The sequence below is a fragment of the Anaerostipes sp. genome, assembly GCF_018381315.1.
In the GTDB taxonomy this organism is placed as follows: Bacteria; Bacillota; Clostridia; order Lachnospirales; family Lachnospiraceae; genus Anaerostipes.
Map to the genome: position 1 here is coordinate 1 of NZ_JAGZSD010000022.1, position 57,671 is coordinate 57,671.

48 protein-coding genes, 1 tRNA gene and 1 riboswitch (1 of these 50 running past the window's edge) are annotated in these 57,671 nt (G+C 44.3%); of the genes, 37 read left to right on the forward strand and 12 right to left on the reverse strand.

Annotation, left to right across the window (positions count from 1 at the left end; genetic code table 11):
• The 3 genes from KH180_RS14220 to KH180_RS14230 form a co-directional block, all read left to right on the forward strand.
• Positions 1–835: InlB B-repeat-containing protein (locus KH180_RS14220; RefSeq protein ID WP_290761448.1), on the forward strand; the 835-nt coding region annotated here is incomplete at its 5' end.
• Between the two features lie 159 nt (positions 836–994).
• Complete coding sequence (locus tag KH180_RS14225; RefSeq protein WP_290761449.1) at positions 995–3,118, forward strand: putative bifunctional diguanylate cyclase/phosphodiesterase; 2,124 nt, start codon at positions 995–997, stop codon at positions 3,116–3,118.
• Positions 3,119–3,225: 107 nt separating this feature from the next.
• The gene (locus tag KH180_RS14230) at positions 3,226–3,441 is read left to right on the forward strand and encodes a hypothetical protein (RefSeq protein ID WP_290761451.1); all 216 of its coding nucleotides are present in this window, start codon (positions 3,226–3,228) and stop codon (positions 3,439–3,441) included.
• Positions 3,442–3,609: 168 nt separating this feature from the next.
• On the opposite strand, the gene rpoN (KH180_RS14235) is transcribed toward KH180_RS14230, so the two are convergent.
• Together rpoN (KH180_RS14235) and KH180_RS14240 are read right to left on the reverse strand one after the other, a co-directional pair.
• Positions 3,610–4,878 (reverse strand): RNA polymerase factor sigma-54, encoded by a 1,269-nt coding sequence (rpoN, locus tag KH180_RS14235; RefSeq protein ID WP_290761530.1) that lies wholly within the window; start codon positions 4,876–4,878, stop codon positions 3,610–3,612.
• A 63-nt stretch (positions 4,879–4,941) separates the two neighbouring features.
• Entirely contained in the window at positions 4,942–5,364 is a 423-nt protein-coding gene (locus tag KH180_RS14240; RefSeq protein WP_290761453.1) for a PTS sugar transporter subunit IIA, read from the reverse strand.
• A 176-nt stretch (positions 5,365–5,540) separates the two neighbouring features.
• On the opposite strand from KH180_RS14240, the gene KH180_RS14245 reads away from it, so the two are divergent.
• From KH180_RS14245 to KH180_RS14295, 11 genes are all read left to right on the forward strand, one after another.
• Positions 5,541–8,303: a sigma 54-interacting transcriptional regulator gene (locus tag KH180_RS14245; RefSeq protein ID WP_290761455.1), complete on the forward strand. Its 2,763-nt coding sequence runs from the start codon at positions 5,541–5,543 to the stop codon at positions 8,301–8,303.
• A 127-nt stretch (positions 8,304–8,430) separates the two neighbouring features.
• Entirely contained in the window at positions 8,431–9,306 is an 876-nt protein-coding gene (locus tag KH180_RS14250; RefSeq protein WP_290761457.1) for a class II fructose-bisphosphate aldolase, read from the forward strand.
• 5 nt (positions 9,307–9,311) lie between these two features.
• On the forward strand, positions 9,312–10,157 hold the full coding sequence (locus tag KH180_RS14255) for a sugar phosphate isomerase/epimerase family protein (protein WP_290761459.1): 846 nt from the start codon (positions 9,312–9,314) through the stop codon (positions 10,155–10,157).
• 17 nt (positions 10,158–10,174) lie between these two features.
• On the forward strand, positions 10,175–11,227 hold the full coding sequence (locus KH180_RS14260) for a zinc-dependent alcohol dehydrogenase (protein ID WP_290761461.1): 1,053 nt from the start codon (positions 10,175–10,177) through the stop codon (positions 11,225–11,227).
• Positions 11,228–11,251: 24 nt separating this feature from the next.
• The gene (locus KH180_RS14265; RefSeq protein WP_290761463.1) at positions 11,252–11,731 is read left to right on the forward strand and encodes a PTS sugar transporter subunit IIB; all 480 of its coding nucleotides are present in this window, start codon (positions 11,252–11,254) and stop codon (positions 11,729–11,731) included.
• Positions 11,732–11,746: 15 nt separating this feature from the next.
• On the forward strand, positions 11,747–12,517 hold the full coding sequence (locus tag KH180_RS14270) for a PTS mannose/fructose/sorbose/N-acetylgalactosamine transporter subunit IIC (RefSeq protein WP_290761465.1): 771 nt from the start codon (positions 11,747–11,749) through the stop codon (positions 12,515–12,517).
• Positions 12,507–13,316, forward strand: coding sequence for a PTS system mannose/fructose/sorbose family transporter subunit IID (locus KH180_RS14275; RefSeq protein WP_290761467.1), 810 nt, complete (start codon positions 12,507–12,509; stop codon positions 13,314–13,316). The genes KH180_RS14270 and KH180_RS14275 overlap by 11 nt, the downstream gene beginning before the upstream one ends.
• Before the next feature lie 12 nt (positions 13,317–13,328).
• Positions 13,329–14,519, forward strand: coding sequence for a mannitol dehydrogenase (locus KH180_RS14280; RefSeq protein ID WP_290761468.1), 1,191 nt, complete (start codon positions 13,329–13,331; stop codon positions 14,517–14,519).
• A 15-nt stretch (positions 14,520–14,534) separates the two neighbouring features.
• The gene (locus KH180_RS14285; RefSeq protein ID WP_290761470.1) at positions 14,535–15,497 is read left to right on the forward strand and encodes an aldo/keto reductase; all 963 of its coding nucleotides are present in this window, start codon (positions 14,535–14,537) and stop codon (positions 15,495–15,497) included.
• 27 nt (positions 15,498–15,524) lie between these two features.
• Positions 15,525–15,788 (forward strand): HPr family phosphocarrier protein, encoded by a 264-nt coding sequence (locus KH180_RS14290; protein WP_290761472.1) that lies wholly within the window; start codon positions 15,525–15,527, stop codon positions 15,786–15,788.
• 313 nt (positions 15,789–16,101) lie between these two features.
• The gene (locus KH180_RS14295; protein ID WP_290761474.1) at positions 16,102–21,480 is read left to right on the forward strand and encodes an InlB B-repeat-containing protein; all 5,379 of its coding nucleotides are present in this window, start codon (positions 16,102–16,104) and stop codon (positions 21,478–21,480) included.
• Positions 21,481–21,547: 67 nt separating this feature from the next.
• Here the strand turns inward: KH180_RS14295 and rpoN (KH180_RS14300) are convergent, their stop codons facing one another.
• The 6 genes from rpoN (KH180_RS14300) to KH180_RS14325 all read right to left on the reverse strand — a co-directional run bounded on the left by rpoN (KH180_RS14300) (position 21,548) and on the right by KH180_RS14325 (position 27,255).
• Positions 21,548–22,822 carry an RNA polymerase factor sigma-54 gene (gene rpoN, locus KH180_RS14300; protein WP_290761476.1) on the reverse strand — a complete coding sequence of 425 codons (1,275 nt, stop codon included), beginning with the start codon at positions 22,820–22,822 and terminating at the stop codon, positions 21,548–21,550.
• A gap of 66 nt (positions 22,823–22,888) precedes the next feature.
• Positions 22,889–24,949, reverse strand: coding sequence for a HelD family protein (locus tag KH180_RS14305; protein WP_290761478.1), 2,061 nt, complete (start codon positions 24,947–24,949; stop codon positions 22,889–22,891).
• Positions 24,939–25,796, reverse strand: a complete 858-nt coding sequence (locus tag KH180_RS14310) for a helix-turn-helix domain-containing protein (protein WP_290761480.1) — start codon at positions 25,794–25,796, stop codon at positions 24,939–24,941. The genes KH180_RS14305 and KH180_RS14310 overlap by 11 nt, the downstream gene beginning before the upstream one ends.
• A gap of 148 nt (positions 25,797–25,944) precedes the next feature.
• On the reverse strand, positions 25,945–26,535 hold the full coding sequence (locus tag KH180_RS14315) for a nitroreductase family protein (protein ID WP_290761482.1): 591 nt from the start codon (positions 26,533–26,535) through the stop codon (positions 25,945–25,947).
• A gap of 20 nt (positions 26,536–26,555) precedes the next feature.
• Positions 26,556–26,831: a DUF1905 domain-containing protein gene (locus KH180_RS14320; protein ID WP_290761483.1), complete on the reverse strand. Its 276-nt coding sequence runs from the start codon at positions 26,829–26,831 to the stop codon at positions 26,556–26,558.
• Between the two features lie 352 nt (positions 26,832–27,183).
• A tRNA-Arg gene (locus tag KH180_RS14325) sits at positions 27,184–27,255 on the reverse strand.
• Between the two features lie 148 nt (positions 27,256–27,403).
• Here KH180_RS14325 and KH180_RS14330 point away from each other — a divergent pair.
• The 3 genes from KH180_RS14330 to KH180_RS14340 are packed head-to-tail and all read left to right on the forward strand — an operon-like array spanning position 27,404 to position 30,115.
• Positions 27,404–28,768, forward strand: a complete 1,365-nt coding sequence (locus KH180_RS14330) for an alanine/glycine:cation symporter family protein (protein ID WP_290761484.1) — start codon at positions 27,404–27,406, stop codon at positions 28,766–28,768.
• A gap of 4 nt (positions 28,769–28,772) precedes the next feature.
• Complete coding sequence (locus KH180_RS14335; protein WP_290761485.1) at positions 28,773–29,327, forward strand: DJ-1 family glyoxalase III; 555 nt, start codon at positions 28,773–28,775, stop codon at positions 29,325–29,327.
• Between the two features lie 2 nt (positions 29,328–29,329).
• On the forward strand, positions 29,330–30,115 hold the full coding sequence (locus KH180_RS14340; RefSeq protein ID WP_290761486.1) for a DUF1189 family protein: 786 nt from the start codon (positions 29,330–29,332) through the stop codon (positions 30,113–30,115).
• 541 nt (positions 30,116–30,656) lie between these two features.
• Here the strand turns inward: KH180_RS14340 and KH180_RS14345 are convergent.
• Positions 30,657–31,895 (reverse strand): ammonium transporter, encoded by a 1,239-nt coding sequence (locus KH180_RS14345; RefSeq protein WP_290761487.1) that lies wholly within the window; start codon positions 31,893–31,895, stop codon positions 30,657–30,659.
• 137 nt (positions 31,896–32,032) lie between these two features.
• Positions 32,033–32,371, reverse strand: a complete 339-nt coding sequence (locus tag KH180_RS14350) for a P-II family nitrogen regulator (RefSeq protein ID WP_290761532.1) — start codon at positions 32,369–32,371, stop codon at positions 32,033–32,035.
• A 216-nt stretch (positions 32,372–32,587) separates the two neighbouring features.
• On the opposite strand from KH180_RS14350, the gene KH180_RS14355 reads away from it, so the two are divergent.
• Entirely contained in the window at positions 32,588–33,484 is an 897-nt protein-coding gene (locus KH180_RS14355) for a DMT family transporter (RefSeq protein ID WP_290761488.1), read from the forward strand.
• An 82-nt stretch (positions 33,485–33,566) separates the two neighbouring features.
• A riboswitch (cyclic di-GMP riboswitch) is annotated at positions 33,567–33,652 on the forward strand.
• 112 nt (positions 33,653–33,764) lie between these two features.
• On the forward strand, positions 33,765–37,247 hold the full coding sequence (locus tag KH180_RS14360) for an Ig-like domain-containing protein (protein ID WP_290761489.1): 3,483 nt from the start codon (positions 33,765–33,767) through the stop codon (positions 37,245–37,247).
• A gap of 14 nt (positions 37,248–37,261) precedes the next feature.
• Here the strand turns inward: KH180_RS14360 and KH180_RS14365 are convergent, their stop codons facing one another.
• Complete coding sequence (locus tag KH180_RS14365) at positions 37,262–37,699, reverse strand: RrF2 family transcriptional regulator (RefSeq protein WP_290761491.1); 438 nt, start codon at positions 37,697–37,699, stop codon at positions 37,262–37,264.
• A 208-nt stretch (positions 37,700–37,907) separates the two neighbouring features.
• Between KH180_RS14365 and KH180_RS14370 the strand changes: the two genes are divergently transcribed.
• The 18 genes from KH180_RS14370 to KH180_RS14455 all read left to right on the forward strand — a co-directional run bounded on the left by KH180_RS14370 (position 37,908) and on the right by KH180_RS14455 (position 57,180).
• Complete coding sequence (locus tag KH180_RS14370; protein ID WP_290761493.1) at positions 37,908–40,541, forward strand: YhgE/Pip domain-containing protein; 2,634 nt, start codon at positions 37,908–37,910, stop codon at positions 40,539–40,541.
• Between the two features lie 16 nt (positions 40,542–40,557).
• Positions 40,558–41,265 carry a lysophospholipid acyltransferase family protein gene (locus tag KH180_RS14375; protein WP_290761495.1) on the forward strand — a complete coding sequence of 236 codons (708 nt, stop codon included), beginning with the start codon at positions 40,558–40,560 and terminating at the stop codon, positions 41,263–41,265.
• Positions 41,266–41,572: 307 nt separating this feature from the next.
• On the forward strand, positions 41,573–41,734 hold the full coding sequence (locus KH180_RS14380; RefSeq protein ID WP_290761497.1) for a hypothetical protein: 162 nt from the start codon (positions 41,573–41,575) through the stop codon (positions 41,732–41,734).
• Positions 41,735–41,835: 101 nt separating this feature from the next.
• Positions 41,836–42,144 (forward strand): rhodanese-like domain-containing protein, encoded by a 309-nt coding sequence (locus tag KH180_RS14385; RefSeq protein ID WP_290761499.1) that lies wholly within the window; start codon positions 41,836–41,838, stop codon positions 42,142–42,144.
• 28 nt (positions 42,145–42,172) lie between these two features.
• Positions 42,173–43,312 (forward strand): THUMP domain-containing class I SAM-dependent RNA methyltransferase, encoded by a 1,140-nt coding sequence (locus KH180_RS14390; RefSeq protein ID WP_290761501.1) that lies wholly within the window; start codon positions 42,173–42,175, stop codon positions 43,310–43,312.
• Between the two features lie 3 nt (positions 43,313–43,315).
• Complete coding sequence (locus KH180_RS14395) at positions 43,316–43,900, forward strand: XTP/dITP diphosphatase (RefSeq protein ID WP_290761503.1); 585 nt, start codon at positions 43,316–43,318, stop codon at positions 43,898–43,900.
• 12 nt (positions 43,901–43,912) lie between these two features.
• A complete protein-coding gene (locus KH180_RS14400; protein ID WP_290761505.1) occupies positions 43,913–44,419 on the forward strand; it encodes a metallophosphoesterase family protein in 507 nt (168 codons plus the stop codon).
• Positions 44,420–44,592: 173 nt separating this feature from the next.
• On the forward strand, positions 44,593–45,951 hold the full coding sequence (gene rlmD, locus KH180_RS14405) for a 23S rRNA (uracil(1939)-C(5))-methyltransferase RlmD (RefSeq protein WP_290761507.1): 1,359 nt from the start codon (positions 44,593–44,595) through the stop codon (positions 45,949–45,951).
• A 171-nt stretch (positions 45,952–46,122) separates the two neighbouring features.
• Positions 46,123–47,070 carry an HNH endonuclease gene (locus KH180_RS14410; protein ID WP_290761509.1) on the forward strand — a complete coding sequence of 316 codons (948 nt, stop codon included), beginning with the start codon at positions 46,123–46,125 and terminating at the stop codon, positions 47,068–47,070.
• A gap of 174 nt (positions 47,071–47,244) precedes the next feature.
• Positions 47,245–48,261: a hypothetical protein gene (locus KH180_RS14415; protein ID WP_290761510.1), complete on the forward strand. Its 1,017-nt coding sequence runs from the start codon at positions 47,245–47,247 to the stop codon at positions 48,259–48,261.
• Between the two features lie 643 nt (positions 48,262–48,904).
• Entirely contained in the window at positions 48,905–50,365 is a 1,461-nt protein-coding gene (locus tag KH180_RS14420; protein WP_290761511.1) for an RNA polymerase sigma factor, read from the forward strand.
• Complete coding sequence (locus KH180_RS14425) at positions 50,362–51,261, forward strand: fibronectin type III domain-containing protein (RefSeq protein ID WP_290761512.1); 900 nt, start codon at positions 50,362–50,364, stop codon at positions 51,259–51,261. The genes KH180_RS14420 and KH180_RS14425 overlap by 4 nt, the downstream gene beginning before the upstream one ends.
• Positions 51,262–51,495: 234 nt before the next feature.
• Positions 51,496–52,242: an alpha/beta fold hydrolase gene (locus tag KH180_RS14430; protein ID WP_290761514.1), complete on the forward strand. Its 747-nt coding sequence runs from the start codon at positions 51,496–51,498 to the stop codon at positions 52,240–52,242.
• 18 nt (positions 52,243–52,260) lie between these two features.
• Complete coding sequence (locus KH180_RS14435; protein ID WP_290761518.1) at positions 52,261–52,674, forward strand: DUF3795 domain-containing protein; 414 nt, start codon at positions 52,261–52,263, stop codon at positions 52,672–52,674.
• Between the two features lie 28 nt (positions 52,675–52,702).
• Positions 52,703–53,272, forward strand: a complete 570-nt coding sequence (locus tag KH180_RS16795) for a helix-hairpin-helix domain-containing protein (RefSeq protein WP_330624577.1) — start codon at positions 52,703–52,705, stop codon at positions 53,270–53,272.
• A gap of 135 nt (positions 53,273–53,407) precedes the next feature.
• Positions 53,408–54,496: a DNA alkylation repair protein gene (locus KH180_RS14445; RefSeq protein ID WP_290761519.1), complete on the forward strand. Its 1,089-nt coding sequence runs from the start codon at positions 53,408–53,410 to the stop codon at positions 54,494–54,496.
• Positions 54,497–54,560: 64 nt separating this feature from the next.
• Complete coding sequence (locus tag KH180_RS14450) at positions 54,561–55,727, forward strand: metallophosphoesterase (protein ID WP_290761522.1); 1,167 nt, start codon at positions 54,561–54,563, stop codon at positions 55,725–55,727.
• A gap of 16 nt (positions 55,728–55,743) precedes the next feature.
• Positions 55,744–57,180, forward strand: coding sequence for a DEAD/DEAH box helicase (locus tag KH180_RS14455; protein ID WP_290761523.1), 1,437 nt, complete (start codon positions 55,744–55,746; stop codon positions 57,178–57,180).
• Between the two features lie 4 nt (positions 57,181–57,184).
• Here KH180_RS14455 and KH180_RS14460 read toward each other — a convergent pair whose 3' ends face one another.
• Positions 57,185–57,671, reverse strand: partial view of a LysR family transcriptional regulator gene (locus KH180_RS14460; RefSeq protein ID WP_290761524.1) — the 3' portion only. Its footprint extends 431 nt past the window's final position; only the last 487 of its 918 coding nucleotides appear in the window; its start codon lies beyond the right edge, outside the window; the stop codon is at positions 57,185–57,187.

Below are 57,671 nucleotides of genomic sequence, written 5' to 3' on the forward strand. Positions count from 1 at the left end.
AAAGATCAATGAGGAAAAAACAGCAGGGAAAACAGGAGATTATCCGCTGACGATTGCAACTCCAAACGGAACCCAGATCACGATTCATGTATATCTGAGAGACCAGGGCAGCAGCCATAAGGAAGGAGAAAAGACTTCCAGCATTGGTGCCAACGGATTTACGAAACCGACAGGAGGAAAGCTTTTTACAGAGGATGAGATCAGGGAACTCTGCAAAGCCATGGGAAAGGATCTGTATGGGAATAATGAAGTGCCGTCAGTGGATGGAGAACAGCTTAAAAAGATCAACGATGCCAAGGACAACTATCGGACAGGGGAGTTTCCATTGACCTTTAGGCTGGAGGACGGAACGAAGACCACCGTTACCATAACGCTTACGGGAGTGCATAAAGTGACGTTCGATTCCGACGGAGGGGACTACCAGCCGGAACCCCAGATGATAAACGGAGGAGAAAAAGCATCACAGCCAAGGGATCCCAAAAGAGATGGATATACCTTTGAAGGCTGGTATTATATCGATGAAAATGGAAAAGAAGCCAGATGGGACTTTGATACACCGGTGAATGACAGTGTGAAACTGACAGCGAAGTGGAAACAGATACCCAAAGAGACTGGGACAGAAAAAAAGAAGCAGCCACCCGAAAAAGGGACGGAACAGGGAAGCGGAGGAAAGAAACAGACGCCGCAAAAGTGGAAATACAGAGAAGTCACAAAAGAAAACAGACAGAGAGCAGCGAGAACTGGTGATCATAAAGCCTTGTGGCCTCTTTTATGTCTGATGGGAGGATCAGCGCTTATGTGCACTCTACTCCTGTGGAAAAGGAAAACCAAATAGAGGATAAAAAAGGGGCCAAAACGACGGTTTTGGCCCTTTTTTTGACGGCATTAAGGGAAGGATGCCGGAGCAGAAACCTAACCTTTTCCGTAAATTTGTTCTCTTGAAAAGTAGGGAATAATGTATTGGAGCCTATGGAGTATGTGGGGAGGAAAATAAATGGGAGACGAAGACATGTGGAGCCGGATGATACTGGACAAGATGGATCATATGATTTATCTCACGGATATGGACAGTTACCAGCTTCTATACATTAATCAGTTCGGAAAACAGCTTTATAAGATCAATGACGACAAAGAGTATGCCGGTAAAATGTGCTATCAGGTTCTTCAGGGGAACGACAGCCCATGCAGTTTCTGCACCAACGCCCAGCTCAGAGAACATGGAGCCTATACGTGGCTTAATCACAATCAAATATTGGATGAGTACTTTGTTATCAAGGATAAGATGATTCAAAAAGACGGGAGGAATCTGAGGGTTGAAACAGCCTACAATGTGACCAGTACAGAGCAGCAGAAGAAAGAGCTGGAGAGCAAACTGATCAATGAAGAAACATTGATACGCTGCATAAAAACGCTGGAAGAAATCACTGATATGGAGACAGCAATCCATAAGCTTCTGGAGATCATAGCAAAATTTTATGACGGAGACTGTGCTTATATTTTTGAGGCAGATATAAAAAATCATGTTGTCAGGAAGACATATGAATGGTGTACGGAACAGGGAGGATGTTACAAAGACCAGACGATATCAGAGACAGGAGCAAAAAAGTGGATGGAACTGCTCCAATGCAGAGGCGGAGTTTTAATTACTGAAAACGACAGAGAGCTTGACAAAGAAAAGGAAGCATATGAGATCCTGAAACTGAGGAATGTTTCCAGTGTGGCTGCGGTGCCGCTGACGGAAAAACAAAGATTCACCGGATTTATAGGTGTTGACCATCCGAAGAATAATACTCAGGGGCTGCTCTTATTAAAATCCGTAGCGTCTTTTGTGCTGAATGATATTCAGAAACGGCGGATGATGAAAAAATTGGAGCAGATGAGCTATATAGACAATCTGACAGGCCTGGAAAACCGGAACAAGTATTTTCAGGTTCTGCAGGAACTGGAGGAATATCCGGCAAAAAATCTGGGAGTAGTGTTCCTGAATCTGAATGGCCTCAAGCTGATAAATGATTCTTACGGGCAGAAATACGGAGACCGGCTGATCTGTAATGCCGCTTCTGTGCTGTCCGGGATTTTTGAAGAGTATGTTTACCGGACCGGAGGGGACGAATTTGTGGTCCTGTGCCCTGGAATTTCAAGAGAAAAATTTGAATACAAGATGACAGAGTTAAGAAAAGAAACAGAGCATAATCAAGAGCTGAATGTCTCCATGGGAGCTGTATGGGATTCCGGGAAAAGAGGAATAAAGGAGCAGATAAGCTATGCGGAAGATTTGATGTATATAGAAAAGCAGTCATATTATAAGAAAACACTGAACGTGGAATATAACCGCAGATCGGCGATAGCAAAAAAATTGATAAGAGACGTTGAGAGAGGCCGGTTTGTGGTATATCTCCAGCCGAAAGTGGAGATAGAAACCGGACGGATCATAGGAGCAGAGGCTTTGGTGAGAAAAACACAGAAAAATGGGACCCTTATCATGCCAGATTCATTTATCCCGATCTATGAACTGGAAAATGTAATCAGCCATGTGGATCTGTTTGTTCTGGAAGAGGCCTGCCGGATTATCAGGCAGTGGGAACAGACTGCGGCTTCATCTTTGACAGTGTCTGTGAATCTCTCAAGGGTTACATTGATGGAAAAGGATATCGTAAACAGAATTCTGGATGTATGCCGCAGGTATCAAGTGGAGCCTTCTAAAATATGCATTGAGATCACGGAGAGTTCTTCCAAGATCCGGCTGGAAGAGCTGAGCCGGCTGGCAGGGGAGATTATAGAAGCAGGATTTAAAATATCTTTGGATGACTATGGAACTAAATACTCAAATCTGGCCATACTGTCGGCCATCGACTTTAATGAAATCAAGCTGGACAAAAGCCTGATCGAAGGACTGGAGACAAATGAAAAATCACAGGTTCTTGTCCGATATGTTATTTTAATGTGCAGGACACTGAATCACATGATTCCCATCGCAGAAGGAATTGAAACCGAAGGACAGATTGATATTCTTAAAAATCTGGGCTGCAGTTTTGGTCAGGGCTATTATTTTTCAAAACCAATATCAGTCAGTGAGTTCTTTCAAAGATATCTACGGGCAGAGGCAAAAGGCAGATAAGATGAGCTTTTATGATGTTCAAAAAGAGCGTGTGACACTGGTCAGAAAGAGTGGTAAAATATAGACAGGAAAACTTTGAGGGCAAACTAAGAGATGGGGTGACTGCCATGAAAAAATTAATCCGATACACCAACCGTTTCATGCGCCATGCAGACTGGAAGGATCTTGTAATGATCAAACTTTGTGCCTGCTCTGCCGGAGTTATGTGGGGGCTGGCGCTTCCGAAGAAGCTGCATAAAGCAGTGGTATTTGCGGTGACAACACTGTTTACAGTAACATTTCTGCCGGAGATCATGAAATTTTTCAAAGTCAACAGATTATAAGCGTATAAAAAACCATCCGGACAGAAGCGGCAGACGGCTTGTCCGGATGGTTTTTTTATTTCATAGGAAGTGCCTCCCATGAAATAAAAAACGCTCCGCGAGGATCGCACTGCGGCAATAAGGAATCATGTCGCCAAAGCGACCCGCCGCAAGCGGGATTCTATCTTGTTACAGTTCTTTTCTGTCATAAGTGCCTCTGATACCCAGCTGTTCTCTGTATTTGGCTACGGTCCTGCGTGAAATAGAGATTCCCTTTTCTTTCAGGAGCAGAGACAGTTTCTGGTCGCTGTATGGTTTTTTGGGATTCTCCAAGGACACCAGTTCCCTCAATAATTCCTTGATGCTGACCGCATTCATTGGGGTATCTGAAGCGGGGGAGGAGCCGGAAAACAAACATTTCATGGAGATAATACCGCAGGGAAACTGCAGGTACTTTCCTTTGATTCCCCGGCTGACGGTAGAGACATGCATGTGAATATCCTCTGCCACTTCGCTCATCGTCATAGGCTTTATACTTCCGTGATTTTTTAAAAATTCCGGCTGTCTCATAAGAATAGCCTCAGTAATCTTTATCAAGGTATTCCTGCGCTGTTCAATGCTTGCGATGAGAAATCTGCACCGCTCATATTTTTTTCGGAAATATTGTTTTAGTTCCGAGTCATTTGTTCCTCTGAGCATCCGTACATAGTAGTCATTCAGAGAATAATTCCCTATCCAGTCATCATTAAGGCGGATATCCCATTGATCTTCCTGATGTGTTACGATGATATCCGGAGTGATGTATTCAATTTTTTCTGTGGAAAATCCTTTAAGCGGTTTGGAATTAAGATTCCTGATCCATGCAATATTTTCCCGCACCTTGGCGGTGCTGATGTTCAGGCTTTTGGAGATAGTGCTGATGTGCCCCAGGGCAATATCATCCAGATGATTTTGAATGATCTTTTCCAAAACCGGAGTTTTTTGTCCGAGATGGTCAAGCTGACGAAGCAGATATTCCGGCAGGCTTCGGGAAAAAATACCCACCGGTTCCAGACCGGACAGAATTTCGTAGCATTTTTTGATCTCCCGTACAGGGATTGTGAGAAGGCCGGAAAGTTCTTTAAAAGGGACCCGGAAAAAACCGCCGGAATCCAGACAGTCAATCATAAACTTCATGGTCTGCCATTCTCCTTTTGTGTAATTATTTTGGTTTAACTGGTCCAGGAGATATGTTTTGATTCTGTCCGGAGTCTCTTCAGGAATATCAAAATCCCGCCTTTCCCATACAGCACAGCCAGAACCGGCAGGTGCATAGTCAAGAATGGGGTTCTCTATGTATTCATTCTGCAGAAAGTCAGACAGTTCCCCATTATCCAGTGACAGGATGTGTAGAGACTGGATTTGAGACTGGGACATCTTCTGCTTCTGATGAAGTTCCAGAGCAGAGCGGTAAGACACGTCCAAAAAATCTCCTCCTTTCTTTTCTCTGATTCTTAGATCAAAGCATTGTTTATGTACGCCCTAAAAAGTGTCACAGGCTTCATGAGCCTGGTCAAGCAGCAGGTTGCAGTAGCGGATCTGTTCTCTGGAGTTATTGATTGCTGTCTCTACGGCGGTTTTGGTATCTGCGGTGTTCAGAGAAGAGACCAGTTCAAACAGCAGAGGAAGATTGACTCCTGCTACCAGATGAATATTTTTTTCTGTCAGATATTTCATGAATTCATTGTTGACACTTCCGCCGAAAATATCGGTGGCGATGATCAGTTCTTCATCGGGACCAAGTCCTTCTATGATTTCCCTGACCGGGGTTTCCACTTCTGACATATTATCCGTATAGGCACAAAGTGTGGACACAGAGTCCTGCCTGCCGGTCACCAGTTCCATTGCATTTTTAATGCCTTCAGCAAATGTGCTGTGAGTTGCGATCAATAATCTTTTTTTCATGTTTGTCACCTCGTTGAATTTTAGTATGCTGTCTGGGCATAACACTGATTTACACTTGTATATAGAGCAAAAACTGTGCCAAGTAATAGTGTCAAAAGAGTGTATATTGACAAATGGCGGGAAGCTGGCATAATGAAACTAAATTGTACCGGACAAATGAGATGAGGGTGAGGGATATGATGAAGGAAGAATTGCTGTCATATATAAAGAAGCAGACGAAACAGATGGATTTTGACTGTGTGGATAAGTCTTGTACGGCAGATGAGATGTCGGGGATATTTCAGGTGAAAAGGAATACGGTGAGTCACTATCTCAATCAGGAAGTCGGGAAATCTCTGTTTAAGGTTAATACGAGACCGGTTCTGTTTTTTGATGCAGAAGTGTTTGCAGAACGTTTTTTTAAAGCAGAGAAATCTGTCTATGCAAGTCTGGATGAATTGTTTTTGGAGGATGCAGAAGGCGGGGAAGATGCGTACCAGTCAGAGGATCCTCTGGAAAGCATGATCGGAGCCAGGGGCAGTCTTAAGAAAGCCATTGAACAGATTAAGACCTCTGTGTTTTATCCGAACACAAGTCTGCCGGTGTTTCTCCATGGGGATACAGGGGCCGGAAAAAGCTATATGGCCAGGCAGATTTATGAGTTTTCTGTCCGCAGCAGGGTACTGCCGGAAGGAGCACCGTTTATCACGCTCAACTGCGCCCAGTATGCCAATAATGTGGAGCTTTTGTCCAGCAACCTGTTTGGATATGTAAAGGGTGCATTTACCGGTGCCTACGGGACATCCAAAGGTCTGCTGGAAGCTGCGGACGGAGGAATGCTGTTTTTGGACGAAGTACACCGGCTGAATCATGAGAGCCAGGAAAAGCTGTTTATTTTCCTGGATCAGGGGATTTTCCGCAGGATGGGAGAAAGCGAGGGATGGCACAAAGCAAACGTAAGGATTGTCATGGCGACCACGGAAGATCTGGGTTCCAACTTTTTAGATACTTTTTTGCGCCGGGTGCCGATTGTAGTAGAGATTCCTGGTCTTATGGAACGGGGATACCAGGAACGGCTGCAGTTTATTTACCGCTTTTTCATTCAGGAGAGCCAGGTGCTCGGGAGAGAATTTTCGGTTTCGGGGAATGTGCTGGATGCACTGGCCAGCCATGAATTTAAAGGCAATGTGGGAGAACTTCAGAATACGATCAAATACCTCTGCGCCACAACCTATGCAAAGAATAAGGAGAAAGAAAAGATCACCCTCAGGCTTGGAGATCTGCCGGATGAGATTATTTCAGAGATCGCCTTGAATGATGAGAGAAAAATAAAGAAAAGCCAGGAAATTCTGATCACACCGGAGTCTAAGCCGGAGACAGTTTCCGGTGCAGATACGGAAGAATCAATGCATTATCAGGAACTGTTTGTAAAGCTGGGGTCCATTTTTGAAGAATTCCGCAGCCAGGGATATGAGGCAGAGCAGTTTGAGAAACGCTGTTTCCATGCAGTCAGTGACATGCTGGACCGGCTGATCTGCCAGCAGAGCAAAGAGTCCGAGACTATGCTCATGCGCTATGTGATCGGAAGTGTGCATGAAGCTTTCCGGTATGTAGAATACAGTTCTAATGTCCGGTTTGGCGGTAATGTGCTCCACGCGGCAGCAGCATACTTCTTCTATTTGAACGGTCATCCCGCAGAATATGCGGCTGAGAAAAAAGTCTCTGCTGAGTTTCTCTCTTTTGCGGAGCATCATTATAAGCAGGAGACCCGGCTTGTAAAGAGGATGATGGATCTGCTGTCTGCAAAAATGGATTTAAATGTTACAGAGGCGGACCTTCTTCCCCTTGTCATTTATTTTAAAAGCCTGAATGTAAAGTCTCAGGAAGGCAGAACAAAGGCCATTATTTTAGCCCACGGATATGCTACCGCCAGCAGTATTGCCAATGTGGCCAACCGGCTTTTGGAAGAAACCGTTTTTGAGGCAGTGGATATGCCGATTGACAAGAAGATGGAAGACATCGTGTGCTGGATGAAGGAATATATTGAACTTCATGATCTGAGCAGCGGACTCTTGTTTCTTGTGGATACAGGTTCCCTGATGGATATCTATGAAGAACTCAGAGATATACTGAGGGTACCGGTTGCTGTTGTCAATAATATTTCCACTCAGATGGCGGTGAATGCAGGACAGATGGTGAAGCAGAAGTACCGGCTTGAGGACATTTTGTCCAGGCTGAAGAAATACAACCAGACTGAGTATCAAATGATCTATCCAAAAGTGGACAAGCAGAAAGTGATTTTGACCTGCTGCCTTACCGGGACCGGAACGGCAGAGCAGATTCGGGGGCTCATTGAAGACAGTATTCCATCCGATATTGATATCACCGTGGTCTCTTACGACTACGACCAGCTGAACAATCAGGCCACGGCGGATGCCCTTTTAGACGGATATGATATTCTGGGCGTTATCGGCACTGTAAATCCAAAACTTTCGGAAATTGAATTTATACCGCTTGAAGAGGTGGTGTCCGGGGAGGCAGACCGGAAGATGGAAAAGATTCTGTCTCCGGTCATATCTTCTGAGAGGATCCGTGAGATCAATGACCACCTTGTAAGAAACTTCTCTGTCCGTCAGCTGATCGGGTCTCTGACCATATTGGACACGGACAAGATTATGAATCATATTGAAGACTGTCTGAAAAAATATGAGATTATGGACGGCAGGCCGCTGTCAAACAGTACTAAGATCAATCTTTTTATTCATGTAGGATGTCTGGCGGAGCGTCTCATCAGGAGAAGTCCTATTGAAGATTATCCTGATATGGACGTATTTGAACAGGAGCGGACAGAGGAGATTGCAAAAATAAGAAATGCTTTTAGTGGGATAGAAGACACTTATAGTGTCAAAATCCCACTGTCCGAAATTGGATATATTTATGATATTATAAGCGGAATATAAGAAAAAAAGCCGTTTCCGGTGACTGAGGCAAAAGCGTGACACTAAGTTGGCACGCTTTTTGTTGTATAAATGGGCAGAAAGCAAAATTCATTACATTTATACGATCTGGAAAGGAGAAATACATACAATGATTATTTCAATGGGAGAAATGCTTGCCAAGGCAAAGAAGGAAGGCTATGGGGTGGCGGCTCCGAACGTATTCAACCGGGAGACCATCGAGGCATCTTTTCTGGCGGCAGGAAAACTGAAGGCACCGGTGATACTGGACGTAGCTTCTGTCCACGGTATTTATGAATGTGCGGATCTGGCAAGGTTTTATGCAGCGAGATACCCGGAAGTTCCGGCAGCGGTAAATCTGGATCACGGCGGCGCTTTTGAGAATATCATACAGGCCATTCATGCCGGATTCAGTTCCGTTATGATTGACCGTTCTACACTTCCTTATGAGGAAAATGTAAGGGAAGTAAAGGAAATCGTGAAAATAGCTCATGCTGTGGGAGTTTCTGTCGAGGCAGAGCTTGGACATGTGGGACAGGGTGACGAGTACGAGGAGACCAGAGATGCAGGACTTACGAAACTTGAGGAAGCACAGTCTTATGTTGAGGAGACCGGAATAGACTGTCTGGCTGTGGCTGTGGGTACTTCACATGGGGTGTATAAAGGAACTCCGCACCTGGAATTTGAACTTCTGTCTACTTTATCTAAAGAAATAGCAATTCCTCTCGTACTTCACGGAGGTTCCGGCACAGGTGACGACAACCTTGCCAAAGCAGTAAAAACAGGAATTCAGAAAGTGAACTTAAATACAGATTTAAGTGAAGCCGGAAAGAATGCACTGAGGAAGGCCCTTGCAAGCAGTGCACCGAAAAAGGACGCAAAGGCCGCCGGAGAGTTTGCACCAAAGAAAATGAACATGCAGCAGACCATTGCTGCGGGAGCGGAAGGATTCCAGGAGGTGCTGGAACATTACATGCGGCTGTTTGATTCACAGAACCGATGGTAGAGACTATGGAGCTCATCGGGAGGGAACAGCCTGCTCCCATGAATCATATTTTCCGGTTTTATGAGCTTAGAGACTATCTGAGAGCGGCAGCCGAGACCGGATATGAGAGCATTGACCTTTGGACATGCGGAGCCCATTATTTTGTGGATGCCCATACATATGAAGAAACAAAAAAACTGAAAAATATGCTGCGGGACTATGGACTTAGAGCAGTCAGCATAACGCCGGAACAGTCCTGTCCAAAGCCTTTTCATATGGCAGCGAAACGGCCGGAGGTCAGGCAGAAAACAGAATATTATTTTAAGCATATGATTCAGGCTGCATCAGAGCTTGAATGCGGCAGAGTACTCATTACGTCCGGATGGCAGTTCTTTTCGGAAGAAAGGGAGGAGGCATTGAAGAGGAGCGAAGAAATGGCCGGGGAACTCTGCAGGTTTGCAGAAAGCTATGATGTATGCCTGACCATGGAGACCTTGTCTTCAAAGAGTACAAGACTCTGCAATACCATAACAGATTTAAAACGAATGATGAAGGCTGTAAACTCCAGGCAGTTCGGGGTAACCGCAGATATCCATACGATCCATAATGCAGGGGAATCCCTGCAGGACTGGTTTGACACATTTGGGGACCGGATAAACCTGGTGCATTTTATGGACTACAGAGACGGAGTTTTTACACACCTGAAGTGGGGTGACGGGACCTGTGATCTTAAAGAGACTTTAAAACTTCTGGACAGGAACGGCTATTGCGGGCCTCTGATTCTGGAATATACGGACAGCCGGTATTTTGAAGATCCGGTTTCAGTCTATATGGATACTATGAAGAAATTGAAACCATATATCAGGAAATAGAGAAAGAGGTAAGAGAGATGGCAAAAACAGAGACGACAAGATTTGCAGTGATCGAGCAGGAGAGAGTGGTAAAGGTGCATGAACGGAAACTTCCGGAACTTAAGCCGGATGAAGTGCTGATTAAAAACGGGGCATGCAATATCTGTACCACAGATTACGGACAGTGGACCGGTGCCAGAAAGAATCTGAAGTTTCCTATGGCGTTCGGGCATGAATTCAGCGGGACTATTGCAGGCATGGGACCGGAGGTAAAGGGATTTGAGATCGGAGAAGCAGTGGGCATCGGCTATGACAACTGCGGAGAGTGTGAATTTTGTCAAAAAGGCCTGACCAGTGAGTGTGTGACCTTAGGGGAGGGCAGGAACAAACTTTCACCGGACGGCTATCACGGAGGATTCGGATGCTCTGAGTATGTGATCAAGCCGTACCGCTCACTGTTTAAGATGGACCCCTCTGTCGATCCTTCTGAGGCGGCATTTGTGGAACCGGTGGGAACAGTCTGCCAGGGACTGCGCAAATTACGGGTGTCAGCGGGAGAAAAAGTGGTGGTCATCGGAGCAGGGACTATGGGAGTTTTGAATGCACTGGCCTTGAAAGCAGAAGGATGTGACGTGCTCATCACAGAGATGATGGAGAAAAAGCTTAAGACTGCAGAGGCTCTGGGTCTGCATGTAGTGGATGTATCCAAAGATGATCCGGTAGAAAAAGTAAAGGAATGGACGGATGGACGGGGTGCCGATGCAGTGATTCTGGCAGTGGGGGCCACAGCCGCCAATGATCAGGCCATTGAAATGGTGAAGCATCTGCACGGAAGGATTCTCTTATTTGCAGCAGGATATCCGGCTCCCGAACTGCACGCTGATTCAAATTTGATCCATTACAGAAAAATGGAATTAATCGGTACATTTTCAGCAGATCTCTGTGACTTTAAGAAGGCAGCAGAGCTGATCAGCCAAAAGAAAATTGACCTGTCAAAGCTTGTAGAAGCAAAATATCCCCTGGATCAGGTAGAGGAAGCGTTTGAGGCTGCTGTTGTCCCTGGGGCATACAGGGTCAGCGTAGTGTTTTAAGAAAAATAAAAGGAGGAATTACCTATGATTAAAAAGCTGAGAGTCGATTACCGTCTGGTTCATGGACAAGTGGCGATCTCCTGGTCCAGAGCACTTGGAGTGGACTGTATCCTGGTAGCCAATGACGAGGTGGCAAAAGATGAGATGCGCCAGTCTATGCTGCGTATTTCCAAACCCCAGGGAATCAAACTGGTTATCAAATCTATGGAAGATTCGATCAAAGCCATCAAGTCCGGGGTAACCGATAAATACAAATTATTTATTGTAGTCAATAACGTAAAGGACGTGGAACGGCTGACGGATGCCATTCCCGAGATCAATGACGTGAACCTGGGAGTACTTCCGGCAGTGGAGGGAAGCAGAGCGCTGAGCAAGGCGATCAACGTGACCGGAGATGACACACAAACTTTGAAACGCCTGCTTGGCAAAGGCATCCGCATGGAGATTCAGCAGGTGCCTACAGAAACCGCTGTAAAAGTTACGGAAAAATTGTTGGAGAGTTAGAAGGGAGAGAGGAATATGTTAACAAAAGCGCTGCTTGTGGGGCTGATTTTAGGCCTCTGTAAAATGGAATATTTTTTCGGGTACTGCATGATCTGCCGTCCTATTGTTATTTCCACGCTGACCGGATTAGTCCTCGGGGACCCGGTGCAGGGCGTGATCCTTGGAAGCGTCTTGGAGCTTATGTTCATCGGTTCTTTTCCCATCGGTGCAGCTGTCAGCCCCGACTACGGTTCTGCAGGGGCGATCTGTACAGCCTTTGCGATTATAACAACCGGCGGCAAGGCAGTTGCCACAACCCTAGCAGTGCCCATTGCTCTGCTGGGGGGCTTTATTTTCATCGGTTGTAAGCTGATGAATGCAGCATTCGGACAGATCATGATGAAAAAGATTGAGAAGGACAGCACAAAAGCTGCCGGGAGAATCTATCTTTTTGGTGCATTTTTCACCAGCTTTGTTGTTTATTTTCTATATGGTTTTCTGTCCATCTATGCAGGAAGCACTGCAGTGCAGGCGGCAGTCAATGCCATTCCCAAAGTGGTTATCAACGGGCTTGCCTCCGCAGCCAATCTGCTGCCGGCCATCGGTTTTGCCCTGCTTCTTAAGATGATTATCAGCAAAAAGATGGCGCCGTATTTCTTTGTAGGATTTATGCTGGCTGCATATTTAAATCTGCCAACCATTGCGGTTACGCTGTTTGCAGTTATGCTGGTGCTTATCATTTTATCAAACCAGAAACAAACGCCGGAGACGGCAGAAGCTTATGGAGGTGACGAAAATGAGTTCTAAATTAAACAAAAAAGATTTAAAACAGATTTTTATCCGATATCTTGCCTTAAATGCCATGAACGATTACCCGGGACAGATGCACAATGGCTATACCTACAGCCTCATGCCGGCTATTGACAAGATCTACGACAAAAAAGAAGATCGGATTGAAGCGAAAAAACGTCACATGGAATACTTTAATATCACACCGAATATAGCAGGATTTGCACTGGGAATCTCTGCAGCCATGGAGGAGGAAAATGCAAAAAATCCAGACTTTGATGCCACCAGTATTAATGCGGTAAAGACTGGTCTCATGGGTCCCTTATCTGCCATAGGAGACACCCTGTTCCCTTCTACTTTAAGGATTCTTGCCACATCCCTTGTCATCGGCATGGCTGCGGGGGGAAATGTGATGGCTCCGGTATTGTTCCTTCTGATGTACAACATTCCGAACCTGCTGGCCCGCTGGTACAGTTTAAAATACGGGTACAGCATGGGAACAGAATTTCTGCTGAAATCCGAAAAATCCGGAATCATGGATAAAGTATCCTATGCCTGCTCTGTGGTAGGCCTCATGGCTATTGGGGCGATGATCGTGGCTACAGTCAACGTATCCACCCCGATCACCATCGGAGATGTAAAAAACGGCGGGATGGCACTTCAGGCCACATTGGACAGCATTATGCCGAAGATCCTCTCCCTTGGCCTTGTAGGCACCATTTACTGGCTGCTCGGAAAAGGAGTAAAGGTTGTGCCTCTGCTGATCGGAACCATGGCAGTGGGAGTCGTCTTATTTGCTCTGGGAATCATCGCATAGGAGGCCTTGAAATTGAAGAAACAGGAAAAAGAACTGCTGGTGATAGGTGCAGGAAATATTGGCCGGGGTGTTATCGGAGGATTGTTTTATGAATCCGGTTATCATCTGTATTTATATGACATCATGGCAGAACGGATGAAACAGCTGAAAGAGCAGGGCACCTATCGGATCGAAAGAGTCGGGACAGAGGAGAAACGGCGTGTGCTGGTGAAAGACTTTGATGTACTGGACTGTACAGACGAAAAAGATCTGGTCCGGCACATGGAACAAGTTGACCTAATCGCCTGCTGTGTGTATGAAGGTGCATTTGAGAGTATTGCCGGGAATCTGGCCCAGGCCGTAAAAGCCAGATCCCAAAAGAACGCAGGAAACCTGAATATCCTGCTCTGTGTCAATGCCCTGGGAGCACCTGACTTTTTTGAAAGGCGTATGGGGGAACTGTTGGAGGATGATCAGAAAGCAATGGCATATCTGAGAGAAAAGACAGGAATCTGCCAGGTCATGGTTGGCATGGCAGCGATGCCTTCTTCAAAAGAGCTTATGGAAGAGGATCCATTTGCCGTCACAACCAAACTGGACGGACATATCGGCATTGATGCAGAAGCCTTTAAGGGACAATTTCCTAAAGCAAAACAGGTGGAAAAGGCAGAAAAAGCCAAAGCCCAGATTTACCGCAAGGTATATACAGGCAACATGAAGCACTGTATGACCGCATTTCTTGGGAAAGCCAGGGGATGTACTTATATCGCGGACACTTATGACGATCCATGGATAGAAGAATGCATTACCGGTGCTTTTTATGAAGCGGAAGAAGCAGTATCAAGAGAATACGGCTTTACACAAAAAGAACGGGATGAATGGGTGGATTTTATCATGAATGCACCGAAAAACCGGAATTTAAAGGATGAGATAAGCCGGGTTGCTGCAGGACCTAAGGGAAAGCTTGCAAGAGAAAATCGTTTTACAGGCCCTGCCCTGCTTTGCATGAAGCACCGGATTCTTCCCTTTTATCTGGCAAAGGGTATTGCCTATGGATTCCTCTACCGGGAGGAAGCAGATCCGGAGAGTACAGAAATCACGGATTTTGTAAAAGAACACGGCATCAGAGAAGCCGCAATAAAATACTGCGGGCTTTTGCCAGAGGAATGGGAGATTTTGGATCTTATTGAAGCTCAGTATAAGGAAGCATTAAAACAGAGGTAAGTTCAGGAGGAAAATATGAGATATAAACATTTTAAAAATGCAGGCGTGGATGTATCAGCACTGACTGTAGGAACATGGGGTATCGGCGGGGCTAATTCCGCAGGGGTCAGCTGGGGAGACGTGGACACAAAGGAATCCATTGCGGCAGTGCGCCGCATGGTGGAAAACGGAGTCAACATGGTAGACACGGCACCGGTTTATGGAGAAGGACATTCGGAGGAAGTTGTCGGGGAAGCTTTAAAAGGAATTCGTGACAAGGTGTTTCTGACAACCAAATTCGGTACTTACATCAATCATTTTACAGGAACATCAGTGAGAGACTGCAAATATAATTCTGTGGAGAGGGAGATTGACGAATCATTAAAGCGGCTTCAGACTGATTATATTGACTTCTACGTGATGCACTGGCCGGATGTAAATACACCGGTGGAAGAGACTATGGCAGCAGTAAACATGCTCAAGGAAAAGGGGAAGATCCGTTTCATCGGTATGTCCAATTCTCCTAAGGAACTGATTATGGAAGCTCAGAAGTATGCAAAGATCGATGTGATCCAGCCGCCGTTTTCTATGGTCAATCAGTCAGAAAGGGAACTTATGGAGTGGGCAGAATCCCAGGGTATCGGAACTATGACCTACGGTTCTCTGGGAGCAGGAATTCTGACAGGAGCTATCAGAGAGTGTCCGGACTACGATCCAAAAGATATGCGTCTTGTGTTCTACCCGTTTTTCAAAGAACCGGAGTTCTCAAAGATCATGGAACTGTTAAAAACGCTGGATGCCATTGCGGAAGAACACGGGAAGCCGGTAGCGCAGGTATCTATTAACTGGAGTACACAGAAAAGTTTTGTGGGCACGGCACTGACCGGCGTCACAAATCCACAGCAGGCAGATGAAAACTGCAGTGCTTTTGACTGGGAGCTTACCAGTGAAGAGACTGCACGGATCGACTGTGAGATCAAGAGACTTGGCATTGGTTAACATTTACCGGGAAACAGATGAAAAGAGGTGATCCTGCTGAGAAAAAAAGTTACGGTCCGAAACAGCAGCGGCATTCACATACGGACAGCGGCAGAGCTTGCAAATCTGTGTGAAAAAATACCGGGGGAAGTAAAAGTATTGTGGATGGGCCATATATACGACGGGAAAAGTATTATGGAGCTTCTTGATGCCAGAATCCGTAAGGGAGATGAGATTACCATCGAAGTTACAGGCGGCGAAGAAGAAAAGGCTGTCAGAAAAATAGAAGAATGTATCCTTCATTGGAAATAGGGGAGGGCAGATGCTGCAGAAGGCAGGCATCTGCTCTTCCTTTTTTGTACAAAAGTGAGAGGTGGGATTCCCCATATTGTTTTATTGTAGTTTGACATATTATTTGACACATTTTCAATTAAATCTATGTTTGTATAAATAGAGAAATAACTGTATAAAAAAGGAGAATATTATCAGTATCTAAAGAAAAAATCATCGAATTAGACAGACTATTTGACAGTATATCATTGATTTTAAATACATTGGTGCTATAATAATTTTTATAAGGATTTGTGAGGAGTTCAATAAATATAAACAATCTAGGGGGATCAGGATGAAGAAAAAAATTGCAGCCGTCGCTGCCTTTTTTCTTGGTTTTGTCATGCTTATGCAGGGACAGGTATATCAAGTAAAAGCGGCAGTAGACTGGCCAGGTTATCTCGCTCAAAATTGGCAGAAGTGTGAGGAAAAGTTCAACAGCTATGACAGGTCCACGGGCCTGACTCCATGGGACGGTGCGTCAGTACAGCCCACGGAATCAGATGCTGACGGCAAGTTAAAGATTTATACGCCGTCTCAGTTTCGGTGGGCTATGGAACAGAACCGAAGCTGTATATTGATGAATGATCTGGATATGGGAGGAAATCAGTCAGTTCCGAAAAACTGGACGCCGGTCAACAGTACGGTTAATAAGGAATTTATTATTGATGGAAATCAGAAGACTGTCTATAATCTCTACATAAACGGAGGCGCAAGCCAGGGACTGTTCGGCACTGTACAGAATACCGGTTTTGAGATGAAAGACCTTACGTTCAGGTATGCAAATATTTATGCCAGCGGACAAAGGTCTTCCGTTATTGTCGGACATCTTATGGCAGGAAAGCTGTATCACTGTGCGGTGGAAGATTCAAAGCTTAAAGGACTGAATTTTGTCGGTGCAATTGCCACCGGATGGCAGTCAGGTGACCAGTCCAATAATTTCAGCAGTCCTCAGACGATCATCGATCAGTGCCATACAAAAAATGTGTTTACTTACGGTACAAGCTGTGTTGGGAACTTTATGGGACCTATACAGAATGCCAGAATCACTAACAGCTATGCAATCGATGGAATCACAGTATCTACAGCGGGACATTCCGGAGGGTTCGTATCCTGTCCGAGCAGGACCTGGGCAGAAAACTGTTTTTCCAATATTACAATGTACGGAAACACGACTACCAGCTTGTTTGTAGGAGTTCCCCATTACAGCAATCATTTTGAAAAATGTTACTCAGCAGGAGTTGTGGAGGGCCAGAGCGGGATCGGAGGTTTTGCCGGTGCAGTTGATATGTCTGCGCATTCAGATTTTGTAAACTGTTATTCCACATCTATGGTTGGTATGCTCTACGGAGGGGCAAACATGGGAGGATTTGCCGGAAATGCCGGTGTAGAAATGGCTTTCCAGAACTGCTATTCAGCAGGGGAAGTAGGGTCTCTTGAGACAACCACGGCAACCCCGTCAGTAGAAGGCTTTGCAGGAGCTGGAGGAACGTTTACCAACTGCAGCTATGACAAGCAGACCTCTGCCATGAGAGAAAAAGGTGTGAGAGGGAACATATCCGGACGGCTGACAAAAGATATGGTCGGAACGGAAGTGACCTGGCTGGATGACAGTATTTGGTCAAAGAGGGACGGAGTCTATCCGCAGCTGAAATCATTTACCCAGCCGGATACCTTTGATTATGAGGAAGACAAACTGAGGGCAAAAGCGTATTCTATGGCTTCTGTCTGTACTTCCAGTCTGTCCTATGATAAAACTAATGAAGCCACATATGATACAGTGAGGAACATCGTTTATCTGTTCCCGCTGTCCAACAATGTTTCAGTGAAGGATAATACCTTTGATATCAAATGGACGGCCCGGGATATCACCAGTAGCGTTGTAGGAAATAATGATATTCAGGTTATCTCGTTAAGCGAATATCCAAACTATGCGGTGAGCAATCTTGCACCGGGCATCGGCTGGCTGGATGTTGAGGCAGAATATACGGACCCGGATAACGGATCGAAGATGATCGGAAGGCGTGCTATGCGTCTTGTGCCGACCACCACTCTTTCGGTGGCAACCGATGCGGGAGTGGATCACGTGCGTTATGTGGGACTGGACAAGGGCTACGATCACAAAGAGGGAGTCAGCTTTTCCAAAGGGTCTGCTCTGGATCTGGAAAGCGGGAAGCTTGTGACTCAGAACTATCCGGACACCGAAGATTTTATTGATGTGGACCTGGGAAGCAGCAACCCGAATACCCAGGTGGGCGGTACCGTTACTGTGGAAGTCGTGAAAGATAAAGGTACGGATAAGGAGCAGAAAATAGATCTGACTCTGGATACGTGGAAGGATCTCTTCAATGAAAACCGGGATATTACCGAGGATGATAAAGGAATCTATACATTCACTTACAAGTGGTCTCCTGACGGAGCCAGCGGCAACAGTCTGGTCAGCACGAAAACGCTTACGATCAGAGACCCTCTTGTTGTGACATACCGTTATAACGACGGAGTCCATGATGATACAGAGGATGCCTTCGATACAAAAGATAAACTGCGGATTAATGATACGGTAGGAACTCTGCCGTCCGGCAATCCGACCAAAACAGGGCATACTTTTGAAGGCTGGGCATCAAAAAGTGATGCCGCTGCAGCAGATTTTACGGCAGATACAAAAGTCAAAGATTCTATGGATGTATACGCAGTCTGGAAAGCAATCCCTTATCAGGTTTCTGCTGTGAAAACAGGAAGAGGAACCATAAGCGGCAGCGGAACCTATGATTACGGCACTGATGCAAAAGTCACCTGGAAAGCAGAAGCAGGATATCATGTGAAGCATGTATTTGTTGACGGGGTCATCCGGGATGACCTGTCTAAGGCAGGCCAGATTACGTTTGCAGACATTGCGGACAACCATACGGTATATGTGGAATTTGAAGCAGGGGAGGCAAGCCCTGACCTTGAGCATTACCAGATTATAACAAAGAAAACCGGAGGCAGCGGAGCCTGTTTCCTGACGGACTCTGCATCTGTCAAAAAGGGTGAGAACCGCGAGGTTTCATGGAAGGCAGCAGACGGTTATGAAGTGACGGAAGTCATTGTAGACGGTATCCGCCAGGACGTAAAGAATGAAGGAAGCATTAAGTTCAGCGGCATTAATAAAGACCATGTGGTGGAAGTGGTATTCCGCAAAACAGGCGGGGGAGAAGACATCTACGTGGATCCTAACTATGCAGAGATTAAGACATCAAAAGAAGGAAACGGTTCCATTGATTCCAGTGTTTCTGTTGAGAAAGGAAAGGATCAGACGATCACTTGGCATGCAGCTCAGGGAAGCCATGTAAAACAGGTGCTGGTTGACGGAAAAGACCGGTCAGATCTCATAGCAAGCGGCCAGATTACATTCCAGGATATCAGCAAAGACCATACAGTAGAAGTGATCTTTGAACCAGATTCCGGAACGGTTTCGGACCCTCAATACAAAATAGAGACTGAGATTTTGGGCGGACCCGGCAATATTACGCCGTCTGCCGAGGTGAAGCAGGGGGAGAACTACACAGTACAGTGGGATATAACAGCTGCCGGCCAGAAATACAAGGTAAAAAATGTTTATGTGGACGGAGAAAAGAAAGACATTCCGGGCGGACAGACCTCATTTGACAATATTACTGCTGACCACAATGTCACGGTAGTTCTTGAGCCGAATCTTTTCAGGATTGATTCATCAAAAGAAGGCGAGGGGCGGATCGATCCCGGCAAAACAGTATTTTACGGAGATTCCTGTACGATTACCTATGAACCGGCCGCCGGCTGGAGCCTGAAAGAGGTTATAATAGACGGGGTTTCCAGTACAGATGCATCAGTGACATTTAATGATATTAAAAATGACCATAAGGTGCATGCAGTCTTTGAAAAAATCGGCGGAACAGCTGATGACAGCAAAAAGTTTAATGTTTCCACGGTACTGGAAGGGGGAACCGGAAGCATTACACCTGGAGCAGTCCTCTCAGACGGCAGTGACTACACAGTGGAATGGGAGATAGAGGACGGATTTGAGATTGAATCTGTCACAGTAAAAGTGGGCGGAGTTGAAAAGACCAGCCTTGTCACAGGAAATAAAGTAGACTTTAATGATATTTCTGATGACAGCCAGGTACATGTAAAACTGAGGCCGTCAGGAACAAAGGGCGGAACCCCTTCTGATGACAGCCAAGCAGCTTATGTAGTGGAGACAAGCATCACCGGAGGACCCGGAACCATTACTCCGACTCTGGTCAATCTGCCGGAAAAGAGCAGCCCTCAGGTTGCATGGAGCCCCGGAAACGGAACTGTTGTAAAAGCAGTTTACGTGGATGGAGTCATCCGGGATGACCTTCTTGGAAAAAATGGGCTTACATTCCCTGAGATCACCCGGAACCATAAAGTTGAAGTCATCTTAGGAGACAGTTCTTCCGGAAGCACAGGAAACAAAGATTCTTACCAGATCAGCACATCCCAGAGCGGCGGGGGACAGGTATCTGACAGTTCTTCTGTTAAAAAGGGTGAGGACCATACAGTAAACTTTAAGCCGGAGCCAGGTTATCATGTCGGCAAGGTAGTGGTAGACGGTGTCCAGAGAGATGATCTTAAGGATGCCGGAAGCATCCGGTTTGAAGGGGTGGCTTCTGACCACACAGTTTATGTTGAATTCGTAAAGAATGACGGAGGAACAGCCGGTAAACAGTTTGATATTTCTACTTCCATCGGAGGAGGAGAAGGTACCATTTCTCCGTCTTCTAAGGTAGATGCGGGTACAAGCAAAGAGGTACAGTGGAAGCCGAAAGAAGGATATGAGGTTTCAGCCGTTATCATAGACGGGGTTGTCCGGGATGACCTGAAAGATAAAGGAAAGATCGTATTTAACGGAGTGGATAAGAACCATTCTGTAGAAGTCCTGTATAAAAAGAAGGGCAGCAGTACACAGAAGGATCCTGATTATGTGGAGATCAGGACATCCAGGGAAGGCAAGGGAACCATCAGTGATTCTGTTGTCATTGACCGGGGAGACAGTCATACAGTTACATGGAAGCCGGCACCGGGCTATAAAGTAGCCGGGGTCATCATAGACGGCGCCAATGCTGACAGTCTTGCAGATGCGGGCAAAGTGACCTTTAAAGACGCGGCATCTAATCACCATGTCCATGTAATCTTTGTCCGGGAAGACGGGACAGAAACCGGACCTACATATCAAGTTGATACTTCTGTCTCCGGCGGAAAAGGAAGCATCAGCGCAGGAGGAGATGTGGAGAAGGGCGGCCATTATCAGGTTGTCTGGAAGCCTGCCAAAGGATATGAAGTACAGAAGGTCATTGTGGACGGCGTAGAGCGGAAAGATCTTAAGAATGCAGGTAAAATAGACTTTAATAATGTAAATGCCGACCATACGGTAGAGGTTGTGTACCGGAAAGAACAGAAAAACAGTGAAAGCCCTGCAGATGATCCGGCAAAAGGCAAAAACAAAAAGAAAGAAGATGAAGACAGCGGCAGATATCATGCAGGCGGTTCAAAAGAAAAATCCAACCGGGTTCTCAGAAAAGGCGTAGCCGAAACGGGAGATGAAGCCCGGGGTGCAGCGGAACTGATTCTTCTTGCTGCATCTGCAGGAGTGCTGTATACGATTTTCAGGAAAAAATATAAAGCTAAATAAGAATTGTATCATTAAATAAAAAAGAGAATGCACCCAGATACCGGGATTACAGTATCTGGGTGCATTTTTAAGATTCTTTTCGGTCATAGGTTCCTTTGATACCCATCTGCTCCCGGTATTTTGCAACTGTTCTTCTGGAGATGGAAATGCCTTTTTCCTTCAGGAGAATGCTGAGCTTCTGATCGCTGAAGGGTTTCCTTGGATCTTCTGATGCCACTAACTCTTTCAGAATTGTTTTGATGTCTGTACTGCTGACAGAAGCGCCGGAGCAGGGACGGGCACCGGTAAACAGTGATCTCATGGAAACGATGCCGCATGGGAATTGAAGATATTTTCCTTTGATACCCCGGCTTACTGTGGATACATGCATGTCGATGTCTTCTGCCACGTCATTCATGGTCATGGGCTTTAAACAGCCGTGGTTCAGAAAGAAGTCAGGCTGCCTTGCCAGGACAGCTTCTGTGATCTTTACCATAGTATGTCTGCGCTGCTCAATGCTGGCCATGAGAAAACGGCAGCGCTCATATTTTTTTTGGAAGTATTCTTTTAATTCCGGGTCTTTTGTGTCTTTGAGCATCTTTATATAGTAGTCGTTGAGAGAGTAATTTCCGACCCAGTCATCATTCAGCTGAATCTCCCACTGGTCTTCCTGAAAGGTAACGATGATATCCGGGGTGATATACTCGGTTTTTGCTGTGGAAAATCCCTGCAGAGGTTTGGAATTCAGATTCCTGATGACAGCAATATTCTTCCGGACTTTCGCTGTGCTGATCTTCAGGCTTCTCGAGATGGTGCTGATATGTCCAAGGGCAATGTTATCCAGATGTTCCGAGATGATCTTTTCCAGAATATCTGTTTTTTCCCCTTTTGTCTCCAGCTGTTTTAACAGACATTGGGATAGATTTTCAGAAAAAATTCCCGCAGGCTCCAGATCAGAGAGTACATCATAGCACTTTTTGATTACTTTTTCCGGTATTGTGAGAAGAACGGAAAGCTCATGAAGGGAGATGCGGAAAAAACCGCCGGAGTCCAGGCAGTCAATCATAAACTTCATGGTCATCCACTCTGTCTGTGTGAAATCACTCTGGTTTAACTGGTCTAAAAGGAAGGTTTTGACTTCCTCTGTATTTTCTGCGGGTATGTCAAAGGCCCGGGCGTCTGAAACGGCAGGAGAAGAGGAAGGAGGGGAATAGTCAAGGATGGGGTTTTCTATGTATTCATTCTGCAGGAACTCAGAGAGTTCCCCGTTATCCAGTGACAATATGTTCAGTGACTGGATCTGAGATTGGGAAAGCTGCTGCTTTTGATTCAGTTCCAGGCTTGTATGATATGATGTATCCAAAAGAAATCCACCTCCTTTCATCCGCTCATTCTCAAAAAATCAATATTATAATATAGATGTATTATATCATAGAATGTGGTGCAAAGCACGCTCCACAAAACGGGACATCTTTTTTGTATGAAGAAGGGTCAGCCTGTGCATAGCCCTTGTGCAGGCAATGTACAGCAGATTTCTGTCATATTCAGTTTTATAAGTACAGCTGCCGGCATCCGGAATAAGGACTTCGTCAAACTCCAGCCCCTTGGACATCTGTACGGAAGTAACAGAAATTCCGTGCTGAAAGCTGGTACTTTCCGGCGTAATCAGATGAACCGGAAACTCTTTGGAAAGAAGTTCATAGAGCGCTGCCGCATCGGAGGCTGTTTTGAGTATAATTCCAAGAGAAACATTTTTAGTTTCCTGAAACTTCTGCAATGCTTTTTTTAGCTTACAGATTTTATCCGATTCATTATCACACGCAGTTACAGCAGGTTTTTCGCCATGACGTTCGACCGGTACCAATGTACAGTTGTTTTGAATACTTTTGGCAAAACTCATAATCTCAAATGTGGAACGGTAACTTTTATTAAGCTCTGTAAATTCTGCATCTTTATAAACCTGCCGTATATCATTCAGGGTGTGCAGATGATGGGGATGAACAGACTGCGCAAAATCTCCTAATATTGTTTTTTGGCACGGAAACAAAAAATTGATTACAGCGTACTGGATCGGGGTATAATCCTGCATCTCGTCAATGACAAGGTGTTTTGTGATGTTACTTGCAGTTAATCCTTCATACGCAGCCGAAAGGTATAAAAATGGATAGACATCGGCCCACTCTAACGTCTTTTTTCCGGGGAAAACAAGCATTTCAGGAATTTTCATTTTTTTATAAAAGTTTTTATAAAGCGCCAATGGACTTTTAAATAAAAGCATAGAAGTGAGCTTTTTATAGATCTGGTTTGTTCCGGGAAGTTCATCCTCCATGATGCCGTCAGTCTGAAAGCGGTCATGAATATCATCTGCTGTCATTTTAAGCCGCTGTTTTACGGGATGTTTTATGTATGCGTGGAACCGCTTCAAAATCCATTCCTTTTCTGCGGTAAGATTTCCGAAAGAAATCGTGTCAGGAACAAAGATCGTCTCCTGCATCTCACATATATACTTATCCATAAGTTTCAGAAAATCCAGCGTGGATTTATACCGGACTCTTTGGGCATAGGCCTCATCACGGCACTCCAGGGGATCTTTTTCCGGCTCAAATTCTATGGTCTGCCCCAGCTGGATTTCGGCAAGATCCGAAAAATCAAGCTCATAGATCGGTTCCTCCCCCAGTTCGGGAATAACGTTTGAAATATAATCTCCGAAAACTTTATTGGGGGAAAGGATCGTTACATTTCTGGAATTCAGCCGGTCTTTAAAACGGTAGAGAAGAAACGCAATGCGGTGCAGGGCGATGGAAGTTTTGCCTGAACCAGCAGCTCCCTGAATAATCAATGTTTCAGTATGCTCATCCCGAATAATCTGATTTTGTTCCTTCTGGATCGTTGAGATAATCGTTTTCATCTTTTCACTGGAAGTATGGCTCAGTTCTTTCTGAAGTACGTCATCCTGAATCGCTGCGGATGTTTCAAGCGTATACTCCAGGACTCCGTATTTAATGCTGAACTGCCGTTTTTTTGTAAGCGTTCCTTCGATTCTGCCGGACGGGGCGTCAAATCCTGCCGGTCCGGTCTCATAATCATAAAACATACCCGATATGGGAGCGCGCCAGTCAAGAATCAGAAGCTCATATCCATGACGGAAAGAAAAACGTCCGATATAATATGTTTCGGCATGGCTGTTTCCCTTTTCACAAAAATCAATCCGTGCAAAATAGGGAGAATCTTTGAGGCTTCTCAGCCTGCTGCAGACCTCAGATGCAAAAGCGCCGGTGTGATCCGTCTGCTTTAGAAGCAGCTCATTTTGAAACATTTCATGGGGATCGATCTCTCCCCGGGATTCAGACATATAATTTCGGGCATCTGTATATTGCCGGTCCAGCCGGTCTACAGATTCCCGGGCTTCATGAATGGCCTGCTCAAGTTTCGATTGAATAAAAGCAAGGTGTTTAAGTTCATCTGGAAACAGTTTTTCTTTATTTTTCATGATCGGTTTCCTCCTTGCGCAGAATAAACCGCTGTGTGGGATAGCCAAACTCAACCAGAAACTCGGCTTCCGCAAATCCCAGACTTTGGATTTCTCTGCGGTGGCCCGTGTCGGCTTTATCCCCCTCCCGGTATGTGGTGATACTGATCTCTTTGTCTGTCAATAATTCTGTCATTACTTTTTGAAGAAAGGCTTTTGGAATTCCCATTTTTCTGTAAAGCGGGTGAACACCCATGAAATCAATGCTTCCGGTCTCATAAGAAAAAAGCATGATGCCGACAGCAGTAATTCCGTCTTTTAAGATCAGTGCCTGACCGGAGCAGATTCGCTGCTGCAGAACAGTTTTGTATTCATCCTCATGCAGATGGGGGAACCCGTCAATGACAAGCCGTACCAGATCCATCCAGCAGGGGATGTCTTCCTCTGCTGCTAATGTGACATTCCATTGGAACTTTTCTTTGCTGTTCAGCATATGATAACTGCCTCCAAAATCATATTTAAGCTGAAGCGGATAAAATTTTTCATTTTCTCTGTATTTACCCGGAGATGTTTTGTACATTGCCGTAAAAATATTTGAAAAGGCCTGCTGGCTTTCATATCCTGCCTTCAGTGCAATGTCAAGGATCGGCTGTTTAGAAAAAACCAGCAGCTTTGCGGCTTCTGTCAGCCGGCGTCTTTGAAGATAGTCATGTACTGTCAGGCCGACGTTATCAGTGAATATCCGATGAAGATGATACTTTGAATAATGTACGGCGTTGGAGATGATATCCAGATCCAGTTTTTCGGACAGATGAAGTTCAATATAGTCAATAACCGCTTCTATTTTTTCAAGTTTGTGGTGATGCATTTTTTCCTCCTTTCACTGGACTTGATTATACTTGTATTTGGCAGACAGGTTTTCATCATTCTTGCTGTTCTTTTGTGCGCTTCCTGCACGGAGTGCTTTTCTATGCAATAAAAAACACCAGCCGGTAATAAAAGGGCTGGTGCAGCAATTAATTTCTCCACTTTGTTATCTTGTGAAGTTCATTTCTCGGCCTGGCATCAGGGGCTTCATCCGCATAGCCTATTGTGAGTGCGGCAAATAACTGATCTTTTGTGTGAAGCCATTCGGTCAGTTCTTCATAGGCAAAGAAAATATCGCATATCCATAGGCTTCCTAATCCTAAGTCAGCAGCGGTGAGAGTCATATTTTGAACTGCAGCCCCAATAGACTGGGCATTGCAGAGTTCAGCAATGCGGTCTTCCTCTGTCAGGGGCAGTGACAGGTCAAGACCTAAAGCGTTTGTTATGAAGATGGTCACCGGGGCCTTGCGCATGATCTCCAGTGTACAGCGGGCTCCGTTCAGGTGAGCACTGCTGTGCGGCAGCAGGGGAGCGGTTTCTTCTCTTTGTAATCCCTGCTCCATGGCAGACAGCATGCCGGCTTTTGAATCTCCTGAGACAACGGTGAATCTCCAGGGCTGTCTGTTTTTAGAGGACGGGGCCTGTATTCCGGACCGTATGATTTCTTCTATTAAATGGCAGGGCACTTCCTTTTGTTTGAATTTCCGGATACTGCGTCTGTTTGATATTGCGTCTATCATTTTTATCCTCCTGAATGCTGTCATCGGGCATTTTTTCGTTCTTCAAGCGTTACATGAATTTGATCTCCCGGCTGTTTGCCGATTTTTTGCCGGATGTCTTTTCGGACACCGATTATATGGCATGGAGTTCCCATTCTTACAACTTGTCCGTCATAGGGCTCACCGTCAAAAACTGCATGTACCGGCAGCCGTGATTTACCGAATAATTCTTTTATATCAAAAGGTATCTCTATATATGCAGCGTCCATACCCGGCTTTTTTAAAATAACTGCATCAAATTCAAGAACTTTCTTCATGCTTTTCCTCTTTTCTTTATAAACAGTATATTCTTTCTTAATTCTAGTGTGTCCTCGCTTTTCCGGTGTTATGCAGATGCATTTCTTCCGGCCTGTCTGCATATGATGATTTAGGCTGTTTAAAGGTTTGGCTAAAGAACAAAGTGGGCATGCCGCCTTATCTCACCAAATCCCTCATTCTTTGAGGGGCTTGTTCACTTTGCGCGCCAAATGCGATTTGCCACAGGCAAATAATTTCTCTGCGCATTTGTGTGCATCCTACACGGAGTGCTTTATTATTGCATAGGGGATTCTGAAGGAATTTCCTATGCAATAATAAAAAAAGTCCCGCAAAGCGGAACTTATAAGCAAATAGGCCTGGCGGGAATCGAACCCACAACGGCCCCTTAGGAGGGGGCTGTTATATCCATTTAACTACAGACCCGCAAAACACATTTACTATTGTAACGATTCATTTATGAAAAGTCAATGAAAAAAGCTGTCCGGCGTTGACTTTTTATCTCTTTTTCTTTAAAGTAGTTAAATAGGGTCTTTCTATGCTTTAGCCGGGAAGATTTACAGGGAGGTAGTTTATGAAAGCGATCAATGATTTTGTATGGGGACCTGTCATGCTTGTACTTCTGATGGGGACAGGTATTTTTTTAACCATACGCCTGAAATTTCTTCCATGGAGAAATCTGCCTTATGCCTTAAAGATGGTTTTTGTTAAGGATAAGAGCGGAGTACAGGACGGGGATATATCCGGATTCCAGTCATTGATGACAGCCCTGGCTGCTACGATCGGAACGGGGAATATCGTTGGTGTCAGCACTGCCATGGTTATGGGCGGCCCGGGAGCTTTCTTGTGGATGTGGATCAGTGCCTTATTCGGGCTTTCCACTAAATATGCAGAGAGTGTTTTGGCGGTGAAGTACCGGGAGATCAATGAGAACGGAGAAATGTGCGGCGGTCCTATGTACGCCATGAAAAATGGTTTTAAGATCAAGTGGATCGGACTTATACTGGCCTTTTTCTTTGCCTTGTTCACTGTATTTGCATCCTTTGGCATCGGAAATATGACCCAGGCCAATTCTATTGCTGAGTCCATGAAAGGATTGTGGGGAACACCCCATTGGCTGACAGGAGCCGTGATTGCACTGCTGGCCCTTTCCATTCTGATCGGCGGAATTAAAAGCATAGGCAAGGTATGCGGGTTCTTTGTGCCCAAGATGGCAGTTTTCTATTTTATAATGGGGATTGCTGTTATTTATATAAACAGGGCAAATCTGGGACAGGGAATCGCAATGATCTTTAAAATGGGACTGTCTCCCAAGGCTGTGGCGGGAGGTGTAGGCGGAACCATTGTGGCAGGGTTATTTTCTTCTATGAGATGGGGAATCGCCAGAGGTATTTTTTCAAATGAGGCCGGACTTGGATCTGCACCTATTGTAGCGGCAGCTGCAAAAACTGACCATCCGTCCAAACAGGGTTATATTAACATGACGGGCACTTTTTTTGATACGCTTGTCGTATGCAGTGTCACAGGCCTGATTGTGGCATCTTCGGGAGTGCTGGGAAGTGTAGATTCCCACGGCAGGCTGATCACCGGGGCAGCGCTTACGATGAAGGCGTTTGAGAAAGCCCTTGGACCGGCAGGAGAGCTATGCGTGGGACTGGGCATTGTTATGTTTGCATTTTCAACCATCATCGGATGGGAGTATTACGGTGAGAAGGCACTGGAATATCTGGTGAAAAAGACATCTTACATTAAATTATACCGGATTGTTTATTCCTGTGTTATCTTTGTAGGAGCTACCGTGCCGCTGCAGCTGGTATGGAATTTTTCGGACACAATGAACGGGCTGATGGCAATACCAAACTTAATATGCCTGCTCGTATTACATAAAGTAGTAATGAAAGAGTGTTTTCGTTTTGAACAGATAAAGAAAGGACGATGAACTTATGAATAAAGTATTTGTGTTTTTAGCAGATGGATTTGAAGAGATTGAAGGACTGACTGTGGTTGATATGCTGCGCCGGGCCGGGATTGAAGTCATTATGGTTTCAGCAGGGCCGTCAAAAGCTATCACTGGTTCTCATCATATCGAGGTGGAGGCAGACTGCATGTTCCACGAAGTGCTGGAGCCGGAAGGAGCAATGTATGTGCTGCCGGGAGGAATGCCGGGCACCATTGCGCTGAGAGAGCACCAGGGACTTGCGAAGCTGCTGAAAAAGGCGTATGATAATGGAAAATATCTGGCAGCGATCTGTGCAGCTCCGACCGTGCTCGGACAGTATGGATTCTTGGACGGGAAAAGAGCGACCTGCTACCCGGGACAAGAGGACGGGCTTGGCAAAGCGGAGTATGTTACAGAGCCGGTTGTTGTGGACGGCAGGATCATCACCAGCAGAGGCATGGGAACTGCCATTGCGTTTGCCGGAAAACTTGTGGAGATTCTGCAGGGAACAGAGGCAAAAGAGGAATTGTTGAAGAGTATCATTTACGAGGAAAATTAAGAATGCAAAGTACAGAAAAAATAAGTGTTTGGGAGCAGCTTCGTATAGCCTGCACCAAACCGAGGCAGTATAAAAAGCTGCTGAACCTGAAAAAATGGAAGGTAGCAATATTTACATTGCTTTTGGGACTCGTTATCACTCTGCTGGGACCTGTGATGGACTTGGCAGGATTTGCAGTGAGCGTAGGAGGCCCTGAGAACTTTGTCATGAACCGGCTGCCGGCCTTTGAACTGAAGAACGGACAGCTTACTCTGGACCATGCGGTGGATTTTAATCTGGGAGGGCTGCATATTTCCGCAGATTCAGGGAAAAAAAAAGTGGGAACAGATGATTTCGATGAAAAATATACAGATGAGATTCATTTTTCAAAGAATAATATGGCCATTAAGACTTCCGTTATGGGACAGACCATCACGAAGAATTTTAATACAATGAAGAACGCCTCCTTTACCAACCGGGATTTGGCGAATCTTCTTCCGCTCATCTATTTTATGACATTTATTGCACTGCTGTTTGTTTACGGGGGAATACTTCTGCAGTATCTGTTTTATTGCCTGCTGGTCTCCTGGCTGGTATCTTTGAATATGAAGACCAGAAACCAGCCAATGGCATTCGGAAAGATCTTTCAGATGTCAATTTACGCAAGAGTGCCGTGTGAGCTTATCGGCACCATTGGACTTACCGCCGGAATTTCCTTTTTTACAGGGATTGTATGGATTATGGTGGGATATCTGGTGAGCTACCAGCTGATGATAATGGGACTTACAGAGAAAAAACCTAAAGAATAGATAGTTTACCACATATAGAACAGAGAAGAAAAAGTGTTCCGGAAGGAGCACTTTTTTTAATTCAGTGCGCCCGGCGGGCGCACGTTCTAACCAGCCGAGGTCATAGTACCGGGAACCCTGACACCAACACAGACTTTTGGACGGATGACCTGCTTGACACCATCTTACGCAGCGGTAATGCTGAACGCTGTATTAACCAAAACAATCATAGTAGACCGCCTTGGTACTGAACAGTATGCAAGGTGATGTGGAAGAGGGAATAACCATCCCTCTATCCGATTAGGAAAAGTGCGTCCCATGAAAGAAAAAGCACTTCGTGCAGGATGAGGCGGGCATGCCCACTTTATTCCATTGCAAGTTGTACAGCAAAAATCCCTGAGGAAATCTCAGGGATTTTTGTTGTTTTAAACAAATATATTTTATAAAAGCTGCCAAGAAGTGTATCTGTTCTGTCAAAGATTAGTCAGCAGGAGAGTAAGAACTAGTCAAATTTCAGTCTTTTATATAAACGGGAGAGAGGATCCCGGATATATTAAATTAATTAGTGATCACTTTTCAGAGAGAAATCAGCATATCCGGAGATACCATGTTCTGATATATCCATACCTGTAAGTTCTTCTTCCTTAGATGCCCGGAGACCAATGGTGTGTTTCAGTCCCTGGAAGATCACAAGGCCGCCTACAACACAATAAGCAGCAACAGCAAAAACTCCGATGAACTGTGCTTTAATAAATGCCCCGCGGGTAATATCGAGAAGCTTTAGAGAATCGCCGGTTGCAAAGAATGCTGTCAGCAGGGTGCCTACAACTCCGCATGCCAGATGAACCCCGCAGGCACCGACCGGATCATCGATCTTCGCTTTTTTATCCAGAAGTTCAATCACAGCGACTACCACAACTCCGCAGATAGCTCCGATAGCGATGGCTCCGTAGTTTGATACTACGTCACATCCGGCTGTGATACCGACAAGGCCGGCAAGAGAGCCGTTTAATGTCATGGAAACATCAGGTTTGCCATAGCGCACCCATGTGATAATCAGGGCAACCAAAGTAGATGCAGCGGCAGCCAGGTTTGTTGTCATGGCAATAGAGCCAAGGGTATCAGTAGCAGCCGTTGTGGAACCGCAGTTGAATCCGAACCAGCAGAACCATAAGATAAAGACCCCGAGAGCACCGAGTGCAATGTTATGGGCAGGAATCGCTCTTGGAGTTCCGTCTGCTTTGTATTTACCGATACGGGGACCAACTGTGGCAGCACCTACAAGTGCCAGCCATCCGCCGACAGAATGGACTGCAGTGGATCCTGCAAAATCATGGAAGCCTAAATTGGAAAGCCATCCGCCGCCCCAGATCCAGTGTCCGGTGATCGGATAAATGACCAGGCTGATCAGTGCACTGTAAATCAAATAAGAAGAAAACTTTGTACGCTCTGCCATGGCGCCGGAAACAATTGTGGCGGCTGTGGCACAGAATACAGTCTGGAAGATCATAAAAACACCGGGCGTCAGATCTTTAAACTGCTGTAAATCAATCGATGTCGGGTTAAAGAAACCTGTGGTTCCGACGATCGGATTGTCACCTCCGAACATCAGTGCAAATCCGATGACGAAGAAACAAAGGGTCCCAAGGACAAAGTCCATTAAGTTTTTCATAATAATGTTGCTTGAGTTTTTCGCTCTTGTAAAACCTGTCTCTACCATTGCAAATCCTGCCTGCATAAAAAAGACAAGGAAAGCCGCAATACAAGTCCATACAATATTTAATAACTGCTGTACGTCCATATTCATATCCTCCTTTAAATAGAAAAGGGATAATGCCTGTCTCAGCAACTGCAACTTTGGCTGCAACTGCCTGACTGCATTATCCCCTTTGATAATGATTGAAATATTTTATAGTTTTCATACTTTCACCGTTTGGATCACAAAGCATCCTTCCCGGTCTCGCCGGTACGGATCCGGATCGCCTCTTCCACCGGAGAAATAAAAATTTTGCCGTCTCCGAACTCCCCGGTGCGGACTGTGTTCACAATATCTTTTGTCACTGCATCCACAATCTCCTCCGGCATTACAGATTCCACTTTGATCTTGGGAAGAAGATTTGAATTCAATTCATTTCCTCTGTATTTCTGGGTAAATCCTTTCTGATTTCCATATCCCATGATATTGGAGATCATAAGTCCGGAAACCTTATGCGCTTCCAGAATATGTTTTACATCTGTAAGCTTTTCAGGTTTGATGACTACAACAACTTTCTTCATCATAATATAATTCCTCCTCTTGATTATTAAACAAAAAAAGGCATTCCAATCCTGGGATCGGAACGCCGTTGTTCTTGATTGGTTCCCATTATACTCCTTGAAGCCCCATTGTCAATAAAAAGTTAAAATGTATAAAAATAAATACAAATGAAAATGGTTCTTAATTTGTATGTAAATCATGGTAGAATGAAGAAAGAACAAGAAGCGGAGGAAGATATGAAAACAAAGAACAGATCAATGATGGCAGCCCTTGCGGTGCTTGCCACTTTTTTATGGGGGAGTGCTTTCCCAAGTGTTAAATTAGGTTATGAAATCTTTCAGATTCAGGGAGATGATATCGGAAGCAAACTGCTGTTTGCGGGGATTCGTTTTGCTGCTGCAGGGGTTATGGTTCTGGCAGTATTGGGTGCCCAGACCAGACAAAAGCCGGTGCCAAAGAAGGGGACATTCAAACAGCTTCTGGCCCTTGGTATTCTTCAGACAGCAGTCCAGTACTATTTCTTTTATGTGGGCCTGGCTCATACAACAGGAGCAAAGGGGTCCATCATCAACTCGTTTACAGCGTTCTTTCCGGTGGTTTTGGCACCTTTTTTCTTTAAAAGTGACCGACTTACAGTGAAAAAAATCTTGGGATGTGCCGTGGGTCTTTCCGGTATTGTTCTGATCAACCTGCAGGGAGGAAGCCTCGGAGGATTCGCATGGAACGGAGAAGGATTTATAGTATTGGCTGCGCTGTCACAGAGCCTGGCCTCCATTTACAGCAAAAAGCTGGCACAGACTATGAATGTGATGCTGATCGCAGGCTATCAGCTGCTGCTTGGAGGAACCCTGCTCCTGATTTTTGGATATGCTGGCCACGGTACTTTGGCATTCCAAAGCAGCGGACTAATGCTGCTCCTTTATATGGCCGTTCTTTCAGCGGTTGCATTCAGCGTCTGGACCTGGCTGCTGTCCCATTATCCGGTCAGTTCTATTTCCATTTATAATCTTCTGATACCGGTATTCGGGACATTGCTTTCAGGGCTGCTTTTAAAAGAAAATGTCTTTACTGCCGTAAATATTGCATCCATTCTTCTTGTGTGCGGCGGGATTGCTGTTGTGAACAGAGAATGAGGATATATGAATACAGCATTCATGTATCTTTTGCATTGCCATTCTTTCCCTAATGAATTATACTAAAAAAGTAAAGATTGAATTATATACCGGGCAAAGCAGGTGAAAACCTGTGACGCAAAGCTAAAGGGTCTAAGATTTTGTTGATTATGACAGCCAGCTGCAGTTTATATGCATTGCGTCTCTTTTTGAGAATGCAGTGCATTTTTTATTTCAGATGCGCACAAAGTGCCTGTTAATGGGGAGTCAATAAGATCTGTATTGTTTGAGAGGGATTGAGATGAAGAATAAAAAAGTAAAATATATAATTTCCTGGATACTTTTATTTATTATGGTGTTTTGCACAGTGATTCCTGAAAACAGGGTATCTGCGGCAGAGAATACGCCGAAACTGACAGGACTTCAGACTGTATATCTGACAACATCGGGTACTTATCCGTCAGGAGACGGAAGTACAAAGGAGAAACCGCTGCACGATATGAAAGATGCATTTGACAGTGTGGCAGATGGAGGAACCATTGTCATTCTCGGTTATTATGTAGATCAGGCAGGGTTTACAACACCAGCAGGAAAAGCAGTGACCATACAGGGAGAGGATGAGAGTGTTTTTTTGACTCTGCGCTATGGAATAACTATGGGAAGTGATTTGAAGTTTGACCGGATCAGACTGGAAACCACGGCCACTGATGCGGATGCAAGATGTTTCTTTGTAAATGGCTACTCGCTGAAAATGACAGATTCTGTTCAGTGTTATGTCAATGAAAATGATAATCAGAAGGCTTACATTTATGCGGGGAGTCCTGACGGAACAGAAATTTCAGGAAGGAGGGCAAAGATTGACGTAGGAGGCGGCAGATTTGCCGGAATTTACGGATATGGGAAAGGCGGAGCAAAAGTACTGGAGGGATCTGAAATTACGGTCAGGGACAATGCTTTGACAGACCGCCTGGATACTGCATCTGTTGTAAATATTTACTCCAGACAGAAGCTGAGAGAAGCAGCTCAGAATATTGAATGGATGAATATCTGCGCGCCTTTTGATACCTATAATCTGTTTAATGTCAAAAATATAACGCTTCAGTCAATTCTTACCCTGACAGCAGAGAATGGAACAACACTGAATGGGAATCTGGACATGAAGGGAGCTGCCAGCCTGGATATAAAATCAGATCTTTATATCAAAGGAGAATTAAGCGGAACAGGAACCATCACCCCATGGTTCCGGGGCCAGGTAGTTTCGGGGTCAAAAGAATCCGCCGGGAAGCTGACATTTGAAAATGACGTGAATTCATGGGAAATGCGCATGGAGGAGACAGAATCGGGAATAAGATGGTATGCCGCGCCGAAAAACACGATGAGTGTGTATTATATAGATGGAACCGCAGGGGATGACAGAAATACCGGAGAGTCAGCAGACCAGGCATTTGCTTCAGTACAGAAAGCTTTGGATACAGCAGTCTCCGGAAAAGCTGAAATTTTGTTGATTATTTCAGGAGATACAACAGTCAGTGAAGCTTTGAATCTTTCTCTGCCCGGGCATACTCTTACAGTATCCGGCATGGGCTCTTCCCCTGCAAAGCTTACAGTTAATGAGCCGCTGACAATCGGCCAATACACACAGTTCGACAATCTGAACATGGATTTTACCGGATGTGCCGGACGGGACGGCATTGTGATAGACGGTGAATCTGCCGTATTTGAAGATAATCTTTCCATGGAGGGGACGCCTCCTGACATCAGATGCATAGGCGGGGAAGGAAGCGCAGCACAGCAGATTGATATTTACAGCGGGACTTATGGAAATATAAAAGGGGAGGATCAGGAAGCTTTTCTGGTTCTGCATAATGGAAGCATCAAGGGAAAGATCAGCGGATGGGGCTACATTGATGCTGCTCCGGAAATCTGGAATAACGGTGAAGTATATGTAGGAGGAGGCATCGAAAGTTCCGGATGGGTGACGCTGTTAGGCGGAGCAGATGCAATTACCGTGGACGGCGGCATACAGGCAGAGAGTTTGGAGACAGATGGGCAGCAGGTAAATCTTAAGGTCACCAGTGCAAGCCAGATTAATGTGAGTGAGTTTGATCCAAAGATTTCATTGACTGTACTTCCGAAAGAGGAAACAGTGACAGAGGGTATTTATCTGACGGCAGATTCTTTTGTTGAAAATACGAAGGTATCCAGAATCAGGCTTAAAAATACCAAAGGGTATATCATGCCGGTGAGTAAAAGCGGCGATAAATACATTGGTACACTGAAGGCTGCTGTACAGCTGGGGTCCCCAACGCAGATTGTGTGGGACACAAAGGGCACAGGAAAGCTTACATGGGACAAAGTACCGAATGAAGAAAAGTATCTGGTGACGGTTTGGAAGGGAGATGAAGAGGTCCTTACGGAAAAAGAGACCAGTACAGAAAGCATGGACTGCTCTCAAGAACTCATAAGATACGGCAAAGGAGAGTACAGGGCTGCAGTCCAGGCTGTTTCCGGTACCGATGAGTACTCAGACAGTGACGTCTCGTACAGCGGGGTGCTGTCATACCATATTAAAGCCCAAAGTATTGTGTTAAGCACAAATAAAAAAGAATTGGTTATAGGTGAGAAATTTCAGCTGAAAGCAAAAGCCTGGCCAAATAATGCGGAATGCGGATTCCAATGGACTTCTTCGGATGCATCCGCCGCTGATGTCGATGAAGAAGGAAATGTTACGGCTGTATCGCCGGGGACTGCAGATATCATAGCAGAGGCTGATGACGGAAGCGGGGCAGCCGCATCCTGCCGGATTACAGTAAAAGCAAAGCCGGTTCAGAAAGCAGAACAAATTGTGCTGAGCCAGACAAAAAAGACACTGTATCCTGGAGAAAGCTTTCCTTTGCAGGCAGATGTGCTGCCCAAAAATACAGCCGACAGAACTGTAAAATGGAGCAGTTCCAACCCAAAGGCAGTTGAGGTCACCAGCTCAGGAAGGATTACAGCGAAGTCTGAGGGGCGTGCCGCAGTGACTGCACAAGCCAATGACGGCAGCGGCATCAAGGCAGAGTGCATCGTTACCGTTGCTGCCAGAACCTATTCTGTCCGGTATATACTTGACGGGGGACGGAATCACAGGGATAATCCTTCAAAGTTTGCAAATCCGCCGGTCCGCCTGAGAGATCCGGTAAAAGAAGGATATTTGTTTGCCGGATGGTATACGGATGCCGGATTTAGGATGAAAGCGGAGACAATCTCCCAGAAAAAAGATTATATATTGTATGCCAAATGGCAGAAGGCAGCTCTTGCTGCGCCAAAACTAACTTCAATGAAGAATCCGGCGGGTCAGAGCCTGACTGTGAGTTATTCCAGGGTATCCGGAGCCGAAGGGTATGAAATCTCTGTTTCGCCGAATGCAGGATTCAGCAAAGGTTCTGTGAAAAAATGGGAAACAATGTCTGTCGGAAAGACCGTGACCGGACTGAAAAAGAATACGGTATATTATGTCAGAATCCGGGCTTACCGGAAGGATTCTGCCGGTAAGAAAGCGTACGGTGCGTACAGCGCAAAAACAAAGGGATATACAGTCAAGTATCAGCTGAATAAGGGAAAAAATCATAATGCAAACATCATCAGTTACTACAATATAAAAGTACCGCTTAAAAATCCGTCCCGTAAGGGTTACAGGTTCAAAGGCTGGTATACAACCAAAAAATATAAGAAGAGAATCAAATCCATACCAAAGGGAAAGAGAGTGAACTATACCCTCTATGCGAAATGGAAGAAAAAATAAAAATGGCGGGCATGTCACCAGTCCGCCAGGTTTTCTACAACCGCATGCTGCAGTGTAAATTGTGAGAGCTGCCGTTTGTACGCCTGTTCGGCCTGAGTAAAGACAGAGACGATCTGACTCTCTTTTTCATGGGCAAGCTCTTTTTTGTCCGGAAATACTTTATCCACCAGATTTGTAGTGGACAAAAAGCTTCCATCACCTTCAATAGCCTCGAAAACATCCAGGAGACTGATGTTTTCCGGGGCTTTTTTTAATATAAAGCCGCCATTTTTGCCGGATTCAGAATCTACCAATTCTGAGACAACCAGCTGCCGCATAATCTTTTTTAAATAGGAATCAGATAATCCCAGCCGCTCACTCAGTGTATAGCTTTTCACAGGTGCGTGGCCCGGAGTATGGGCAATGAACAGCAGGATACACACTGCCTGTTCCAGGCTTCCTTTGATTTTCATATGAATAAATCCTCCTTATTATGAATCATTGTACCCGCTATTGGGACGTTTTTTCAAGAGGTGTTGACAAATAAAATACAGGTGAATATAATACTCTGTATCCGTAGATAAAGATTATCCATGGATATATTATATCTACAAAATATTCTTTTGTAAACAGAAGGTGCAGGAAGGACATAAAAATAAGACTCAGAAAGAAGGAAGTAAGATGCTGAAAAAAGAATGGCAGAACATACGAAAAAGCAAGTGGATGATGCTGGTGCTTGCCGCGATTATCCTGATTCCCACGCTGTATACAACGATTTTCTTAGGTTCTATGTGGGATCCGTATGGTGAGACGGAGCATCTGCCGGTGGCAGTGGTCAATAACGATAAGTCCATCAATTATAACGGCACTAAAATGGAAGTGGGAAAGGAGCTGGTTAAGAACCTGAAGAAATCCGGTTCCATGGATTTTCATTTTGTAAATGAGACAGAAGCGGCCTCAAAACTTAGAAACGGCACATATTATATGGTGATTACGATACCGGAGAATTTCTCAAAAAATGCATCCACATTGTTGGATGACCATCCAAAAAAGATGGAACTTCAGTACCGGACCAATCCGGGGACGAACTACATTGCATCCAAGATGGATGAGACAGCAGTGAATACGATCCGTACCCAGACAGCAGACCAGGTTACCAAGACCTATACGGAAACCATGTTCCGGCAGGTTAAGACAGCTGCCAAAGGCTTTGGCCAGGCCGCAGACGGAGCAGGGCAGATAAACAGCGGTGCAAGGAAGCTTTCAAAAGGAAATAACACTATTACGAAGAATCTGAACACATTGGCTTCAAGTTCTCTGACTTTTAAAAATGGAGCTGATTCTCTTCAAGTGGGATTAAAAAAATACACAGATGGCGTGGATTTGGCGGATCAGGGAGCCGAAAAGTTAGATAAAGGAGCAGGCAGACTGTCAAAGGGGGCAGAATCCCTGAAATCCGGTGCCAAGGATTTAAAAAATGGAACCGGCACATTAAAAAACGGAGTTACAGATTATACGGACGGAGTAGGTAATGTATATGCGGGCAGCAGTGAACTCGGGAAAAACAGCAGTACGCTGAACAGCGGTGTACGGGCGCTTTCTGAGGGGATTGAGACTCTGGAATCCGGAAGCGGCAGTGTTCTTGCCGGGCTGAAGACTATGTCCTCAGAACTTGGGAAATCACTGACCCCGGAAAAACAGCAGCAGGCAAAACAGCTGGCGGCAGGAATGAAGGAGGCCGCCGATCAGCTGGATCCGCAGGCAGCATCCGGCGCCGAAACTGCACAGACAGGAAAGAATGCCGGAGAACTGTCAAAGGAAACTTCCAATCTGACAGCAGATGCCAATGAACTGCGGCAGCAGATTGCGGATTTAAAAAATTCCTCCGGTTTCCGGAAACTGAGCCAGGAAGAACAGCAAAGCCTCATATCCGGCCTGGAAAAAAGTGCGGACTCAATTTCTTCAGATGCAAAAACCATAGAAGATAAAGCGGCAAAAGTCAAAAGCTCTGCATCAGCAGAAAGCAGCACAAAGGCTTCAGGGGCAGGCCAGACACAGAAAATCGCATATCTTCTCAGAAACGGATCCCAAACGATCAGCTCTTTATCTTCCGGTCTGGGGGAAGTGAAAACAAACCTGGACAAAACAGGAACAAAACCTAAGGATATGGGACTGATCCAGGGAATGCAGGCAGTTTACCAGGGAACAGGACAAATGAAGTCCAAAGTGGACGGAAACAGCGGACTGAAAGAAGGAGTAAAAGCTTACACGCAGGGTGTGGCTCAGGTGAACGGCGGATTAAAACAGCTGGACAGCAAATCCGCAGAACTGAAAACGGGGGCATCGGCACTGGACAAAGGCGCCGGTCAGATGACGGGAAAACTGCCGGATTTATTCCAGGGTATGGCGGATCTGAAAAACGGTACCTTAAGTCTTTGCAAAGGAACCAGCCAGCTCACCGGCAGCAGCCAGGCATTGCTAAATGGAAGCGGACAGCTGTCATCAGGGGCAAAACAGATCAGCAGCGGGGCAGAAAAGCTGGCAGACGGATCTAAAACGGTGGGAGGAGGAATTGCCGGCCTGAAAGACGGAAGCAGGACTCTCAAGACAAAACTTACCGATGGCGCCAAAGAGGCCGGGAAAGTGAAGGATTCAAAGAATACCGTTGATATGTTTGCGTCTCCGGTAAAAACAGAACACTCTCAGATGTCCCGTGTACAAAATAACGGCCATGCCATGGCACCTTATATGATGTCTGTGGCTCTGTATGTAGCCTGTATTGCATTCTGCCTTATGTTCCCGCTGAAAGAACATGACGGAGAGGTAAGGAGCGGGTTCGGCTGGTGGCTTTCAAAGGCCTCTGTCATGGCGGCAGTGGCGGCTGTGCAGGCAGTGGTTATGGTCATTATGCTGATGCTTATCAACGGACTGGAACCAAAAGAACTGCTGACTACTTTTTTCATGGCAGTCTTAGTTTCCATGACATTTATGGCTGTGATCACCTTCTTTAATCTTTGGCTTGATAAGGTGGGAAGTTTTATTGTACTGGTATTTATGGTACTGCAGCTGGGAGGTGCGGCAGGAACGTATCCAATCGAGCTGTCACCGAAATTTTATCAGATCATTCATCCGTTTATGCCGTTCACATACAGTGTCAATGCATTTCGGAACACACTGATGATCGGAGGAGGAATTACAGCGGAAGTTCTTGTATTCATAGGAATTCTGATTGTATTCTCTCTTTTATCCATTGGATATTACCAGAGAAGGGCAAAAGAAGTAAGAGTCAATAGTGCAGTCATAACAGAGGGATGAAAAGAGTCATAAATTTATGAAGAGAATATTGCTTATGGTATTCAGAAATATATTTCTGGTGCCTTTTATGTGGATCAAGTTATGCTATTATGCCGCCCATGTGGATAAGTATCCGGAAGAAAAGCGGTTCGCCCTGCTGAAGTTTATTACAGCCCGGGCGAACAAGGGCGGAAATGTTACAATTGAAATTTACGGACAAGAAAATATTCCGGAACAAGACGGTTTTATATTTTTCCCCAACCATCAGGGACTGTATGATGTACTGGCCGTTGCCGAGGCGTGTCCCAGGCCGTTTTCTGTGGTAGCCAAAAAAGAGGTGGCCAATATCCAGTTTTTAAAACAGGTATTTGCCTGTATGAAAGCATATACGATCGACCGGGATGATGTACGCCAGGCTATGCAGGTAATCATCAATGTGGCAAACGAAGTAAAGCAGGGGAGAAATTATCTTATATTTGCAGAAGGGACCCGCTCCAAAAACGGCAATGAAGTACAGACATTCAAGGGAGGCAGTTTTAAGGCTGCCGTCAAGGCAAAATGCCCGATTGTTCCGGTGGCTCTTGTAAATGCTTTTATGCCGTTTGATTCAAATACAATCAAGCCGGTTACCGTTCAGGTACATTTTTTAAAACCGCTCCCTTATGAAGAATATAAAAATATGAAAACAACAGAGATAGCGAAAGAGGTCAGAGACAGGATCCGGCAGGCAATAGAATTACGGTAAAATAGTGAAGCTGCTGTTTATACAGCAGCTTTTTAGACAGGTAAAAAGGCCAGATAGGGAAATCTGGCCTTTTTGAGGGGAGTATAAATAAATTAATAAGGGGTTATATAGTAGAAATATATAATGAATACCTTCTACAAATAAAATTATAAAGTATACTTCGTAAAAAAGCAATAATAAATTTAAAATCAAAATAAAATTATATTTTATACAAAAAATTTATGTTCCCGATTTGTAAATCTTACAAGAATATTTTTTTCTCTTTTGCAGACAATATTTGTGTAACCAACAGAAAGGAGAATTTATCATGTCAAAAAATTATTCAAACGAAAGCAGCAACAGCAACAACAATAACAGTTCAAACGAGAGCAACAGCCAGAACAGGTCTCAGAACAAATCTCAGAGCAAAAACCAGAACAAATCTCAGAACAGCAGCCAGAACAGCAGCAAAAATTCTTCTAACCGTTAGTCATTAGAAGAAGGAATGGGAAAGACGTCCAAAGAAAATTTCTTTGGACGTCTTTTCACGTTTCTGCATATTCTAAATTATAAAAGGGAAAGTATTTTAAAATGGAATTTATAAATATAACTCTTCAGGAAGGAATCGACCTGGCAAAGCAGGACGATTATGTAATGTTCGATGTAAGGGAACCGTATAGATATGAGCAGGGACACCTGAAAGAAGCCGTCAACATGCCCTACGGGGTGATTAAGGATGACTCCTACAGGGACAAGAAAATTATTGTGTACTGTGACTTCGGCGGCCAGAGCATGCTGGCTGCCAGGCACCTGGCAGGGGAGGGCTATGAAGTTTATAATATTGTAGGCGGGATTTATTATTACCGCGGAGAGTTGACATCCCTAGGCCTAAAATTGTAGAATGGGTATTATGGTGCAAAGGAGAAACATGAATAAGATAGAGTTAATTGCCCCATGCCATTTCGGCCTGGAGGCAGTATTAAAAAGAGAAATACAAGATTTAGGATACGAGATTACAAAAGTCGAGGACGGAAGAGTCACATTTTCGGCAGACTTAAATGGAATCGCCAGAGCCAATATGTTTTTGAGGACAGCCGAACGGGTGCTGCTCAAGGTTGGTGCCTTTCAGGCAGCAACCTTTGAGCAGCTGTTTGACAGGACAGCAGAGCTTGCCTGGGAAAATTATATCCCGGGAGACGGAAAGTTCTGGGTCAAAAAGGCCTCTACAGCAAAAAGCAAGCTGTTCAGCGCCCCTGATATCCAGTCCATCGTAAAAAAAGCTATGGTTGAGCGGTTAAAAAAGAAATATAAGGTTTCGTGGTTTCCTGAAACAGGAGATGAATATCCGGTGCGTGTGTTCATTTTAAAGGATGAGGTGACGGTAAGCCTGGATACAAGCGGTACACCGCTGCACAAACGGGGATACCGGACTCTGACCAGTGAAGCTCCGATCAGAGAGACCCTTGCGGCGGCTCTGATCATGCTGACTCCGTGGAAAAAGGACCGCATATTGGTGGATCCATTCTGCGGCAGCGGTACTTTTTTAATAGAAGCTGCTATGATGGGAGCCGGCATTGCTCCGGGCATGAACCGTTCCTTTCAGGCAGAAGCATGGACAAATTTTCTACCGAAAAAAACATGGTATGAAGCGGCTGATGAAGCAGGAGATCTCATGGATCTGGATGTTTCCATGGATCTGCAGGGATATGACAAGGATGCAAAGGTGCTGAAGCTTGCCAGAGAAAATGCGGCCAGCGCCGAGGTGGATCACCTGATCCATTTCCAGCAGAGGGAGATAAAAGACTTCAGCCATCCAAAACCATACGGTTTTATCATAACCAACCCGCCATACGGTGAGCGCCTTGAAGAAAAAGAGGCCCTACCAGATCTCTACCGCCAAATTGGGGACATTTTTAAGAAGATGGACACCTGGTCCAAATACGTGATTACATCTTACGAAGATGCCCAGAATTACATTGGAAAAGCCACGAAGGTAAGAAAGGTATATAACGGAATGATTCGTGCTGAGTTTTGTCAGTATCTCGGACCAAAACCGCCCAGGAGATAAAATATGAAGAAGAGAATAATATTTGCAACCGGAAATCAGGGCAAAATGAAAGAAATCAGGGAAATCCTTGCAGACACGGGATATGAGATTGTGTCCATGAAGGAAGCAGGGGTGGACGCGGAAATCATCGAAGACGGAACCACGTTTGAAGAAAATGCGGTTATCAAGGCAAAGGCTGTTATGGAACTTACAGGAGAGATTACGCTCGCTGACGACTCCGGACTGGAGATCGATGCATTGAATAAGGAGCCGGGTGTATACTCTGCCAGATATATGGGGGAAGATACACCGTATTCTATTAAGAACCAGAAGATTCTGGACCGGATGGACGGAGTGCCGGAAGGCGAAAGGACAGCCAGGTTTGTCTGTGTGATTGCAGCAGCATTTCCGAATGGACAAATAAGGACAAGTCGTGGTACCATGGAAGGTATCATAGGGTATGAGATTAAAGGAGAGAATGGATTCGGTTATGATCCGATTTTCTTTCTGCCGGAAATAGGCAGATACAGTGCAGAACTTGACAGTGAAGAGAAAAACCGATTAAGTCATCGCGGAGAAGCATTGAGAAAAATCAAAGACATTCTTTAGGGAGGTTATCTTGTGAGAATTTTAGTAATCAGTGACTCTCATGGTCGAAATGACGATGTAAAAGGGGTATTGGAGCAGGTTGGCGAGATCGACATGCTGATCCACTGCGGCGATGTGGAGCGCGGTGACCAGTATATTCGTGATATTGCCGGATGCCCGGTCGTCATGGTGGCGGGAAATAATGATTATTACCTGGATCTTCCCAGTGAGCAGACCATAGAGGCAGAGGGATACCGCATCTGGGTAACCCACGGACATCCATACTATGTGAATTCCGGGGTGGATTATCTGCGGGAATATGGAGAAATGCATGACGTTGACGTCATTATGTACGGTCACACCCATGTGCCGTTTATAGAGATCGGAGACGATATGACGATCTTAAATCCGGGCAGCATATCTTATCCGAGACAGGCCGGCAGAAAGCCGACATTTCTTCTGATGGAGATTGATGATATGGGAGAAGCCCATTATGCCCATGGATATTATAAAGAGCATTTCAGAGAACTGAACATTTAACACGAAAAAACTGTTTGTGGCATGAATACTGTAAGTAACAGCGAGGCTGTCCGAGTGTCAATGGCACAGGCAGTTTTTTCGTCGTATACAGAAAATAAAATACCCCAAAAGCACAGCTGCCGCAAAGACCGGCATACACTCAGTGCAGATGGGGATAGATTAGAGGTCAAAGGATGAAGAAAAAGGATTTTGTAGAAGGATTTATTCAACAGACGGAGTTTCCGAATAAGGGAAGTTTTTTATTTGAGGACCGGGAGGTATCCGTCAAAGGCGTAATCTCCGGCCAAAAAATTATGGGACAAGTTACAAAGCTGAGAAAGGGAAAGGCAGTTCTAAGGCTTGTGGACGTGCTGGAACCATCAGAGCTGGAAGACGCAGTTCCGCAATGTCCCCATTTTGGTCAGTGCGGAGGATGCTTTTACCAGACTGTTTCTTATGAAAACCAGCTGAAGATCAAGGAGGGACAGGTGCGTGAACTGTTAAAGGACTATGTCTCTGATGAAGTGTGGGAAGGGATCAAAGGCAGTCCAAAGCACTGGGAGTACCGCAATAAGATGGAGTTTTCTTTTGGAGATGAGGTCAAAGGCGGTCCTCTGGCTCTTGGCATGCACAAAAAGAATACATTTCACGATATTGTCAACATCACAGAATGCAAAATTGTGGATAATGATTATAATTTGCTGGTGTCCTGTGTATTAAATTATTTTTCTGGCTTGGGATGTGACTTCTACCACAAGATGAGCCATGAAGGTTATTTAAGGCATTTGGTTATCCGCCGTTCTGAGGCAAAGGGGGATCTTCTGGTTAATATTGTGACATCTTCTCAGGGAAATATTGATATGAAGTCTCTGGCTGAAAAAATGATTTCTCTGCCTCTTCATGGAAGGATCAGAGGGATCCTTCATACAGTTAATGACAGCCTTGCTGATGTAGTGCAGGCAGATCAGATGGAGATTGTCTATGGAGAAGACTTTTTCTATGAGGAGATTCTCGGGCTGAAATTTAAGATTTCACCGTTTTCTTTCTTCCAGACCAATTCTCTGGGGGCAGAAGTGCTGTATGAAACTGCCAGGGAGTATGTGGGAGAGACTAAAGATAAAGTCATCTTTGATTTATACAGCGGTACAGGAACCATTGCCCAGATGCTGGCACCGGTGGCTAAGAAGGTTGTCGGTGTGGAAATCGTTGAGGAAGCTGTGGAGGCTGCCAGAGAAAATGCCGGTTTCAATGGTCTTGATAACTGCGAGTTTATTGCGGGGGATGTGCTGAAAGTGATCGATGAGCTGGAAGATAAGCCGGACTTTATTGTGCTGGATCCGCCCCGGGATGGGATACATCCGAAAGCCATACAGAAGATCATTGACTTTGGAGTGGAGAAGATGGTTTATATCAGCTGTAAGCCGACCAGTCTGGCGAGGGATTTGGAGATCTTTCGGGAGGCTGGGTATGAAGTTGAGAGAGCTGGATGTGTGGATATGTTTCCGGGGACGGTGCATGTTGAGACGGTTGTGTTGTTGGAGCGGAAAAGATAGTAATACAAAGAATTTGGTAAAAATCGAATTACTTATCAGATCCTTTTATTTACAAAAATTTAATAATAAATTTCACATAGAAAATATAATACTTTAATAAGGTGCATCAACATAATATATATAGGTAAAGTTAACAAAAGGTGGTGACGATAAGTGAGGATGTGGATCGAAATGAGTCGTGATGAAGAGCATGGAGGCGAGGAGTGGGGTTTTACAAAATGTATTTGGGCTCCAACGTATAAGAAGAGTGAAGGTCAGGATAAATCATGGCTATTCTGGAATAATGTAAATAAAGTAAAGACTGGAGATATTGTTTTACATCTTAGAGGAAAGGGGCAAAGAGCAAAATTTGTTGGATATTCGATTGCTAAGACGGATGGTCACAAAACATTAGAACGTCCACCTATTCCCGGAAGTTGGGGTTATTGTAAGAGTTTCTATAGAGCTTTTTTAAGCGATTTTATGAAATTCAACCAATCTATTAACCTATATCAGTTATTCAAGGATAAGAAAATAGATTTTAAAAGATATTATGAGCAGAAGGCCAAGCCACGAAATATATTTTATACAATACAATCGAATAGACTACAATGTTTAAATGGGGGATACCTGTCTGAAGTAGATGAAAAGTTATTGTCTATTATTTTAGATGACACTGATACATTTAACGTGGAAACATCATCAATTGATTTGTCTGTGCCGACATCTGTGGCTATGAGACAAATAAAAATGCGAGTTGGTCATGCACGTTTTTCAGCTAATGTGAAAAATAATTATAATAATCATTGTTGTTTTCCTGAATGTAAGATTTCAGACAGAGATTTTTTGGTTGCCTCTCATATTGCCAGATGGGCTGATAATAGTGAGAAGCGTGGAGATACTTCTAATGGTTTGTGTTTATGTCCTATTCATGATAAAGCATTTGAATTGGGCTATTTTTCATTGGATGATAATTTTAGAGTATGTGTTCAGAAAAGAAATGATCATAGACAAATATTTAAGGAGTATGTTTCGCGATATATTGGTATGACTATATCAAAAGGTCATGTGGAACCAGACCGCGAAGCTCTTGCAGAACATAGGAAACGAAATAATATTCCGGATAAGGGCAGTAGTTAAAATATATATAATTTTAAGTAGGATATATAGAGTTACCTCTTCTTAACAGATGATAAATCACTATGACATGTAATATAAAACTTCCTTCAACTGGAAAGAGGAGTCTATTGTATTGTCGGATTCTGAAGGATAGAAAATCAATGGATCTCCGAGTTTTTAGAAAGGATTATTATTGTGCAAAAAGAAAAATGTTCAATAGAATTATATGTTAATAAAAAATATTTATTTCCTAATAACTACTTAGAGGAAGCGCGATCAAATACATTGCTTGATGAAAATGAATACGATATTTATTTTATTTTACTTGGAGATTCTTATAAAATTAAAGGGATCTATGAAGATGAACGCTTATTACATATCATTGTAGTGAATATAACTGATAATAATAAATATCTCATAGATGTTGATGTCTTAGAATCTTTCAGGGTTCCTTATTGCTCTTGTCTTGAAATTAAATTAGCTGATGAAGGAGCCATTTTAAATATAGAATATAATGATAAGGGCATTGAATATTTAAAGAAATATTGTCCGAAAGAATATTATGTTTATATGGATCGAATTGAAAAAGAGGGATATTTCCATGTTAGCATGCATGCTAAGTTTTTGGTAGAAATGCTGATGGAGAGTAATAAACAAGAACATGTTGAGCAATATGATATCTTATATATAGGGCAGACAAAACAGGATGATATATTCAATAGATTAAACAGTCACCATACACTTCAAAGAATAATGAGAGAGACTTATAGAAGTAATTCCCAAAAAGAATTGTATATTATAATACTCTCAATTGCTACTAAACATATTGAGACTTCAATATTACCTGATTTTAATACATATTTTTATTTATCTAATACATTGGCTAAAGGATTTGAATTAAATGCCTTAAAAAAGGATGCAATGATTAATATGGCAGAAGCACTATTTATCTCCTATTTTCAACCTAAATATAATAAGAGATTAAAAAGTAGGGAAGGAAGAGAAAAATTAAATACATATAGGAAAATAGATAATGCTGAAATAAATCCTATAATTCTAACGTTTGATTTATTCTATGAAGATACTAAGAAAAAATTGATATTAAAAACTGATTTGGAAACAACCAGAAACAAAGTATTAATGATAGAGTGTGCGTTTAAAAAAGACAGCTTAAGTGTAACTTGCATTGATTTTCCTGATGCCTTTTATTAAATAGCATTAGTGTCTATTAGTCAGAACTAAACAAGTGTTACAAGTCAATTATTGGTGTATAAAAATAAAGGGGTATGAGAAACAATTAACAGATTATATGCTGTCCAGCAGTTATAAAAATGCTTTTTACTTAATAGCATGTTTTACTGATAGTGAGTACGAACGAAGTGTAAAGTTCATCAAAAATCATGTTTATACAGATACTATACAGTTGTATATAAATATTTCGATTTTAGATATGAGAAAAAGAAAAACAGCTTCTAAATCTTGAGAGAATAATGACTAATTGCAAAAGTTCAGTGTGAATTGAATTATATAGTTAGAAAATAGATATTTTGATATTCATCTGTTTATTATAAGTAGGGATGGAATGAGTTACGAAACATAGACAAGCGTGATTTAAACAGTATAGTCAGCTTACTGGAATTACTTCCGGTCAATAGGAGCGCCGTGTCCTGGCAAAGGGTAAGATTCCTGCAGTGACATGGCGTTTTTAAGTGGTAGTTTTATTACAGTCCACCGCAAAATTTAAAATTCAAGCCGTTGACGGATAAATGGATTTTATAGTTAGTGTGTAAAGAATAAGAATATTTCAGAAATATAAAACTTTTTTTAGTCTTGCTCTGTCTTAGTTGTGTAAACAATGAAGAGAAGAACAGCAGATACCAAATATAAGATTCATCAGAGAGGTGAGGAAGTGGATTTTAAAGAAGCAGTCAAGCTTGCAAAAGCAGGCGATGAAAAAGGTTTTAATTTTTTATACGAAGAGACCTGCAGCAGCAAGTATTATTTAGCACTCCATTATATGAAGAACGAAGAAGCAGCAAAGGATGTACTTCAGGAAGCATACATGAAGGCATTTTCAAAATTGGATACGCTGGAAAAGCCGGAGGCGTTTTCGGGATGGCTGGGAACGATCGTCGGAAACACGGCAAAAAATATGCTGCAAAAGAAGAATCCAATGCTTTTTTCTGATATTGCAAAGGATAATGAAGGCGAAAGTTTTGAATACCAGATAGAGGATGATCGTCCGGAAATCCAGCCGGAAGTTGTCTATACAAGACAGGAAACACAAAAACTGGTGCATGAATTAATTGAGACGCTTTCTGATGAGCAAAGAATGTGCATTTTGATGTACCATATTGAAGGTGTACCTATCAGGGAAATTGCAGCAGCATTAGATTGTTCCGAGAATACTGTTAAATCCCGGCTGAATTACGGAAGAAAAAAGTTGAGAGACAAAGCTGAGGAATTACAGAAGAAAGGGTATAAGTTATATGGTATTGCACCGCTGCCGCTCTTCCTTTATCTGCTGCGTACAGAAAAGGACTATTTATTGGCTGACGGAACGCTGGCAGTGACGGGAGCAAAGAATTTCTCAGGAACTGGAGCAAAAGCAGCTTCCAAAGCTGGAAAACGAGGATTTTTACATACTGCGGCCGGCAAGGCAGCAGCTGCGGCAGTGGGAATCGGTATTGCAGGCGGGGCAGTATTCTACGGGGTATCGCAGATCAATGTCAAAGACCACAGGGCAGAAGTAAATATGAAACAGAAACAGAAAAAAGATGATAAGACGAAAAAAAGCGGTTTGAGCGTGAAAGAGATTTACATCCGTGTGCTGGGGGCGGTCAAAAAGCAGGAACCGGGATATACCTTTTCGGACACAGGGGCTTCAAGCGGAAAATACCAATATTTCTTGTGTGATATGAATGGCGACGGCATTCAGGAACTGGTTGTAGGGGCAGAGTTTGAAGACAGAAACAAAACGGCAGAGGCAAATGAATGCCGGGTTTACAGCTGTGAAAAAACAGAAGCAGGATATAAGCTGAAAAAGATAAGCGGAAATATTGTGGCTGAAACACTGTATATTGCTGCAGATGGAGGCGGACTGTACCGGCAGGATTTTTACAGAGGTACCGGTAAGATATTGATCTATCGGATTACGCTGCAGGATGGCGCACTCGCAGCAAAAAAGGAGCCGGAATATGAATTTACAATGGGAGATGCCGGCTACGAAGCGTTTAACAATACCAATATAAGTCCGGAATGGACGGATGTTTCTGATCAGAAAGGATTAAATTCTTTGGGGGAGGGAGAAAAATGAAAAAACGATTGATAAAGAAAAATTTCTGCAGGATTTTTACAGCCATTGTCATGACAGCGCTGCTGTTTATAGTATTGGAGCCGTCAGAAGCGGATGCAGCTGCGGTCAAAAAGCCTGGACAGGTAAAAGCTTTGAAAGCAGTACCCATAAGTTTTTCCGGCATCAAAGTGACGTGGGCCAGAACCAAGGGTGCCAAGGGATATCAAGTCTATATGGCGGCATCTAAACACGGCAAATACAAAAAAATAAAAACTGTTAAGTCATATAAAAAAGTCAATTATACAAAGAGCAATCTAAAGAAAAACAAAAAATATTGGTTCAAAGTAAGAGCATATAGGACCGGCAGTAAAAAAACGGTATATGGAAAATTCAGTTCTGTAAAAGCAGCTAAGGCCAATCATAAACATCATTGGGTCAATCATTCTAAAAAAGTAAAGAAAACCCGCAGTGTTATTGAAAAAGAATGGGATGAAAAGGTTTTAGCGGGATATGACAAACAGAAGAATATCATTATGGGATATGAATGTCTGATGTGCGGATATAGGATTGGCGGAGTTAAATATAAGGATGTCATAAAGTGTGATGCTTATCAGAACAAGGTTAGTGTGGGAACTGCTTCCTCAGATCCGAACAGTCCATATCTTCTGGCTCACGCAATGGGTTCCCATTGGCAGGATGTTCATATGGGAAGCTGGGAGGCTCATGAGGAGTTTAAAGCCTGGTGTGAGAGTCAGCCGAAAAATGAAGACGGCAGTGTAACACAATCAGTGTCTATTCGAGGGGATTGGAATGAGCCGCGGTACAAAACCCAGCATAAGGTCAAATATAGAAAAGAGACATATTATAAAACAGTTACGGATTATCAATACTGCAAGGGCTGCAAAAAAAAGAGATAACATACCAAATTGGGATTACCAAACACTAGATATTGGGAATTTATGCAAAGAGTAAGAATGAGAAAAATTGAATGGAATCTGTACCGTTCTATGTTATACTGAAAATATACACAGAACGGAGGTTGAGAATTATGGGAATTTGGATAATGGAGCACTAACAGCAGGGCGTTGGTGTTTCCAAAGCCTTGCTGATCGATGAGCAGCGAAAACAGATTTACGGTCAGGAGGCAAAGGATGTCATATTTTAATTATCAGTCAAAAAAGATTTATTACAGAGAATCAGGAAGCGGAAAACCTGTAGTGTTTCTGCACGGAAATACAGCATCTTCCAGGATGTTTGATCTCATACTGCCCTTATATGCAGACAAGTTTCATGTAATTCTAATCGATTTTCTCGGGCACGGGAGATCTGACAGATTAGAGGAATTTCCGCCGGAACTTTGGATGGAAGAAGCCAGACAGACAATAGCATTATTGGAGCATCTGAATCTGGGAAAAGCAAACCTTATCGGAACCAGCGGCGGTGCGTGGGCGGCAGTTAATGCAGCATTAGAACGCCCGGATTTGGTTGACAGGGTAGTGGCGGACAGTTTTGACGGGCGCACTCTGGCAGATGACTTTGCAGAGAACCTGATAAAAGAGCGGACAAATTCCAAAAAGGACGAAATGGGAACTGCTTTTTATCAGTGGTGCCAAGGTGAAGATTGGGAAGATATTGTGGATCTGGACACAAGAGCGCTGGTTCAGTGCGCCAATGACAAGCTTCCCTTGTTTGTAAAACCGCTGTGCACGCTGAAAAATCCTCTTTTGCTCATGGGCAGTAAAGGAGATGATATGTGCAGGCCGGACTTTCAGGAAGAATATGCTGCAATTGCAAAAGAAACCAATGCAGAAATATATATATTTCCGGAAGGAATACATCCGGCGATCCTCTCTTGTGCGGAGAAAGCGGCGGAGGTTATTGCCAGGTTTTTGGAATGAGTATAAGGGGGATGGAAAATGAAAATGCCGGAGAAAACAGATGCCGTTATGTTTGCTCCATGCGGGATGAATTGCCTGGTTTGTTATAAGCATTGTTTTCATAAAAAGCCATGCAGCGGCTGCCTGAAAGGTGACGAAGGAAAGCCCGAACACTGCAGGAGATGCAGGATTAGAGAGTGTACAGCCGGAAAAAATCTTTCTTATTGCTATGAGTGTGCTGATTTTCCATGCAGGAGGATCAAATCATTGGAGAAGAGCTACAACTCCAGATATCATACAAGTTTGATAGAAAACAGCAATACTGTGAAGCTGTATGGTATAGAGGCCTTATTGGAACAGCATCAGAAAAAATACAAATGTCCGAAATGCGGCGGTATTATTTCTTTGCATGACCAGGAATGCAGTGAGTGTAAGTATAGGATATGCCCATAACACAAACGGGGAAGGAGAGAAGGCACTTATGGAAAAAAAGATGAGCTGCTGCGGAACCGTATGTTCTGAATGTGAGTATTATCCGGAAAGCTGCAGGGGGTGCCATGAAATAAAGGGCAGGGTGTTTTGGCTTGAGTACATAAAAGAGAGTATATGTGATATTTATGACTGCTGTATAAATCAGAGGCAGTATGACCATTGCGGCCAATGCAGAGAATTGCCGTGCAGCTGTTATGAGCGTGAAGATCCAACGAAAACTTCGGAAGAAAACAGGACTGACAATTACGTGCAGATGAAGAATTTAAAAGAACAGGCGGAAAGAGAAAAACAAAGAAGCAGTCTCGGAACGCAGGATCTGCAGACGATACCTGGAGTGGGCAAAAGAATTTCCCAGCATTTGCAGGCTATCGGGATCCGGTGTGTAGATGATCTGAAAGGCAGGGACCCGGAGGAATTATACAGGCTGGATTGTATCCAAAAGGGATTTACGGAAGACAGGTGCCAGCTTTATGTGTTTCGGTGTGCCGTTTATTATGCGGAACATGAGGAGCATGACCCGGAAAAACTGAAGTGGTGGTACTGGAAGGATAAAGAATAATCTGAAGCAGCCATGTGCTGATGACTTCTGCTGTTATGCAGAAGTCATCAGCTTTGTATTTGCTGGAAAATCTTTTATATTAGAATTATATAGCTGCACATAAGAAATAGGAGTACAGGGACTGGAGGAAACTATATGGCCGACCTATTAAAAAATATGTATAATCACGATTCCCTACAGGATATGGCTGTGAAGATTCGGTCAGTTTATCCTCCGTTTCCGGTGAATGAGTTTTTGGAATCAATCATGGATGAAACCTGGCCTGCTTCAGCCTTAAAAGCCCGGGTGCGGAAAATAGCCCTGAGTTTGGGGGAATATCTGCCGGCAGATTACGGGGAGGCCCTTGCCATTCTTGATCAAGTGGCTGCCAGATGTACGAATGGTTTTTTCGGGGTTGTATTTCCTGACTTTGTCGAGGTCTATGGGCAGGATGAAATCAACTGGGACCTGTCCATAAATGCTTTGGAGAGATATACCCCGTACTCTTCTTCAGAGTTTGCTGTAAGACCTTTTATCATCCGCTATGAGGAGCGGATGATGGAGCAGATGTATGCATGGTCCAGGCATGAAAATGAACATGTCCGAAGGCTTGCCAGTGAGGGATGCCGTCCTCAGCTTCCGTGGGGACAGGCATTAACGAAATTTAAAAAAGATCCTGCACCGATTCTGCCGATTCTGCAGCAGCTGAAAGCTGATCCATCGCTCTATGTACGAAAGAGTGTTGCAAATAATATAAATGATATTTCGAAAACCCATCCGGAATTCGTTGTAAAGCTTTCAAAAGACTGGTACGGTGTCAATGAATCTACCGACTGGATTTTAAAACATGGATGCAGAACACTGCTCAAAAAAGGAAACCGGGATGTTTTGGCTCTTTTCGGATACCTTGATGCTGATTGTATTGATATAAGAAACTTCACCCTGGAGGACCTGTCTATTTCTCTTGGAGAAGATCTTGTTTTTTCGTTCAGTATTTCATCTGCTGAGGCCGCAAAGGTAAGACTGGAATATGGGATTGATTATGTAAAAGCCAGCGGCAAAAGAAACAGAAAGATCTTTCAGATTTCGGACACTTCACTGAAGAAGGACGAGGAGAAGTTTTATAAGAAAAAACATTCTTTTGCTGATTTAAGCACAAGGAAGCATTATGCTGGGATACATTCCATTGCTTTGATTGTCAATGGGGAACAACGGCATAAAGAGGATTTTGAATTGCTGATTTGACATGCAGTATATACTGATTTTAAATTTACTTATGTGCTGAGTTTATATAGGGGAGAGAAATGCGATGCAGATTATTTTGATTCTTTTAGCTTTTGGGGTATTTATCGGTTTGTTTGTAAATGCAGGACTGAAACTTTTTCTTTGGTTCCGCCCGTTTTTTGCAGGTGCCAGTCCATTGATATTCGGAATTTTGTACGGCGTTATTGTGACTGCCATTATGGTTTTATTTGTGCTCAGCCGCCTGCCGGACAGCCGGATACCGAGAGGGGTTTTTCTTGCAGATCACTATGCACTGGGGGCAGCTCTTTTTGTAATGCTGTTTGTAAACCTGGGAGATCTTGTTTTATTTGTTTTAAAGCTTTGTCATATCCTGCCTGCGCCGCTGCCTCAGGGAGCCGCTGCTGCCGCGGGAATAACAGCACTTGCTTTATCTGTCCTGTTCTCTGTTTACGGGGGAGTCCATGCATTGACGGTCCGTACAATAAACTATGAGATAAAACTGCAGGAGGACAAGGCAAAGGCAGATTCCATGAAAATTGCTTTGATCAGTGATCTTCATCTGGGATATGTGATAGAAGAAAAGCATATTGAAAAAATCGTGGCAGCAGTAAATGAGTCAGAGCCGGATCTGGTCTGTATTGCGGGGGATATTTTTGACGGGGATATTACATCTGTAAAGAATCCTGAAAAGCTTCAAAAACTCTTTCAAAAAATAGAAGCTCCTTATGGAGTATATGCCTGCCTTGGAAATCACGATGCGGGAGCCGGATATGAAGGGATGCTTAAGTTTCTGGATAAAGCCGGAGTCCGTCTGCTTCAGGATGAGTCGGTGCTGATCGGCAATAAGATTATTTTGGCGGGCAGAAAGGATTCCGGCCCCATCGGCGGACAGGGGGAGAAGAGAAAGGCACTGAAAGAGGCGGATCAGACAGAGAAGTTTCCGAGGATTGTACTGGATCATAAGCCGGAAAATATTGAGGAGTATGGCAGGAGCACAGATTTAATTTTGTGCGGGCATACCCACAGGGGACAGATTTTTCCGTTTAATCTGGTGACAGGGCTTTTTGAAAAGTTTAATTATGGATATTACCGCCCGAAGGAGGATGGCCCTCAGGCCGTTGTTACTTCAGGTGCGGGAACATGGGGACCGCCGCACCGTATAGGCACAGACAATGAAGTGGCAGTGATTCAGGTGACATTTCCGGTTATGGATGAGGAAAGTCCCGAATAGAGAAAGGTAAAATATAATGAGAAATGGATTTGGGAGATACAGGCTTTCAGAAGAGATCTTAGAGGCATTAAGCGGCCTGGGGTATACCGAACCTACAAGTATACAAAAAGAAGTGATTTCACCGATGCTTGAGGGAAAGAACGTTGTGGCAAAGGCGCCCACAGGAAGCGGAAAGACGGCAGCGTTTGCCATTCCCATCTGCGAAAATATTCAGTGGGAAGAAAATGCACCGCAGGCACTGGTACTGGAACCGACAAGAGAGCTGGCGGTTCAGGTCAGTGAGGAAATGTTTCATATTGGAAGAAAGAAGCGGCTGAAGGTTCCGGCAGTATTCGGGGGATTTCCTATTGATAAGCAGATTCAGACACTGCGGCAGAAGTCTCATATTGTAACAGGTACACCGGGCCGGATCATGGACCATCTCCGAAGGGAGAGTTTAAATCTTTCTAAGGTACAGTGGCTGGTGATAGATGAAGCAGATTTAATGCTGGACATGGGATTTGTTGATGAAGTAAAACAAATTCTTTCAATGGTTCCCAAAGAATGCAGGATATCTTTGTTTTCAGCAACTTTAAAACCGGAGATCCGGGAGCTGGCGGATGACTTTATCCCGGATGCGACACTCGTGGTGCAGGAGTCTGTAAAACAGCAGGCACCCGACATTACAGAAAAACTCTATCTTACAGATCAGGAACACAAGTACGATACTTTTCTTAATGTCCTCATAGATGAGAATCCAAAAAGCTGTATGATTTTCTGCGGTACGAGGGAGATGACCAATGTACTGTTCCAGAAGCTGCGCAGAAAACGTATATTCTGCGGAATGCTTCACGGAGACATGGACCAGAGGGAACGGCTGAAGACCGTGGATGCATTCAGAAGAGGTGCCTTCCGTTTTCTGATTGCAACGGATGTGGCGGCGAGAGGAATTGATTTTGAGGGAATCAGCCATGTCGTGAATTATGATTTTCCTTCAGGAAAAGAAACCTATGTACACCGGATCGGAAGAACGGGAAGAAACGGCAGATGCGGAACGGCGGTCAGCCTGGTGACAGAGGATGACCGGAGGATGCTGCTCCAGGTGGAACAGTATGTGGGGAGGGGACTTCCCTGTATGAAACCTCCGGCTATAGGAGAAGAGAAGGAAAAGGCTTTCTGGAAGTCACAGCGCATAAAAGAGGAAGTAAAGCCGAAAAAAGGAGAGGCGCTGAATAAAGGGATCACCCGCCTGTCAATCGGAGGCGGCCGGAAATCCAAAATGCGGGCCGGTGATATTGTAGGGGCAATCTGCGGCATCGAAGGGCTTCATGCCTCTGATATCGGTATTGTGGATATCAGAGACAGTATCAGCCATGTGGAAGTATTAAATGGCAAGGGCGAGCATGTGATTGAATGCCTGCAGACAAAACCCATCAAAGGGAAAATCCGTAAAGTCAGGAAAACAAGACTGTAAAAGATCATTGAAAATATTCTTTCGCAAGCTGTATAAAATCCTCGGCGTAGGAGGTCAAATAAGCTCCTTTCCGGTAAGCCAGAACGGTGGAAGTAAAGGCGTCTTCATCCTCTAAAGAAAAGCATACAGGCGGTTTCTCAAAGGCCATGCTGCGGATATATGTTTCAGGGGCAAAGCAGATCCCCTGGTTTTTCATCATCAGGAGAAGCGCAGCCTGGGTGTTGCGGGTATAAAAAGGTACCTTCGGGGTGATATGATGCTTGTCCAAAAGGCGTGCTGTTATGGCTCCGGTGTTCTGCTCAGGAAAGTGGAGGATAAAATGTTCGTCTTTGACAGCTTCCCAGTCCACAGAAGGATACATGTTTTCGTTTCCGGTTTCACAGGAAACATCAGCTGCCAGAGGGTGATCTGGAGAAACAGCCAGCAGAATAGGTTCCTTTCCGAGAGATTCATAGGACAGCTTAGGATTTGGGGCTGTCTCATTAAAGATA

Coding starts and splice junctions, on each gene's coding strand:
- KH180_RS14260 (WP_290761461.1), top strand. CDS start 10,175: ATGGCAAAAACAGAGACGACAAGATTTGCAGTGATCGAGCAGGAGAGA.
- KH180_RS14265 (WP_290761463.1), top strand. CDS start 11,252: ATGATTAAAAAGCTGAGAGTCGATTACCGTCTGGTTCATGGACAAGTG.
- KH180_RS14320 (WP_290761483.1), bottom strand. CDS start 26,831: ATGAAGAAAGTTCTTGAATTTGATGCAGTTATTTTAAAAAAGCCGGGT.
- KH180_RS14330 (WP_290761484.1), top strand. CDS start 27,404: ATGAAAGCGATCAATGATTTTGTATGGGGACCTGTCATGCTTGTACTT.
- KH180_RS14225 (WP_290761449.1), top strand. CDS start 995: ATGGGAGACGAAGACATGTGGAGCCGGATGATACTGGACAAGATGGAT.
- KH180_RS14240 (WP_290761453.1), bottom strand. CDS start 5,364: ATGAAAAAAAGATTATTGATCGCAACTCACAGCACATTTGCTGAAGGC.
- KH180_RS16795 (WP_330624577.1), top strand. CDS start 52,703: ATGGAAAAAAAGATGAGCTGCTGCGGAACCGTATGTTCTGAATGTGAG.
- KH180_RS14250 (WP_290761457.1), top strand. CDS start 8,431: ATGATTATTTCAATGGGAGAAATGCTTGCCAAGGCAAAGAAGGAAGGC.
- KH180_RS14310 (WP_290761480.1), bottom strand. CDS start 25,796: ATGCATCACCACAAACTTGAAAAAATAGAAGCGGTTATTGACTATATT.
- KH180_RS14370 (WP_290761493.1), top strand. CDS start 37,908: ATGCTGAAAAAAGAATGGCAGAACATACGAAAAAGCAAGTGGATGATG.
- KH180_RS14275 (WP_290761467.1), top strand. CDS start 12,507: ATGAGTTCTAAATTAAACAAAAAAGATTTAAAACAGATTTTTATCCGA.
- KH180_RS14450 (WP_290761522.1), top strand. CDS start 54,561: ATGCAGATTATTTTGATTCTTTTAGCTTTTGGGGTATTTATCGGTTTG.
- KH180_RS14385 (WP_290761499.1), top strand. CDS start 41,836: ATGGAATTTATAAATATAACTCTTCAGGAAGGAATCGACCTGGCAAAG.
- KH180_RS14230 (WP_290761451.1), top strand. CDS start 3,226: ATGAAAAAATTAATCCGATACACCAACCGTTTCATGCGCCATGCAGAC.
- KH180_RS14455 (WP_290761523.1), top strand. CDS start 55,744: ATGAGAAATGGATTTGGGAGATACAGGCTTTCAGAAGAGATCTTAGAG.
- KH180_RS14365 (WP_290761491.1), bottom strand. CDS start 37,699: ATGAAAATCAAAGGAAGCCTGGAACAGGCAGTGTGTATCCTGCTGTTC.
- KH180_RS14295 (WP_290761474.1), top strand. CDS start 16,102: ATGAAGAAAAAAATTGCAGCCGTCGCTGCCTTTTTTCTTGGTTTTGTC.
- KH180_RS14255 (WP_290761459.1), top strand. CDS start 9,312: ATGGAGCTCATCGGGAGGGAACAGCCTGCTCCCATGAATCATATTTTC.
- KH180_RS14360 (WP_290761489.1), top strand. CDS start 33,765: ATGAAGAATAAAAAAGTAAAATATATAATTTCCTGGATACTTTTATTT.
- KH180_RS14435 (WP_290761518.1), top strand. CDS start 52,261: ATGAAAATGCCGGAGAAAACAGATGCCGTTATGTTTGCTCCATGCGGG.
- KH180_RS14425 (WP_290761512.1), top strand. CDS start 50,362: ATGAAAAAACGATTGATAAAGAAAAATTTCTGCAGGATTTTTACAGCC.
- KH180_RS14345 (WP_290761487.1), bottom strand. CDS start 31,895: ATGGACGTACAGCAGTTATTAAATATTGTATGGACTTGTATTGCGGCT.
- KH180_RS14420 (WP_290761511.1), top strand. CDS start 48,905: ATGAAGAGAAGAACAGCAGATACCAAATATAAGATTCATCAGAGAGGT.
- KH180_RS14340 (WP_290761486.1), top strand. CDS start 29,330: ATGCAAAGTACAGAAAAAATAAGTGTTTGGGAGCAGCTTCGTATAGCC.
- KH180_RS14315 (WP_290761482.1), bottom strand. CDS start 26,535: ATGATAGACGCAATATCAAACAGACGCAGTATCCGGAAATTCAAACAA.
- KH180_RS14410 (WP_290761509.1), top strand. CDS start 46,123: ATGAGTCGTGATGAAGAGCATGGAGGCGAGGAGTGGGGTTTTACAAAA.
- KH180_RS14305 (WP_290761478.1), bottom strand. CDS start 24,949: ATGAAAAATAAAGAAAAACTGTTTCCAGATGAACTTAAACACCTTGCT.
- KH180_RS14285 (WP_290761470.1), top strand. CDS start 14,535: ATGAGATATAAACATTTTAAAAATGCAGGCGTGGATGTATCAGCACTG.
- KH180_RS14445 (WP_290761519.1), top strand. CDS start 53,408: ATGGCCGACCTATTAAAAAATATGTATAATCACGATTCCCTACAGGAT.
- KH180_RS14375 (WP_290761495.1), top strand. CDS start 40,558: ATGAAGAGAATATTGCTTATGGTATTCAGAAATATATTTCTGGTGCCT.
- KH180_RS14270 (WP_290761465.1), top strand. CDS start 11,747: ATGTTAACAAAAGCGCTGCTTGTGGGGCTGATTTTAGGCCTCTGTAAA.
- rlmD (WP_290761507.1), top strand. CDS start 44,593: ATGAAGAAAAAGGATTTTGTAGAAGGATTTATTCAACAGACGGAGTTT.
- KH180_RS14430 (WP_290761514.1), top strand. CDS start 51,496: ATGTCATATTTTAATTATCAGTCAAAAAAGATTTATTACAGAGAATCA.
- KH180_RS14395 (WP_290761503.1), top strand. CDS start 43,316: ATGAAGAAGAGAATAATATTTGCAACCGGAAATCAGGGCAAAATGAAA.
- KH180_RS14350 (WP_290761532.1), bottom strand. CDS start 32,371: ATGAAGAAAGTTGTTGTAGTCATCAAACCTGAAAAGCTTACAGATGTA.
- KH180_RS14335 (WP_290761485.1), top strand. CDS start 28,773: ATGAATAAAGTATTTGTGTTTTTAGCAGATGGATTTGAAGAGATTGAA.
- KH180_RS14380 (WP_290761497.1), top strand. CDS start 41,573: ATGTCAAAAAATTATTCAAACGAAAGCAGCAACAGCAACAACAATAAC.
- KH180_RS14390 (WP_290761501.1), top strand. CDS start 42,173: ATGAATAAGATAGAGTTAATTGCCCCATGCCATTTCGGCCTGGAGGCA.
- KH180_RS14245 (WP_290761455.1), top strand. CDS start 5,541: ATGATGAAGGAAGAATTGCTGTCATATATAAAGAAGCAGACGAAACAG.
- KH180_RS14355 (WP_290761488.1), top strand. CDS start 32,588: ATGAAAACAAAGAACAGATCAATGATGGCAGCCCTTGCGGTGCTTGCC.